Genomic DNA, 57,671 nt, shown 5'->3' with positions numbered 1-57,671 from the left:
GCCTACCGCATCATCGACAGGTTCTCGGAAGACCTCGACCTGACGTACGACATCCGCAAGCTGATCGCCGAGCTGACGGGAGGCAAGGAGTTCTTGCCGGCCAGCCGCAGCCAAGCCAGCAAGTGGATGAAGGCCGTGCGCGACCGGCTTCCGGAGTGGATCGCTGGCACGGTGCAGCCCGTGATTCAGGATGCACTCGACCAGGCGAAGCTTGGCGCGAGACTGGAAGTCGCAGGTGCGGACAAGGACAAGTTGCTCCTTCACTACCCAGCGGTCAAGCAAGGGACCGGCTATGTCGCTCCGGTCGTCACACTGGAGTTCGGCGGCCGGGCGACAGGTGAACCCCACGCCGCCATGCCTGTCACGTGTGACATCGATGGCCACGTCGACGGCGTGACGTTCCCGACCGCATTTCCTGTGGTGATGAGCGTTGCCCGGACCTTCTGGGAGAAGGCAACCGCCACGCACGTCTATTGCGCTCAGGGCCGGATCCGAGGCGAGCGCTATGCGCGGCACTGGCACGACCTGGCCGCCATCATGCGGAGCACGCACTTCGATGCCGTCGTCAAGGATCGCGAGGTCGCACGCGCGGTCGCTGAGCACAAGTCGTATTTCTTCCCCGAGAAGGATGCCGCTGGCAATACGGTCGACTACTTCGCTGCCATCTCAGGCGCCCTGCACGTGGTGCCGGAGGGCGAAGCACGCGAGGCCCTCGCTGCCGACTACGCCGGCATGCTCGAAGACCAAGTCATGGTGGGCGACGCACTGCCCTTCGAAGACCTTATGCGGGCCTGCGCGGAAGTTGCAGCCAGAGCCAACGGAGCCGCGAAGCCTTGAGTAGCCGGCCAGGTTGAGCGCCACCGGCCGCCTCGGCGCTTACTGCGCGAACGGCGCCGACTTACAACGGCCTCCTGAAGTCCCTTCCGCTCGTCGCCATCTCGTTGCAGCCATCGCGCAACGGACAGCGCACCGCGCGAAGCAGTCTGCGGCATCAGGAGCAGCGGCGGTCCCGCGGCCGGCGTGACACCAAGCGCGGCGACTGGCGCGACGGTCGAGCCGCTGCGATAGCTTCCTGGCGTGCCCGCCAAAGGGCTTGGCCGGTGGTCGGGGTAACGAGCGGGCCATGAGCGCGCAGTGCCACCGATCAGGACCGGCCTGCTCGCCAAGCGGGCCGTCGCGCGCAGCGCAAGGAATCAGGCCGCGATCCGCGACCACCGGGGGGCGCCTTTAATCGCCAGGCGCAGAAACATGCCGATCGAAGCGCAGTTGCGGACCTACCGGAATGAACGGCGCGACACGCAGGCGGAGGACGACGTCGGACGGCAGTTGTGCCAGGTGGCGCTGGAAGCACGGTCCGACGACGACGTGCAGCAGGTGGTGGCCTTACCTGAGCAGTCTGATCTCGGGCGCCGATCGCTGAACTCAGCCGTCGCTGCGCCAGAAAGCCCGCCGCTCACCGCCGGCAGTGCCCCGCCCGCAACCGCCAAGTTCGCTGTCACGGCCGCACTTCGGCGCCCGGCAGGCCCGCATAGATATGACTGCTAGTCACTCCCCCTCATTCCCGGTCCGTACCAGACCTGCGCAACGCCACGGCATCGATCTCCGCCAAGCTCTCGTCCTGCGGCAACAGGCGGAACACGCGAATAGCATTGTGAACCCGGCCGACCTGCTCGCTCATCGCACTCGCCGAGGCGGCCAGTTCCTCGACCATGGCAGCGTTCTGCTGTGTAAGACTATCCAGGTGCTGGACGGCCTGGCCGACTTGGCCCACGCCGGCCGACTGCTCGCGGCTGGCGTTGTTGATCTGCTGCAGCGCGCCGCTCACACGGGTCACGGCCTGCATGACCTCGTCCATGCGGTGCCTGGCCTCGTCGGCACGCAGGCTGCCCGCCTCGATTCGCTCGCGCGACTCCTCGATCAACGCGCGGATCTCCTTGGCCGCCGCACCGGTGCGCTGGGCCAGGGCCCGCACCTCCGCGGCCACCACGGCGAAGCCCCGCCCTTGCTCGCCGGCCCTTGCCGCCTCGACGGCAGCATTCAGCGCCAGGATGTTGGTTTGAAAGGCCACGCCCTCGATGACCTGGATGATGTCACCCACACGGCGCGACGAGTCGGCGATGTCCTGCATGGTGTCGTAGACGTGGTGCACCGCCTCCTGGCTTCGTTGGGCTATGCCGGCAGTCCCGTGGGCAAGCCGGGCCCCTTCATCGGCCAGCTCCGAGGTCTGACGGACCGTGCCGCTGATCTCGTCCATGGCTGCGGCCGACTCCTGCAGGCTGCCGGCCTGGGACTCGGTGCGGGCGGAGAGATCCCGGCTGCCTGCGGAAATCTCGTGCGAGGCGTCGAGCAGGTGGACCACTTCGTCGCGCACGTCGCGCACGACGGTACGCACCGACGCCGTCAACTGCGCCAACGCCAGCTGCAGCTCCCGTACCTCGCCCTGACCATGCACCTCCACCTGGCTGGTCAGGTCGCCGCCGGCTAGCAGGTTGGCCGTCTCCACCACGGCCCGCAGCGGCCGCAGCAACAGGCCAGTTAAGCTCGCACAGGCCAAGCCGACCGAGGCGGCAGCCGCCAGCAACTGCGCCCAACCCGGTGCGGCAAGCCAAGCAGCGAGAAGAGGCCCGGCAGCCGCGAAGGTGGCCAGCCCGGCGATCTTGGCTCGCAGCTCCGGCTTGAAGAGCCGCAGCAGTCGACCGGCGAGATCGGCGCGCCGGGCCTGCCCGTGGTGCAGCACATGGATCCGCCGGCCCAACTCGGCCTCGGCGCGCATGCGGGCATACAGGGCGTCGAAGCGGCGCACCTCATTGTCCCCGGGCTTTGTGCGCACGGAGAGATAGCCGACCGTGTGCTCTCCGTCTCGAACCGGGGTGGCATTGGCACGCACCCAATAGTGGTCGCCGTTCTTGCGGCGGTTCTTGACGATGGCCGTCCAGGGCCGGCCCGCCTCGATGGTGGCCCACATGTCGCGGAACGCCTCCTCCGGCATGTCCGGGTGGCGCACGAGGTTGTGAGGCTGTCCGAGCAGCTCAGCGGCGGTGTAGCCGCTTACGGTGACGAAGTTGGCGTTGCAGTAGGTGATCCGCCCTTTCAGGTCCGTGATCGAGATCAGCGTCTGGTCTGCTGGGAACGCGTAGTCCCTCTGGGTGACAGGCAGGTTCTTGCGCATGGACTCCTCGCGACAGAAGTAAGCAACCGGATCCGGCAATTGCCGGCCTCATCCCGAGTTCCTGGCTCGACCGGGCGACTCGGCCATGCTCAGTCAAGCGGCACCGGCCGAGCCCCAGCGCCTTGTTCATTGAACGCGCTAAGCCCCGGGGGGCAGCCTGAAAACCGAGACGGCTTCGACGAGCTGTTGGGCCTGGCTACGCAGGCTCTCGGCAGCCGCAGCGCTTTCCTCCACGAGTGCGGCGTTCTGTTGCGTGGTCTGGTCCATGGCCGTAACCGCCTCGCCGACCTGCTGCACACTGGTACTTTGCTCAAGGCTCGCGGACGTGATCTCGGCCACGATGCTGCTCACGCGGTGGATCGATGCAACGATATCGTTCATCGTCGTGCCCGCCTGATCGACCAGCGAAGTGCCCTGCTCCACCTGTTCGACGCTGTGGCTGATCAGCACCTTGATTTCCTTGGCGGCCTCGGCGCTGCGCTGGGCGAGGCTGCGGACCTCGGATGCGACGACCGCGAACCCCCTGCCCTGCTCTCCCGCACGCGCAGCCTCGACCGCGGCATTGAGAGCAAGGATGTTGGTCTGGAACGCGATGCCGTCGATGACTCCGATGATGTCGTTGATCCTGCGGCTGCTCTCCGTGATGCCCTGCATGGTGGCAACGACCTTGTCGACGACTTGCCCTCCTTCGGAAGCAATAGCGGAGGCGCTTCGCGCGAGCTGGTTGGCCTGCTGTGCGTTGTCGGCGTTGTGCCGCACTGTGCCGCCCAGTTCCTCCATCGTCGCGGCGGTCTGTTGCAGCGCGCTGGCCTGCTGCTCGGTGCGACTCGACAGATCTTGATTGCCCTGGGCGATCTGGACGCTGGCCGTGGCCACGCTTTCGGCGTTCCGTCGCACGCCGATCACCACTTCCGCGAGGCTGGCCTGCATTCGCGAGAGGTTGGCCATCACGCTGGTGGTGTCCCCTGACTGCAGGCCCACTTCGATGCTCAGGTCTCCCCGCGCCACCCGATCAGCCACTGCCACCGCGCTGCCGGGCTCCCCGCCAAGCTGGGCAAAGAGATTGCGCGCAAGGAGCACGCCAAGGACGCCTGCAAGCGCGCAGAGGGCGGCGCCGCCAAAGAGAAGCGTGTAGGTCGTGCTGGAGGCCGAAGCCGCCAACTGCTCATGCCGGCGGGACAGCAGCGCGGACTCGGCCTTCTTGAACTCCGCAATGCCGGCACGGAAGGCATCCATGGCCGACTTGTCCCTGCCCAACTCGAAGTCCTCCGACAACTGCCTGGCGGACAGGTTGCCAGCGTTGACGTCGCGTCTCTCGGAGATCAGCGCCATGGCGACGTCCATGAAGGCGTTGCGGTTGGCCATCAGCCGGTCCAGCCGCTCCTGCTGGGCTGGGTTGTCCGCGGTGAGCGACCTGGCCCTGTCGAAATGCACGGAGAAATCCTTGGTTCCCTGGTTGAAGGGCTCGAGGAACTTATCCTTCCCGCTGACCACGAAGCCGCGCAGACCTGTCTCGATGTTGACCATGCTGAGCAGCAGGTCTTCAGACGCGGTCAGCACCTCGTAGGTATGGGTGTTCCAGTTGACCGTGTCGATTAGCCGATGGGTATTGACGAGCGCAACGGCGATCAGCGCACCGGCGAACGCCAGTAGGCTCGCAAACGTGGCGACCAGCTTCTGCTTCAAGGCCCATGACTTGTTCATCGTCTTCTCCAAGGCATTGAATCGGCAAGAGCCACAGCGGAGCCCAGGCTGGGCGCGGCTGCATGGCCTGGCGCGACGGTCGCACGGAGCGCCGCGCGCCGCCGCGCCCTTCATGGAGCGCGTTCAGAGGCACCGCCCGGCGGCGGGGCCATGTCCAACACGTGGTCGTGGTACTGGATCAGCGCGCTTCGGTGCGCGACGCTGACAAGCGCGCTGTCGGGCAGCGCAGCGATCAGCGCCAGGTAGACATGCGCTTCGCTCTTCTCGTCGAGGGCGCTGGTCGCTTCATCGAGGAACAGGAAGTCCGGACGGTGCAGCAGCGCCCGCGCGATGGCCAGACGCTGTTGCTCGCCACCGGAAAGGCACTGCTGCCAGCGCTGCACATCGGCCAGCGTATGCCCCCGCGAATCCAGGCCGACGACCCGCAGCACTCCGAGGCAAGCCTCGTCGTCGAAGTCGTCTGCATCGGCGGGGTAGGCAAGAGCGCCCTTCAGCGTGCCGTCGGGGATGTAGCTACGCTGCGGCAGGAACATCATCGAAGCGCCTGCCGGCAGCCGGATGGCACCACTGCCATAAGGCCACAGACCCGCCACGGCGCGAAGGAAGGTGCTCTTGCCGACACCGGAAGGCCCGCGTACGAGCCAGCGCTCACCGCGGGCAAAACGTTGCGGCGGCAATTCGGCCAGCGGTTGCTGCTGCGGCGTGAGCAGGCGGACGACGGCACTGCTCACCTCGGCCTGGGGTGCCGTCGTGACGTGGATGCCGCGCGGCCGGGACTTCGCCTGTTCCAGGGCCTGCATGAGGTCCTGCAGCCGAGTGCAGATGGCCACCCAGGACGCGATGTTGAGATAGGCCTGGTTCACGAAGCTCAGCGTGTTGTTGAACATGCCGAACGCGCTGATGATGCGGGTCATGCCGCCCATCGTGATCTCACCAGCCAGGTAGCGGGGCAGCGCACCGAGCGTGGGGACGGGCTGAAAAACATGTCCATAGGCGGACTGCACGAAGCCCACCTTGAACGTGCGGGCCACGACGGCCAAGGTGTTCAGACGCACCTGCTCGAAGCGCGCCGCAAGACGGCCCCGTTCGCGCGGGCCGCCAACGTAAAAGGCCACCTGCTCTGCGTTCTCGCGCAGTTGCATCGCTGTGTGGCGCAGGTCGGCTTCGACGGTCTGCTGCTGCACGGTCAGGTCGATCATCTTGCGGCCGATCCAGTGGGTCAGGCCTAACTGCAGCCCCGTATAGAGGAAGGCCAGGAATACCATGTAGCCCGGAATGGACACCTGCCAGCCCGCCACTTCGAACGACAGCGTGCCGGACAGCGTCCACAGTAGGTAGCCGTAGGTGACGGCGTGAACCGCAACGGAGACGAAGCTCAGGCCAAGGTGGATGCTCTTCTCGGTGAACAGCCGGACGTCCTCGGCGATGCGTTGGTCGGCATTGCTGAGTCGCCCGTCGCGCTCAATGTCGTAGAAAGCGTGCGCCTCGGTCCAGCGGTCCATCAGCCTGCGTGTCAGCCAGGTCCGCCATTGCAGCGCCAACAGGCTGTGCAGGGCCTGATCCACCATGCTCAGGCTGCCGCTGGCGACGCCAACGGCGGTGGCCACGGCCAACGCAGTGATCAGGGAGTGCCATTGGCGGTTGACGAGCGCGTCGGTGACATCCCCCGTCAGTTTGTTGGCCCAGACGGCCAGATAGACGCCGCCGAACATGATCGCCAGCATCACGGCGGACTTGAGGAACGCGCCGACGCGCTCTTCCCGGGCAAGCCAGAACGGCAGGATCAGCGCCCACCGGGAAGGCCGCCCGTGGGCGGCAGGGTCAGCATGCGTCACTTGAAGTCCCGCTTGATGGTGAGCATGTAGTTGCGACGCTCCATGACGGGAATGAAGGAGCTGCCAGCGGTGGTGGCATAGAGCAGTCGGTTGCCGATGTTCTTGACGCCGAACGTGGTGCTCCAGGGGCCGTTGTTGTAGAAGACGCTGGCGTCAATCTGGGCCTGGCCGGGGACGTACAGCATGTAGCGTGCGTCGGTGGTGCCCTTGGAGTTGGACGATGCGCTGACGCCCACGCCGAAGCCCAGGCCCCTCCAGGCGGCGTCTTGCAGGTCATAAGTAGCCCACAGGCTCATCTTGTGCTTGGGCAGGCCGGTGTAGTTGGCGGCCGGATTGCCCACGTCCTTTGCCGTGGTGAACGTGTAGTTGAACAGGGCATTCAAGCCGCGCGTCACCTGCCCCTGGGCGTCCACCTCGACGCCGCGCGCGAGCTGGGCGTCGCGCACGTTGTAGCAGTTGCCCGGCCGGTAGTAGACCGTCGTGTTGCTCTGCGCCAGCTCATAGGCGGCCGTCGTCACCGAGAGCTTGCTGTCGAACAGGTCGAACTTGGCGCCGACCTCGCGGTTGCGGGTCGACTTCGGCGGAACGAAGCCTCCGTCGCAACTCGGCAGCGTCGAAGGCACGAAGCCTTCTGCGTAGTTGGTGTAGAGCGAGACTTCGGGCGTGAGCGAATACACCAGCCCCACGCCAGGCGTCGTCCTGCGGACGACCTTCTGGGGGCTGACGGAGACCGTTGCCGGAGGAATCAGCACGGTACTCTCGTTGGCGTAGCGCGTGCTGCGCAGGTTCGCCAGTAGGCTCCAGTCGCCCCAGTTCATCAGGTCCTGCAGGAAGGTGTCGTACTGGGTCGCCTTCTGGTCCAGGATGTTGGACAAGGTGGACGCGTCGGCGCGCAGGTCGCCAAACGGTGCGCCAGTGGCGGGCGGGTAGACCTTCACTGTGGTGTTCGGCCCCGACCATTGCGGCTGGTGCAGCCGCGTCTCGGTATGGTCGAAGCCCAGCGACAGCTTGTGCGTCACCTGCCCGGTGCTGCCCAGGATGCGCAGGTAGTGGTCGCCGCTGGTGGAGTTCTGGTTCTGTTCGCTGCGCCCGGCGAAGAACAGGACGCTACCGTTCGGAGCATCATTGGCGGCGCCCGTGGCGTAGCCAAGGCCCGCAGGCGAGCGCACATGGACCTCGGTGTCCTGCAGGGAGCGGTTGAGCCGGCTGATCAGCGTGACCGAAGGGCTCAGGACCTGTTCGAGCTGGTAGAACGCGCGGCGCTGCCGCGTCTCGAAGCCGTCTTCCGGGCGGCCCAGCATCAGTTCGGGCACGGGCATGATGACACCATCACGGCGTCCGAAGGTGTATAGGGGCACGGGGCCATGCTGCTTGCCATAGGAGGCCCCCACGATCAGGTCGGTAGTCTGGTCCTTCCAGCGCAGCTGCGGCAGGAAGGAGTCGTCCTTGCGGCCGTCGAAGCCGGCGGCGTTGTCCCTGGCTTGGCTGTGCGCAGCGATCACGCGCATGCTGAGCCGGCGGTCCTCCGTGACGGCGCCGGCCACATCGCCCGCGACCGTGAGGTCGCCATGTGACCCGTACTGCAACATCATGCTGCGGATGGGTGCAGCCTGCGGCTTCTTGATCACGACATTCACACCGCCGCCGAGGGAGCCGGCACCGGTCAGGATCGCCTGCGGCCCCTTGAGCACCTCGATCCGCTCGACGCCGAAGACGTTGCTCATGGCCGCCGAGTTGTCGGCGACGCCGTTGACCATCAGCGCGGTTTCGCCGAAACCCCGGATGCCGAAGGTGGGCGACCCTTGGGGTGACTGCTTGAAGCTCATGCCGCTGACGTTGGCCAGCGCGTTCTGGATCGAGGTCATCTGCTGCGTCTCGAGCACCTTGCTGGTGATGATCGTGACACCGCCGGGAATCTCCATCAGGTCTGAGCCGCTTCTCGTGGCGGTATCGGACCGGTCAGCCTTGAAGCTGGTCTCGGCCTGGTCGCGGCGGGCGACGACAAAGACAGTGTCAAGCTTGTTGGCCACGGCCACCCAGTAGCCCGTCGCCGTTGCCCTGGCCTCCACGTCGTTATCACCGATGGCCATCGCCAGTGCATCCGACAGCATGAGCGTGCCAGACACCGCCGGGGCGCGTTTACCGGCCACGGACTCGGAATCGAAGGTGATCGTCACGCCGCTCACACGGCTGATCGCCCGCAACGTTTCGGCCAGGGAGGCCGCCGGCAGGTCGAAGCGGTGGGTCTTCGCTGTTGCGGCGGCTGCCGCGGGAGTCTGCGCCGAGGCCGGCACCGCACACAGGGCGAGCACGCCGAGCATGACGGCGCCAGACGAATGGCGTACGAAGCGGGGGGGCGATCGACTCGGCATGTCCTGGCTCTGCTGGGGGTTGCGATGGAGCGAAAGTTATCGCCGATCAGATCGCCGCATCGGGACAGTGAACCAGTTGCCGCGCCCATCTGTCATGTTTGTGTCATCATGACAGTCGATCCATGATGGCACACGCAAATCTGATTGCAAAGACGAACTAATGAGCACGTCGAAACTGCGCCCGTCGCGCGACATTGCCGGGTTTTCACTAGTTGAGGCTGACTTGGCAGCTTTAGCCGAATCAGGCGCCCACGGCTCCCTCGTCGACCGGATCTTCACCTTGGTGTCCAGCGCCATTCAGTCGCGCAAGATCGTGACAGGTGTTCGACTTCCATCGGTACGGCAACTGGCTGATGACTGCGGCATCAGTCGCGACACTGCGGCGCGCGCCTACGACAAGCTCGTCGCCCATGGCCTGGTGGAGTCACGTCGCGGCGCCGGCTACTTCGTGAAGGCCGCGGCCATCAGGCGTGTGCCCGACCGGGCGCCGCCGCAGCGCCCCAGCCTATTCCGTCCGGATGGGCTTGATCGCACGACGGCGCTGCGCCTGCGACTGCAGATTCAGCGCCACGAGCAGCCAGCGCAGAGCCGAAGCGGCATCGGGACACTGCCCGAAGACTGGATGGATGAGCAGGACATTGCCGCGGCGCTGCGCACCGTGGCCCGCGGCAACCAACGGGCGCTTGCGACGATAGGCGATCCGCAGGGCTATCTGCCGCTGCGCCAAAGGCTGCAGCTCAAGCTGCAGGACATGGGGCTCCATGTCGACCCGGCCCATCTGATCCTCACCTCTGGGGCAACCGACGCCATCAACCTAGTCGCCCTGAGCTTCCTGCGCCGCCCTGGCGAAGCAGTCCTCGTCGAGCAGCCTTGCCAACCCATCCTGGTCGAACGCCTGATGTCGGTCGGCCTGGAGCTGTTGTACGTCCCCCGCGAGGCCGACGGACCGGACCTGGAGGTCTTGCGCGCCCATTGCATCAACTACAAGCCCCGGTGCTTCTTCGTCAACTCGACGCTGCACAACCCGACCGGCATGAACCTGGCGCCCCACAAGGCGTTCCAGCTCCTGAAGCTCGCCGAGGAATTCGACCTCATGCTGATCGAGGACGACACCTATGGGGACCTGGCTTCGGTGGGCAATGGTGCCGTGACACGCCTGGCCCCGCTCGACCAACTGCAGCGTGTAATCCACATCGGCAGCTTCTCCAAGACCATCGCACCAGGCCTGCGCGTCGGCTACCTGGCAGCGAGCCCGGAACGTATTGAATGGATGGCAACCTACCGGGCACTCAACTGTCTGGCCTCCAACAGCCTGGCGGAACGCACGGTCTATCAGTTGCTGTCTCAAGGCAACTACCGCCACCATTGCGAGCAGTTGCGCGCGCGGCTCACGGACCTGCGTCCACGCGCCATCGAACAATTGCAGAAGCTGGGCATTCGAACGGCACATGAGCCGGATGCCGGTTTCTATCTCTGGGCCGATCTTGGCAAGGACGTCGACGCGCTGAAGCTTGCGCATCAGTTGCTGAGTCAGGGCCACCTCACGGCGCCCGGGATACTATTCTCCCTCGCGCACCCGTCCTACATGCGCTTCAACATTGCCACGATGTTGGAGGGCGCTGGATTGCCGGCGCTGGCAAGGGCGCTCGGCCGCTGAGCGGTTCCGGCGAGGCCGGGCGCCACCGCAGCGGTCCGTAGCACTAGCTGGACTGGCGCCTAGGCAGCGCGCTCGACGCTGAAGCTCTCAACGCCTCTAGCAACGCGCGAGCGGCCATGGAGATCGGTTCTGCTCGCGCGACGCCAAGAACCAACTCATAGTGCGCCCAAGGCTCGTCCAGCGGCGCGCGCTCTAGGCCATGGCCGATCGCAAGGCGAGCCGCCCAAGCATCAGTGACCAAGCCGACGCCGGCATTGGCGCCGACCAGAGCGGCGATGGCATCGTCCGATGTGGCGTCGAGCGGTGAATGAAGGGGCAGTCCCAGGCTAGCAGCCGCCCCGTTGAGGTGGCCTGAGAGAGGCTCGCGCCGGACACCCACCAAATTGAATTCCAGCAATTCCTTCACCGTGATGCGCCGGTTTCCGCTCAGCGGATGCGACCGAGGGAACAGCAGCTCCCACCGCCCCTGTGCATATGGCCACGTTTGTATCCGCGCGTCGACCGTAGGCGCCAGGAAGATACCCAGATCCGCATCGCCACGGATCAAGGAATCGGCCACCGCTTCGCTGCCGTGGCGTGCAACCTGAATCTTGATCCGGGGGTGCTTCTGCAAGAACTCCGCCAAGTGCTGAGGCAGACCTTCAATCGCCGTCTCTCCGCAGACTGCAATGCGTAGGATCCCGGCGACGCCCTGAGAGATTTCAAATGCCTCCCTATCCAGGGCTTGCAGCGCAGTCCGGATGTTGCTGACATGCTTCAGCAGCGAGCGGCAGGCCGCCGTGGATTCCATACCCCGAGGCCTGCGAACAAAAAGCCGCAAGCCGAGCCGCACCTCCAGCTCGCTGATGCGCTTGCTCGCCGCTGCGATTGCCAGTTGAACCTGCTCGGCGCCACGAGGGATCGATTGCGTCCGAGCGACGGCCTGAAGGAGTTCGAGCGTCAAGAGATCGTGCCGCACCGGCGCTCAACCGTGAAAGGCGTTGTCAAGCCTTCGCTGGCACAAGCGGCCCTCCACCGTCGGCGGCTGTCCGAGGGGTGCCTCGAAGCGCAGGGTTGTCATGACTTGAACGACCTCAATTGCCTCGAAAGCCTCGAAATCGCGCAGCTCGCCGCCCGAGCGCAGGGAATTCGCCGTCTCGCTCATGCCGGATTTTGTTCCAGGAACCGCTGTGCATCCAGCGCGGCCATGCAGCCACTGGCAGCGCTCGTGATGGCCTGGCGATAGATGTGGTCCTGCACGTCGCCTGCCGCGAAGACGCCCGGCACTGAAGTCATGGTCGCGAATCCCTCGCTGCCGGCGCGCGTCAGCACGTAGCCGTCCCGCAGCTCCAGTTGGCCACGAAAGATCTCGGTGTTGGGACGGTGGCCGATGGCGATGAAACAGCCGTGCAGCCCGAGCACCTTCGTTTCGCTGCTCGCCACCTGCTTCAGCCGCGCACCGGTGACGCCCGATGCATCGCCCAGCACCTCATCCAGCACATGGAACAGATGCAGCTCGACCTTGCCGGCAGCCACCTTCTCCATGAGCTTGTCGACGAGGATGGGCTCGGCGCGGAATCGGTCTCGGCGGTGGATCACGTGCACCTTTGCGGCGATGTTGCTCAGGTACAGCGCCTCCTCCACGGCCGTGTTCCCGCCGCCGACGACGCAGACGTCCTTGCCTCGGTAGAAGAAGCCGTCGCAGGTGGCGCAGGCGCTGACACCGCGCCCCATGAAGGCCGACTCCGAGGAAAGCCCCAGATACTGGGCCGAGGCCCCCGTTGCGACGATCAAGGCGTCACAGGAGTAGCGGGCCCCCTCCCCTGCGAGCTCGAACGGCCGACGACTGAAATCGACCTCGGCGATGTGGTCGAACACCATCCTTGCATCGAAGCGTTCAGCGTGGCGCCGAAAGCGCTCCATCAGGTCCGGCCCCTGCACGCCGTCGACGTCGGCCGGCCAATTGTCGACCTCAGTGGTCGTCATGAGCTGCCCCCCCTGGGCCGTGCCGGTGATGAGAGTGGGCATGAGGTTGGCACGGGCCGCGTAGAGCGCCGCCGTGTATCCGGCCGGCCCCGACCCGAGGATGATGAGGCGGTGGTGTTGCTGCATGGGAGGGGCGCGCACGAAAACGCGGCAAGGGGTTGGAAACGGGTTCGCCCAGTGGCCGCCGCAAGCGGTGCTGCAGGGCGCGGGCGGCAAGAAGGGACTCCAGCGGGGGCTGGGTCAGCCTGGCGTGCCCTCCGGGGGCTCGGCGGGCCAAAGTGCCAAGCCGCCTGCGAGGCTCCATGCCCGAGGCTGACCCAGCCGCCGCAGCGCACGGGCCGCCTGGGCGCTTCGATTGCCGCTGCGGCAGAACAGCACCAGGTCGGTCCCGGCATCGAGTTCCAGCCAGTCCGGCAGCACGTTCAGCAGCGTGGAAAGCGGCACGGCCTGACGGCGCACATGGGCCCCGGCGGCCGGCACCTGGCCGAGGCGCTGCTCGTAAGGCTCCCGCACGTCGACCAGCAGGACCTTGCGCACCGCTCGGCTGCGGGATGTCAGTTCCTCGGCGGAGAGTTCGACCATTTCGGCCTTCGAACATCGGTCGACTCGTGCTCCGCACGCCATCGTCTGGTATTCCGTCGGCGCCAGATCGCGCTCAATCTCCGCCTTGGCCTGCGCGAAGGCAGCGGCCTCCATGCCCTGGTCGAGCAGCGCCGACAGCAGCGGCTGATGGGCGATTTCGGTGTTCAACGTACAGGCATGACGGCCTTCATAGTCGTGCCCCGGCAGGAGGAATGCGTCTCTCCCAATGGTCTTCTCGAGCAACCGCAATGAGCCGGCGAATTGCTCCGGCTCGCTGACCTCGAAGTCGCTGCGCCCCAGGGCGCCAGGCATCACCATGTCGCCGACGAAGGCGGCCCGCAATCCGTACTGGCCGGCGAGCAGGTAGGCCGTCGAGTCCCGCGTGTGGCCCGGGACAGGCAAGCGGGTCAGCCTCTGCGCCCCCAGCTGGATGTGATCCGAACCGCAAGGCCATCCGAGCGCATCCGCCTCGCCGCGGCTGCCCAGGACGGGCGGCAGGCTTTCCCACAGCGCCGCCGCCGATGAGGCGTGGTCCCCGTGGCTGTGGGTGTCGAGCACCGCAACCAGCGTGTAGCTGCGGCAGCGGATCCACTGCACCAACGGGTCAGTCAGCTCAGGGAGCGGATCGATGATCAGGCAGCGGCGGGACGCCGGATCGGCCACGACGTAGCAGACAGCCCCATCGACCACGTGGCGCGTGATCGGCGCCACTGGCAGGGCGTGCTGCTGGAGCGATGGCGTCATGCAGCTGTCGCGAAGGGACGCGCCGCACTGGCGGATGCGCAGGCACGCTTCGTCGACCATCTCGGGCGGCGTCAAGGGCCCCAAGGACAGGCGCACCGCCGAAGCACACCGCCAGGGTTCCAGTCCCATGGCGCCGAGCACGTAGCTCGGCGCGGCCTTGGACGCGCCGCAGGCCGACCCGCCGCTGACACGGATCGACGCGGCATCGAACAGGTCGAGCAGCACCCTTGAGCTCACGCCCGGCACCGAGAAGTTCAGCGTCGTCGGCAGGCTGATCTCCGGATCCGCGTTGAAGACGACCCCCTCGAAGGCCTCGCGCAGCGCGCTGGCCAAGCTGGCCCGGTGGCGCTCGAGGACTTTCGCTGGCTGGAACTGTTCGCCCGCTTCCAGCAGACGCAGCACCGCACCCAACGCCGCGATGCCCGGCACGTTCTCCGTGCCCGAGCGCATCGCGCCCTCCTGTCCACCTCCAGCGATCAGCGCCGTGAACGGGGCGCCGGCGCGCACGTAAAGCATGCCGACGCCCTTCGGCGCGTACAGCTTGTGGCCGGAGAACGGCGCGTAGTCGATGGGTCGCTCTCCGAGCCGCAAATGCAGCTTGCCGAGCGCCTGCACGCTGTCCACGAGCCACAACGCAGGACTGCCGGCCAAGGCACGCTGGATGCCGTCCAGGTCGCTGACGACGCCGGTCTCGTTGTTGGCCGCCATGGTGCAGACAAGCCCCGCCCGAGGCGCCTGCCGACGCAGCCACTCGAGGTCGTGCCGGCCGTCGCGTCCCACCGGGATGGCCAGCACATCCAAGTCGAGGTTCAACAGCCGGCGCCAGTGATGGATCGCTTCTGGCACGGCCTTGTGTTCGGTGGCGCCATAGAGCAACAGCTCCGGCATCGCTTCGCCGCGATCCTGCCGTGACCGCAGCGCGGTCAGCGCCGAAAGCACCGCCGTCTGGATGCCCTCCGTCGCACCGCTGAGGAAGAGCAGTTGTCCCGTCGGCGCCCCCAGCACTCGCCGCGCGCCCGCTCGGACGTCGTCCATCATCGCGCGCGCCTTCAACCCCGCCCCATGGATACTGCTCGGGTTGCCGAAATCGCCGGCCATCGCGGCGATCGCGGCGGCGCGAGCCTCCGGCATGACCGACGTGGTCGCATTCGCGTCGAGGTAGATTTCTGTGGCTGACATCGCGGGTCGAACGAGCTGGAATACTGCTCACTGTAGGAACCAGGACGCGCATTACGGTGCTGTTTTTTGCAGCCCGGGAGCCCACTTGCGCAAACCACTTGCGCCGTCTGGCCCGCACGACGACGCACTTGCCTGAGGCGGCCTGACGCGCCTTATCCCAAGGGCAAAAGAAAAGTCATCATCTCCTGTCGAGGTCGTCCGATGGCACGTTCTAGTCGTCAGGTCGCCGCGGCGCCGGCAGCACGGCGGGCAGGCGCCCACGGTGCGCGCCCGATCAGATCACGTACGACAGCGGCAAGGCCGTCGTGTACTTCAGCTCTTCCATCGCGAAGCTGGAGCTGACATCGGCCAGGAGCGTACCGCTCGTGAGCCGCTTGTACACGCGGTCATAGGCGGCGATGTCGGGCACCACCACGCGCAGCAAGTAGTCGACATCGCCGCTCATGCGATAGAACTCGACAACCTCCGAGATCGACTCCACCGTGGCCTTGAACCGGTCGAACCACTCCTGGGTGTGCGTGCTGGTGCGGACCGTCACGAAGACGGTCACACCCACGTTGACTCGTTCCCGGTCCAGGAGCATGACGTTGCCGCGGATGACCCCCGACTCCCGCAAACGCTGCACGCGCCTCCAGCATGGCGTCGGAGAAAGCCCGACGCTCGCGGCAATCTCGTTCATCTGGAGGCCGGCATCCTGCTGCAGGAGCTCCAGGATCTTGACGTCGATGGCGTCCAGGCGTGCCTTTGCCATGACTCAGGCACCAGCGAGAAGCCTCTCGCCTTGCTCGACGGGCAGCGAGGTGAATGGGAAGGTTTCGACCATGAAACGCTCAGGCCCGTCGCCCAGTGGCTGTGCAGCAAATGCCGCCATCACAGATCGGAGGACGACCCGGTGGCGGGCTCGCAACCGTGCGGGATCAACGCAAGGCCCTCATGGCGCGAAGGAACACGTCATTGGCCTTCATGGCAGCATGGGCGTTCTCGGCGTTCTGGAACCTCATGTAGGCCAGGAGCCGGGCTTCCGCCTCGGGATGGTGTTCACGCAGCAGCATGAAGACGTCGCGCTCCTCCTCCGGCTTGTCCTGCTTGTAGTTCTCGTGCATCTCTGCGAGCAGGGCGCGGGTGCGCTGGTCGTCCTCAGCCGTCCAGCCGAACAGCTTGTCGATGAGCTCTTCCGACACCTGTCCGCGCAGGCGCAGCACATCCCCGACCGTCGTGGGCGCCTTGACGGTATCCCACGCGGCCGCCTCGATGCAGCCGCCCAAGGACTTCGCCTTGGGATCCTTGAGGGCGTTCGTCGCCTCGGTTGCCGCCTTGCGAGCAGCGCGCCAAGCCGCCGGAGAAGGCTGGCCTCCCGACATCGTCTCGATGTGGAGCCGGCGGAGTTCCGCGCAGGCCCCGAGCAAGGGCAACACTTCGTCGCTGCGATCTTCGAACTCTTCGGCGATCGAGGCCAGAACTTCACTGACGACCCCGCCAGCCTTGCCGCTGAGATCGGCCCCGGGGGCGATAGCCTCCAGCAGCTGCCGGGTCAGGGCGACGACGCGCTCGGCAGGCTGGCGGCTGAAGCAGTAGTCGATCGCAAAAGCCAGCCATCCTGGCAGGCCAAGCGCCGCCTCCCATGTGGGCACATCGCTGCTGCCGGCCAGCGCGGCCGCGGGAGTGCTCGAGCCATCGGTGACGAACATCGCGCCGGCAGTAAGCCGGCCCGCGGAGGCGCACTCTTCCAGTCGCGCCAGTGCGGCTGTACGGATGTACGCCTGACCTTGAAAGGCTGCCAACATCATCAAGCCTCCAGATGCCGGTCGAGCAAGGCGGCGATGCGCGTCTTGGAGGTCATGCCCAGCAGGCGTTCCTGCTCGACGCCATCCTTGAACAGGATCAGCGTCGGCAGCCCGCGAACATTGAATCGGTCACTCGTGGCCTTGTTGTCGTCGGCATTGATCTTGGCGACAGCAACCTCCCCTGCGTACAGCTCGGCCACTTCCCCAAGCACGGGCAGGAGGGATTTGCAGGGACCGCACCATTCGGCCCAGAAGTCCACGAGCACGAGGCCGGGCCGCTGGTCGACGTCCGCGGTGAACGTCTGATCGGTGGTTGCGAGGAGATGGGTAGACATGAGAATCCTTGACAAGCGATTGCGGGAAGGTACAGCGAGGTCTCCCTCGAAGTCAGTACACCGAGACGGTTATCCGTACGGTCTGTATTGGGCGTCGCGTCCGGACAGTTACCTCAGGCCGTCGAGCGGGAGCAACCCGGTGCCGGAAGGCACCTGGAGCGTGTGATCGTGATATGTCGCCAGCGACTCACGGTGCGCAATGCTGATCACACCCTTGTGTGGCGTCCACCTGATCAGCGTCTCGTCTAGCGCCTGCTCCGTCGTCGGATCGACGGCGCTTGTCGCCTCGTCGAGGAAGACAAATTCCGGTTGATGCAGCAGTACGCGCGCACAGGCAAGCCTCTGCTGCTCGCCGCCAGAGAGCTTTTGCTGCCACTGGTCGACAGCGTCCAGCGATTCGGACAAGCGCCCGAGGCCGCAGTCCGCGAGCGCCTCCTTGAGGTGAAGTTCGTCGAACTGCGTGGCTCGCCCGGATAGCACGAGGCGGCGGCCTGGCTTCCGATCGGGATGTAGCTGCGCTGGAGCAAGAAGAGAACGGATCCCCCCGCGGCGGCGAGATCGTTCCAGAGCCATGCGGCCAGACGCCAGCAATCGCCCGCGTCAAGATGCTCTTTCCCGCATCCGACGGGCCTCGGACAGCCACCGTTCGCCAGCGCGGAACAGCAGCGGTTCCGTGACCGTCAGCAGCTCACTGGTAACATTTTCCCTCCCCTTGGTGTGCTGCACTGTGAAGCCGCCACGGCCACGTGCCCCGACCATCGCCAGCGCTGAGACGAGGTCGCGAACCCGGTTGGCGATCGCCAGTCACTGCGCAAAACCGAAGTAGGCCTGGGAGAAAAAGCTCAACGCAGACTTGAGGCTACCGAACGCGGAGGCCGACTGCATCACATCTCCAAAGGTCACCTTGCCCGTGAAGTACAGGGGCAGCGCTGCCATCGTGCTCAGGGGGTCGAACGGACGACCGTAGGCCGTTTGCGCCATCGACACCTTCGAGTTCCGGCCGACGATCTGCAGGAAGTTGCGCCTTACCGGTTCCAACTGCCCCGTCAGGCGCCGATGCTCCGGGCGCCGCCACCGTAGAGCGCAACCTGCTCGGCGTTCTCGCGCAGCTGCATGGCGAGGTATCGACCAGATGGGGGCGCTCTGCGAGAAGCACAGCCCGCGAGCGTTCTTCTGCAAAGCCATTTCTCTCCGGCGCCGCGCCGGACAGCCCGCATGTTCGGATCAACGTCGCCCAGGGCTTCGAGAGCTCGATGCTGCCTGCCCTTGGAAAGGTTCAGGGGCGCCCGTCAAGCCCAGGCGCTGAGCCCTCTTGCTTACCCCAAGGCATTGGCGACGGGACGCACTGTTTCTTCGCACCGTTGCGGCCACAAGCGCCTCGCCGGACAGGCACTTGGAAATCGATCACCCAAAACCGGTCATTTGCGAAATCTCCTTCGCTGCAGGCTCCCACCAAGCGCGAAAGTCGCAAGCGGCTTCCAAGGCCGCCCCGGAAAATGCCTGGCAGCGCCGGCTTCGGCTCCCGCATTCCGACACGCCCGCGAGGGCGCCAAAACAAACGTACTAGGCCTTCGATGCAAAGTTTTCAACTGGTCAACGTCCACCCCATCCCAGCCCTTCACGCTCGCCTGGAACAGTATGTGGAACCGATGACCGGCGCCCGGCACGTCCATCTCGCCAGCGATCAGCAGGAAATGGCCTTCCTGGTGGGCTTTCCCACCGTTCCCCAGGCCAGTGACGGACGAGCTCACATCCTCGAGCACCTGACACTGTGCGGATCGGAGAAGTACCCGGTCGCCGATCCATTCTTCGCGATGATGCGCCGGTCGACGGCGACGTTCATGAATGCGATGACCTATGCCGACCGCACGATCTATCCGTTCGCCAGCACCGACATCACGGACTTCTTCAACCTCCTCGACGTCTATCTCGATGCCACGTTCTTTCCCAAGCTGGACTACCTGAGCTTCCGGCAGGAAGGCTGGCGCCACGTGCTGAAGGAAGGACGCCTGCGGTACCAGGGGGTGGTGTTCAACGAAATGAAGGGTGCCTTCGACAATCCGATGCGCGCGCTCTATCGAGGCATCGCCGCCAATCTACTGCCCGCGACCACCTACCAGTACGACTCCGGGGGTGATCCGCTGATCATCCCCGAACTGACGCACGAGATGCTCGTGGAATTCCACGCCACGCATTACAGCCCGTCGCAGGCGATGTTCATGACCGCGGGCCGCGTCGATGCGGCCGCGATTCAGTCGCGCATCGTGGACCGTGTGCTGTCGCGTCGGCAGGAGCGCCTGGCACCTCGCATGCCCGAACTGGCCACCCCATGGACCCAGCCACGCGAGACGGAGGTCCGCATTCCGTCCCAGCAGACGAGCGACAACGAGTTCGGCATGCAGCTGGCGTGGCGGTTCGGCGAGAGCAACGACGCCACGGCCGCGGCTCGCCTGCAATTGCTGGAGCGCGGTCTCCTCGGCGATGCTTCCGCCCCGGTTCTGAAGGCGATGCAAGGCGCGGGATTCGGCCGCCCCTCAGCTTTGAACGGGGTGGACGACAGCACCCGGCATCTGATGCTCCACCTGGGCATGGCGGGATTGACCGCGCCGCAAATGGAGACGGCGCAGACCGTGGTCCTGGAGGCGCTGCAGGCAGCGGCCGAGGGCGTGCCGGCGGAGGTTCTCCGCGCCGCGTTGCGCGACATGCGTTTTTCCCAACGGCAGATCGTCGGCGGCGGCACGCCCGATGGCCTGGCGCGGCTCATCCGCGCCGTCCCCGCGCTGATGAACGGCGGCGACGTCGTCAGCGCCTTCGACAACGAGCAGATCCTGGGCCGCCTGGAACAGGAGATCGCCGAGCCGGCGTTCTTCAGCAACATGGTGGGCACCTTGCTGGAGCATCCGACGCGCCTGCTGGCTCGCGTGATTCCGGACGCCGACTACGCCGCCAAGCGAGAGCGCGTGGAACTGGACCGGCTCGCCATGCAAGAGGCCAGGCTCACCGAACAAGACAGGCAGCGCATCCTCGACGAGGACGAGGCCCTTTCGATGCACCGGCTCAAGGGGAGCGACTACTCGGCCCTCCCCTGCATCCGGCCCGGCGATGTGGGCACCGAGCCGAGCCCTTTGCCTGCGATAAGGGAACTGGCTCCGCAAGTCCGCCTTTTCGAAGCGGCGACGAACGGCATCTGCTACGCTACCCTCGTGCGTGACCTCGGCGCGATCGCGCCGGACGACTGGCCCTGGCTCGACTTGTACGCCGACGTGGTCGAGGATCTCGGTGTCGGGACTCTGTCGTATGAAGAGGCGAGTCGCTGGCGCAAGCAACAGGTGCCCGCCTTCTCCGTGACGCTGGACACGCTGCAGCCCACCGGGCAGTCCTCGGTGATGCCGCAGTTGAAGACGCACGTGGCAATCCTCGAGGAGGAGCAGTCCCATGCCGTGGCAGTGCTGCGGGCATGGATGTCGCCGCGCTTCGACGAGCTCGATCGCATCGCCTTCCTGGTGAAGTCGCAGGCCGAACGCATCCTCAACGATCTCGCGGATTCCGGCGGCTTCTATGCGCAGTTGTCCGCCACGGCCCCCTGTTCTCCGCGACGGTCCTTCAGTCATCTCACCCGCGGTTTGCCGTCGCTTCCATTCACGGCCTCCCTTCGCAAGATGTCCGGCAGCCCTGAGGGCCGCCAGGAGATTGCGCGGCAACTGGAACGCCTTCACGCGCTGATCAGTGCCTGCCCGACCCGGCTCATCTGGACGGGCGCCGGAGACCTGGCGTCGGCCGCGGCCCCGTCGCTGGCCCTGGAGGCGGGCTCGCCGCCGGCCATGGCGCCGACCCAGACGCTCCAAGGCGGTCCGGCCGCCAACGCGGCATTGCGGGTCGCCAGTCAGGTGAATCACTGCCACATCGCATGGCCGGCGCCCAGGCTCGGCCACGCCGACGCGGCGGCCCTGGCGGTTGCTGCCGAGTTGTTGACCCACAGGTCCCTGCACCGCAGGCTGCGCGAGGAGGGAGGCGCCTACGGCGGCTCAGCGGCCTATTCGGGGGAGGACGGCCTGTTCACGATGAACTCATACCGCGATCCCCGTGTCGCCGGCACCTATGCCGATTTCGCGCTCTCGCTGGAGGAACTGGTCCACACCGAACACGACGTGTCGGCCATGGACGAGGCCATCATCAGCGTCATCAAGCGCCTGGACAAGCCGCTGCCGCCGCGGGACGCCGCGTTGACCGCGGACCGCCTCGACCAGCTCGGGATCGACACGACGCTTCGCCGCGAGCACAGGCGCCAAGTGCTCAGCTGCACGCCGGCCCAGGTGCGGGATGCGGCCTCCCGCTGGCTATCGATCGGGCGTTCGAGCCGGGCTGCGTCGGTCACGCAGGCGGACCAGCCACTCGACGGGATGGTGGTGGTGGAAGTCGCATCGCTGGCCCGCTGAACGCCTACCGCTAGCGAAGCCGGTGGCACCCGCCGTCACCGGTTGTCAGGTGGCTCGCGCCCCTTGGCTGACGCCACCGTCAGCCCACCTTCGACGAAAGCCTGTCAATCTCCGAGCGCTCGGCAAGGATTGCCGAGTCGATCGACGCGAGCCATTTCGCGAACGGGCCAGCCTTGGCCACGGCGAAATGAACGCCCTCGATGGCCACCGGCGCCTCACTGAGCACGTATTCCCTCGGATCGGCACCGGCGGCTCGCAACCGAGCACGGATGGAGTCCGCTTCGCCGTTCCGAGCGGTCACGAGCAGGACATCGCAGTGTCGGGCCTCGAGCGTACGCAGGCGCTGGGACAGAACGCCCGACACTGACTGGACATTGATGCGGGGAAACGTCGGATCGCCAATCTCGATCCCGTAAGCCGCCGTTCGTGAGGCGCAGACCACCTGGCCAACCATGTCCTGCACCTGGCGTATGGCGAGCCGTCGATCTGCGCGGCTGACCGCCCAGATGGCGCCCTCGAAGATCGACCTCGAAAATGCCAGCTGAACCTTCCGCTCCGCGGTTGGACTGATGCCAAAACCGACGGCTTCACCCTGCTCGACCATGCGCATCATGCGGCCGAACGGCACCACGGACGATGCCCAGCGAAAACCTGCCGCATGCTCGATGACCTTGAGCAGGGGCGACACGAAGGACAGATCGACAGCCTCTGACAGCAACAGCGGAACGCTGGGCGCAGCAGCCTGCGCGAGGACGGCCGTGTTCCCGACCAGCGTCGCCGCGCAAAAGCAGCGCCGGCTCAAAAGAGGAAACCTGTCCGACGCCATAAGGCTCCCCGTCATTGGTCTTCTGTTCCCGTACCACATCCCCTTCCCCTCCAAGGCCGCCACGGGCGCCTGCGCATCTTACGGACAGCATCGGCCGCCACCATGACTGACCAGGGTGAAGTCGCCGCTCAAAGGCAAGACCCGGGAGGTTCTGCCTGATCCGCGCGCGATCAGGCGCTCAGGCCAGCGCCAACTCGGCGACTTTCGCGAACCATCGCAGCCCCAGCGGCAACACCTTGTCATTGAAGTCGTAACACGGATGATGCAAGGGCCGATAGTCGCCGTCCCCTGCGACAGCTGGGCTCTGGCCCAGCCACAGATAGGCGCCAGGTCGAGCCTGCAGCATGAAAGCGAAATCCTCGGAAGTGAAGGCGGGTCGCATCGCCTCGCTGGCCTTCAGGCCAATCCTTTCGGCGGCGCACAACGCCAGTTCGGCCTCGGCCGCGGAGTTGATCGTGGCGGGGTAGTAGCGCAGATAGGTGACCTCCGAATCACAGCCACCCACCAGCGCAGCGCCCATGGCACAGTCCTTGAGGGCCGCCTCGATCACATCCTGGGTCGCTCCATCGAAGGTCCGCACGGTGCCGGTGATCTGCACTTCGGCCGGCATCACGTTGTGCGAATTGCCGCCTTGAATCCGCGTCACCGACAGCACCGCCGACTCAGCCGGATCAATGCGCCGTGCGACGAGCGTGTTCAGCTGGCAGACGAGTTGACTGGCCGCAAGCACCGCATCTGGCGTGCGATGCGGCTGGGCCGCATGACCACCGCGCCCACGCACGACAATGTCGAACCGGTCCGCCGCCGCCATGATGGCGCCATAACGGGTCTGCGCCTGGCCCAACGGCAGGTCGGGCCAGTTGTGCAAGGCAAAGACGGTGTCGCACGGGAAGCGCTCGAAGAGGCCATCCTGGACCATCGCGCGCGCACCGCCGCGCCCCTCCTCCGCAGGCTGGAAGATGAAGTTCACCGTGCCCGAAAAACGCCGCGTGCGTGCCAGTAGGCGCGCCGCGCCAAGCAGCATCACCGTGTGGCCATCGTGCCCGCATCCATGATGAACCCCGGTGAACAGGCTCTTGTACGGCAAGTCGGCCTGCTCCGTGATCGGCAAGGCATCCATGTCCGCGCGCAAGCCGACACTGCGCCCGCTCCCATTTCGAAGCACGCCGACGACACCGGTACCGCCGATGCCCTGGTGGACCTCGAGGCCCAGCGCTCGCAAGGACTCCGCAACCAAGGCTGCGGTGCGGTGCTCGGCGAACGCAAGCTCCGGGTGCGCATGCAGATCGCGACGCATCGCGACCAAGTCGGGAAGCAAATCTGCGATGTGACCGTCATCGGTCAACATGGTCCGTCCGTCCGCTGCTGATACTGGCGCGGCGTCATGCCGCACTGGCGCTTGAAGCAACGGTTCAGATGGCTCTGGTCGTAGAAACCGGCCTCGCTCGCTGCACGGGCAGCAGGAACGCCCTGGCTCAGAAGCGCCTGGGCTCGCTGGACACGCAACACACTGACGTATCGGTAAGGCGACTGCCCGACGCGTTCTCGAAAAACAGTGGCGAAGCGCCACACGCTGAGCCCGCACAGCGCCGCCAGCGCCTCAAGGCGTTGCGGTTCACCGATATGCGCTCGAATATGTTCAAGCGCGGGTTCGAGCGAGCGACGGCGAGAGGACATCTGAGCCTTCCTGATTCGATCATCCATACCCGCTAGCTTAGGGCCGGGCACTCAACCGATTCAGCCGTTCGATCTCGGCGCCGCAACAGCAAATTGCGCCATCCATCACCCGAAACAAACAAGCTGCTGTCGCGGCTGGCTCGTACACGTGGCAATGCTGCCACGCGCCAAGCGAACCCGGTGCCGGTGCGCTGACGAGCTTCAGTAGCCGAGGATCGCCTTGGTCTCGAGGTACTCCTCCAGCCCGTAGACGCCGTACTCCCGCCCATTGCCCGAGCGCTTGTAGCCACCGAAGGGCGCATGGGCGTTCCAAGCGGGATAGTTGATGTGCACCTGGCCGGCGCGGATGCGGCTCGCTACACGCCGCGCACGCTCGAGGTCGCCCGACTGCACATGCGCCCCAAGGCCGTAGACCGTGTCGTTCGCGATGGAGATGGCCTCCTCCTCGTCCTGGTACGGCATGATCACCAGCACGGGGCCGAAGATCTCCTCGCGGGCCACGCGCATGCTACGGGTCACATTCGAGAAAACCGTCGGCCGCGCGAAGAAGCCGCGTCCCATCCCGGGTGGGCGGCCCAGCCCGCCGCAGACCAGCGTGGCGCCCTCCTCGAGGCCGACGGCGATCATTTCCTGCACGCGGCAGTACTGCGCGGCGTTGGCGATGGGTCCCATGGCGGTCTGTTCATCATGCGGATCACCGACCCGGATGCCGGCCACGGCCTGGGCGGCCAGGGCCTCGACTTCGGCCAGCCGCGAAGCCGGCACCAGCATGCGCGTCGGCGCGCTGCAGGACTGCCCGACGTTGCGCATGCCGGCCAGCACGCCTTTCGGGACGCCCTGGCGGAAATCAGCGTCGTCCAGGAAGACGTTGGGCGACTTGCCGCCCAGTTCCTGCACCACGCGCTTGACCGTCACCGCAGCCGCCTGCGCGACCAGCACGCCAGCGCGGGTCGAGCCGGTGATGGAGATCATGTCGACCTCCGGGTGGTTGGACAGCGCCGCGCCGACGACCTCGCCGGTGCCACCGACCAGATTGAACACGCCCGCAGGCACGCCGGCGTCGTGCATCACCTGCGCGAACAGCTGCGCGCTGAAGGGCGACAGCTCGCTCGGCTTCAGCACCACGGTACAGCCCGCGGCGATCGCCGGCGCGACCTTGGCGGTGACCTGGTAGAGCGGCCAGTTCCAGGGCGTGATCAGCGCGCAGACGCCAATCGGCTCCTTCACCGTCGCAACGCCGGCCGACTCCGACAGGAAGGCGTAGCGTCGCAGCACCTCGATCTGCGCCCGCACGTGCGCAATGCCGAAGGGCACGTGCGACGCGCGGGCAAAGCTGATCGCCGCGCCCATTTCGGCAACGATGGCCCGCGCGAACAGTTCGGCGCGATCCTCAAGGAGAGCAAGGATGCGCTCCAACAGCCCCAGCCTCTGCTCGACCGTGCTGCGGGAGAACACCTCGAAGGCGCGACGCGCGGCCCGTACGGCCAGATCGACGTCGGCCGCCGAGCCGGCGGCGACATGACCCACTTCTCTTTCCGAGACGGGGTCGACCACCGTCAGGCGTGGGGAATCCGGGCGATCGACCCATTGGCCGTCGATGTAAAAGCGGGTGTCGATCATGGCTGCCATGGCAACTCTCTTCGTGTTGGGGGCCGAGGCTCAGAAATACTTGACCCAGCCGATGCTGGTGCGCCGCTTGAACTCGCCGTAAGCCTTCACCGGGTAGTAGAGCAACGCCGTCACGACCAGCCAGACGACCCAGACAATCCAGAAGGAGTCCGCATCCACTCCGAAACGCGTGCCCTGGTTGGGGCCGACGACGGCAAACGCGATGCGATAGCTGATCATCAGCGCGTAGAGGTGGACGATGTAATAGAACATCGGCGCGCCACCGAAGGTCGTGCAGACCTTGGTGAACCCGTTGTCGGCGAATTCGAGCGCCGCGAGCATCAGCAGGCCGCCGCCCAGCGTCATCAGCAGGAAGTCCAGCGACGGCGGGTACTTGGTCAAGTTCAACCAGACTTTCACGGTCTCCAGCATCGTCGCTTGCTGGGTCCATGGCGCGTTCTCGCCGTAGATGTTGAACCCGCGAAGTACCAACAGCAGCGCCCAGCAGGCCAGGCCTGCGATGAGGAGCGTGCGCCGGCGCTGCAGGGCATCGACGGCGGACGAGAAGAGCGGGGCAAAGGCGTAGCCCAGCAGGATGACGCCGACCCAGGGCAGTGCTGGATAGCTCAGTTTGACCTTCACCACCCCCTCGGCCACCAGCCAGCCGCGATGCAGCATCAGCGTCCACAGCGGATACCAAGGGCTGTCCGCCGGGACAACATAGCCCGCCACCGCGTTGTGGCCGCAGACGATAACGAAGCCCAGCGTCGCCAGCAGCCAGCGCGGCAGGGCGGACAGGAAGGCCAGCGCCACCATGCTGAAGCCGATCGCCCACATCACCTGCAGGTAGAGCACTTCATACTTGCCTTGCCAGGCGAAGTTCACGACGGTCAGCTCCAGCCCGATCAGCAGCAGGCCGCGCTTGAGCAGGAACTCGCGCACGTTTCGGGGCGCACCGTTCGGCGGATTGGCGTAGAGCCAGGCGGACAGTCCCGTCAGGAACACGAACACCGGCGCGCAGAAGTGCGCCGCCAGCCGTGAAAAGAACAGATCGCTGGGCGTCCCGGGCACGGTCATCGGGTCGGTGACGTTCAGGTGCAAGTACAGGTGCTCGCGCACATGGTCGAGCATCATCACGATCATCACGAAGCCGCGCAGCGCGTCGATGGACGTGATGCGCTTCTTGTGCGCGGCGATTGCGCCCTGTACCGATGCAGTGGGCCAAGGCGCTGCCACGGCGCCGGACAGGCTGGACGATGAGGACATGTTGGACTCGTTGGGTAGGAAGAAATGACGCCTCAAACCGGCTGCTTGCGCTTGCGCCAAGGCAGGCCGGTCAGCAGCATGGCGACCAGGGCCAGAGCCAGCGCGGTCCACGCCATGCGCATCAGTAACGCCGTCGCGGGACCACCCCACGGTGGAACGGCTCCGGAGTGCAAGGAGAAGACCACATTGAGATAACGCTCGGAAAGCGGCAGCTGCCGCTCGTCGCGCACGGCGAGAACGGCCCCGCCCTGCTCCGCCACATAGACCTGGCTGAGCCCGTAGGGATGCCATTCCTCGCCGCGCAGCCGCAGGCGCAGCAGCCCCGGCGCCTGGCGGTACAGACGCTGGGGACTGGCGGCGGGCAGCGCCCGGGCTGCAGCGAGCAAAGCCTGGCCGGCCGAGACTCGAGGCAAATCTGATTTCGCCGGCGCCACGGGAGGCGCCAATGGCGCCTGTCCCCCGAGCCCGACGATCAGCGCGCGCACGGCGCCCGGCCAGCTCAGCATGGCAGCCGTGCCGAACAACAAGGCCAGGGGCAGCACCACGACGATGCCGGTGCGCCGATGCCAGCGCCGCCGCAGTTGCGGCGGGCGGGTACGCCGCAACCGCCACCACAAGCGCAAGCCCACCGCCACCGAACAAAAAGCCAGGCTGGCCACCAGCCCGGTCAGCCAGGAGCCGGCCGGCCCCAGCCATTGCCACAGATGAAGCCGCTCCAGCCAAGTGCTCAGGAGGGCCTCCTCGGCATCCAGGCCTAGCAGGCGACCGTCTGCGGCCGCCAGCCGAGCCTGCCAGCGCCTCCCCCGCGCGTCGTCAAGCTGAACGTGCAGCGTCGGCTGGCCCAGCTGCACCAGATTCCACTGCAGCTCCGGCCGCGATGCGCGTAGCGTCGCCAGGCCCTGATCCAGTGCGCCGGCCTGCACTTCAATCGATGGGATGGCCGCCACCGCTGAGGTGGAGGTAGGCAATGGCCGCAGCCATTGCATGCCGGCACCGGTCAGTGCGCCGACCAGCAGCATGGCGGCAAGCCCCCGGCCGATCCAGCGGTGAAAGCGCATCAGGGATTTCATGCGTGGCGCCCAGGCAGCTTCAGAACTTGTACTGGCCCGACAGCGTGAACTTGCGGCCGTTGCCGGGGAAGACCCACCACTGTGCGTAGGAGCTGCTGTAGAAGGTCTTGTCGAAGACGTTGTCGATGTCGAGCGAGAACTTCCACGCCTTGCCGATGGCGTAGCTGCCGACCAGCTTGACCGTCGTGTAGGCCGGCAGCTTGAAGAGGTCGACCTGCGCCACCGGTGCCACGGAGCCCTCGCGCTCGCCGACGTAGTTCAGGCCTGCACCCGCCGTCGCGGCGTTGCCCCCCAGCTTGAATGACTGCACCAACAGCAGGTTGGCGCTGTGGCGCGGCACGTTGGGCAGTTGGCGCCCGATCAGGCTGACACCGGTGGCTGCTGCGTTGTCCTGGGTCACCTTGGCATCCGTGAACGCGTAGGCCGCCGACAGCCGCAGGCCTGCCGAGATTTCGCCGCCGAGGTCGAACTCGACGCCCTTGCTCTGCACCTCGCCGGCCGGGATGGAGGCATTGTTCGGATCCCTCGGATCGGGCGTCAGCACGTTGTTCTTGGAGATCTTGTAGATCGCCAGCGTGCTGCTGATCTTGCCGTCGGCGGAGTCGTACTTGGCGCCCACCTCGGCCGACTTGCCCTTCTCGGCCGGGAAGGGGAGCTTCTCGTAGCTGACGCCGCTGTTCGGGCGAAAACTCTTTGACGCAGTGGCATACAGCGACACCGTCTTGGTCGGCTGATAGACCAGACCGGCACGCGGCGAGGTGGCGCTCAGCGACTGCTCCACGAGCTTGCCGCTGTTGTGATCCAGCATCGACTGGTCGTACTTGTCGTAGCGCACGCCCAGCAGCATCTTCCACTGTGTGGACAGGTCGATCTGGTCCTGCGCATAGACCGACTTGGAGCGCTGCTCTTCATGCGTATCGGTCAGTGGCGTGGCTGGGAAAGGCGGCGGCGGGTTGCCGTAGACGGGGTTGTAGAGGTCGATGTCCTGGCTCGCCAGCCGCCGGACACGGAACTGCAGACGGTTGTCGGTGAACTTGTAGCCGTCCACGCCGAACAGCAGGTTGTGCAGCAGGCCCGCGCCGCGCACCTTGCCCAGCACCTCGAAGCGCCCCGACAGGTCGAGGGCCGAGTTGTCGCGCGAGCGGCGCTGGCGCACCACGGAATGGCCATCAGGCCGCAAGAAGGTATAGCCGTTGCCCAGCACGGAAACCTCGGTCGATATGCCCTTGATCGAACTTTCTCGGTAGCTCACTCCGGTCTGGATGGACCAGTCGTCGTTGAAGTAGTGCTGCACGAATAGCTGGTTGCCGGTGGTCTCGGTGACGTGCGGGCCGTCATCCGGCTCACCCAGGAAGCGCGAGCGCGGCACAACACCAAGTTGGCCGTTGATGGCGACGACGCCGCGGTCGAAGGTGGCCTCCTGCTTGGAATACTCCAGCTCATAGGAGAGGGTGGTGTCGTCACCCAGCATCCAGAGGAAGGACGGCGACACCAGCGTGCGCTCGAAGTTCACATGGTCGCGGTAGCTGTCTCCCTTCTCATGCGCGGCGTTGAGACGGTAGGCGACGGCATCGGAGATGGGCCCGGTCAAGTCGGCCGTCTGGCGGTAGGTGGCGTAGCTGCCAGCCGACAGCCCCAGCGTGTACTCAGGCACGAACAGCGGCTTCTTGGTTGTCATGTTGACCGTGCCGCCAGGCTCGCCACGGCCGTACAGCGCCGACGCCGGGCCCTTCAGCACCTCGACCGAAGCGGTGTTGGCCGAGTCGCGCACGCCGTTGTAGCCGCGGCTGTAGTTGAAGCCGTTGACCATGTAGTCCGAGCCGAAGTTGGGGTCGCCGGTGAAGCCGCGCATCGCGTAGCTGTCCCACACGCCGCCGAAGTTGCTCTGCTTGGCAATGCCGCTGCTGAGGTCCAGCGCGTCGGCAAGTTTGGTGATGCCGGCGTCGTCCAGGATGTCGGCCGACAGCACCCGCACGCTTTGGGCCAAGTCGCGCACCGGCGTGTCGGTCTTCATCGCGCCTGTGGCGGACAGGGTCCGGTAGGGTTGCTTGACCCCTTCCACCTTGACGACATCGAGCTTGTTGGCGGGCTCGTCATCCGCGGCCCACAGTGCTGGGCTGCAAGTCATCAGGACCGCCGCAGGGATCGCTGCGCGGGACATGTTCTTATGAGACATCGCGAAAACTCCTGTGAATAACTAACGAAGGAACGAGAGAACGAATGGAGAACGCACGCGCCGTGAAGCGCATCAGAAGGCCTCCTGCGCCGCAGGGGCCCGGGCCTCGGCCTCGGCCTCTTGGGCCTCCGCCAGCAGACGCTGCATCGGCCTTTCGCCGACGAGCCAGAACACGACGGGTGTCAGCAGTGAATCGAGCAGCGTCGAGCTGATCAGGCCGCCGAAGATGACGACGGCCACCGGGTGCAAGATCTCCTTGCCTGGCTTGTCACCTGCCAGCAGGAGCGGGGTCAGCGCAAACGCGGCGACCAGGGCCGTCATCAGCACCGGCGTGAGCCGCTCCAGCGAGCCACGAACGATCATCGGCTGGCCGAAACGCTCGCCCTCGAATCGACACAGATTGATGTAGTGGCTGACCTTGAGGATGCCATTGCGGGTCGCGATCCCCGCCAGGGTGATGAAACCCACCATGGACGCGACCGACAGGCTCACATCCGCGAGCCACATCGCCACCACGCTTCCGATCAGCGCCAGCGGGATGCTGGCCATGATGACTCCAGCCAGCACGGCCGAGCGGTAACGTGAGTACAGCACCAGGAAGACCATCGCCAGCGAAAGCAGGGACAGCAGCGTGATCAGGCGGGTGGCCTGCTCCTGCGCCTGGAACTGACCTTCGAGGTTGATGAAATTTCCCTCGGGCAACGGTGTGGCGGCGATGACGGCGCGGATGTCGGCAATCACCTGAGCCATGTCGCGCCCGTCGGTATTGGCGTAGACCACGATGCGACGCCGGCTGTTCTCACGCCCGATCTGGTTGGGCCCGTCTCCCTCTTCCACCGTTGCGACGGACGACAGCGGCAGGCGGCCGGCCGGCGTGTCGATCAGTGTGCGCGCGAGGTCCTGCGGGCTGCGTTGGGTGTCCGGCAGGCGCATCACCAGCTCGTAGCGGCGCTGGCCGTCGACGATCTCGGCACCGTGTGCACCGTCGGTCAGCGCCTGCAGCATGCGCATCGCCTCGCCTGGCGACAAGCCGGCCTGCGCAGCCTTGCGCTGGTCCAGTCGCACCGTGATCTGCGGGATCAGTACCTGCTTTTCGACGGTCAGGTCCACCAGACCCGGCACCGCGGCCAGCTTGCTCCGCATCTGCTCGGCCAGGCCGCGCAGTGTGTCGATGTCGTCGCCAAAGATCTTCAGCGCGATCTGTGCGCGCACGCCGGACAGCAGGTGGTCCAGCCGATGCGAGATCGGCTGGCCGATGGCAACTTGGGCGGGGAGCACCGCGAGCTTCTCGCGGATTGCCGCCATCACGGCTTCGCGCCCGCGTGCACTGGGCTTGAGGTCGACGTCGATCTCCGACGAATGAACGCCCTCGGCATGCTCATCCAGCTCGGCGCGACCGGTACGGCGGCCGACCTGGATGACCTCGGGTACCTCTCGGATCAAACCTTCGGCCAAACGTCCGAGCTGGTTCGCCTCGTCCAGCGAGGTGCCCGGGTTGAACATCATGCCGAGGACCAGCGAACCCTCGTTGAAGGCCGGCAGGAAGGCTCGCGGCATGAAGGGGACGCTGGCCGCCGCCGCCGCCACAGCGAGCACCGCCAGCACCACCAGCCCCTTGGCGCGAGGGAAGGACCAGGCCAGCAACTTCGCGTCACCGGCCTTCAGCCAGCGCACCAGCGGACGGTCCTCGTGCTCCAGCCGCTTCATGTGCGGCAGCAGCCACGCGCACAGCACAGGCGTCAGCGTCATCGACACGGCCATGGACGCCAGCACAGACGCGATGTAGGCCACGCCCAGCGGCGAGAACAGCCGCCCCTCGATGCCCGGGAGCGCGAACAGCGGCACGAACACCAGCACGACGATGGCCGTCGCGTAGACGATGCCTGAGCGCACCTCAACACTGGCCTGGCGCACCACCTCGCGCACCGGCAAGGGGTTGCCGGCCGCGCGGTTCTGCTTCAGGCGGCGCAGGATGTTCTCGACGTCCACCACCGCGTCGTCCACCAGTTCACCGACCGCGATGGCGATGCCGCCCAGCGTCATCACGTTGATCGACTCTCCAAGCAGCTTTAACACCAGCGCCGTGACGGCTAGCGACAGCGGGATGGCCGTCAGCGAGATCAGCGTGGTGCGTGCCGATAGCAGGAAGGCGAACAACACCAGACCCACCATGACGGCACCGTCTCGCAGCGCTTCGTTGACGTTGCCGATGGACGCGTCGATGAAGTCGGCCTGGCGGAACAGGATCTTGGGCGCGGCGATGCCGGTCGGCCGTCCGGCCTTCAGCTCCGCCAGCGCCGTCTCGATCTGGCTCGTCAGCCGCACCGTGTCGGCGCCCGGCTGCTTCTGCACGCTGACGATCACCGCCGGTGCGCCGTTGTAGCCAGCATCGCCCCGCTTCATCGCCGGCGCGACGCGCACGCTGGCCACTTGTTCCAGCAGCACCGGGCGACCGTCCTTCCAGGCCACCGCCAGACCCTGCAGGTCCTCGATGCGGTTGGTGCGCGCCATGTGGCGGATCAGGTACTCGCGGCTGTTCATGTCGATGAAGCCGCCCCCTGCGTTGCTCGCGAACCCGGCGAGAGCGGCCTGGACCTGCGACAGCGACACGCCGGCCTGGGCCATGCGTACCGTGTCGGGCTCCACCCGAAGCGTGCGCACATCGCCGCCGATCGGGATGACTTGTGCCACGCCAACGATGGACAGCAGGCGGGGCCGCAGCACGAAGTCGGCGTACTCGCGCACCTGCATGGGCGTGGCGGCCTTGGGATTGCCAGGCTGCGTCGGCAGCGCGATCAGCATGACCTCGCCCATGATCGACGACACCGGCCCCATCACCGGCGTGATGCCGGCCGGCAGTTGCTCGCGCACCAGGGCCAGGCGCTCGCCAACGATCTGCCGGTTGCGGTAGATGTCGGTCCCCCAGTCGAACTCCGCGTAGTGGATGGCCAGGCCAACGCCGGAGGTCGATCGCACACGGGTCACGCCCGGCATGCCGTTGAGCGCCGTCTCGATGGGGATGGTGACGAGCTGCTCGACCTCCTCGGGCGCCATGCCGCCCGCCTCGGTCAGCACGGTGATCAGCGGCTTGTTGAGATCAGGGAAAACGTCGACCGGGGTGCGCCAGGCGGTGGTTGCACCATAGACCAGTAGCACGGCCGAGAAGGCCAACACGAACAGCCGGTTGTGGAGGCTGAAGCGGACGATCCAGTTGAACATGATGGATGCCCCGTCCGTTCAGCGGATCTGCGCAATCAGCGCCGCGCCCTGAACGACGACGCGATTCGCTTCGCCCAGGCCCTGGGTGACGACGACGGAGGCGCTATCCAGCGGCCGGTAGGCCACCGGCTGCGGGATGTAGCGCTCGGCGCCGGACTTGATCCAGACGATGGCTTCGTTGGCCGGATTGCGCACTACGGCCGAGGCCGGCAGCACGAAACCCTTGAGCTGGGTATCCAGCGTCACGATGACGCCCACCGTCTGGCCGACGGCCAACGGCAGCGCCCTGCCCTTGTCGGTCTGCGCATGGAAGGTCAGCGTCAGTTGGCCATCGCGCAGCACGCGGCTGGCGCCGGCCAGCGTCAGCTTCACGTCGCCCTGCTCCTGCAGCCGAGCGCCGGAGATGCGCGGCACGATGGCGGGATCGGCCGTGCTGGCCTCGACCAGCACATGCGAAGGGTCCACCACCTCGAACAGCACGTCACGCGACTCGACGACCTGCCCCGCCAGGGCGTTGGCGCTGGCAATGACGCCGTCCACCGGCGCAGTCAGGGCTTCGCGCGCCTGCAGGCTGGCACCCACGTCGCGCTCGCGCGTCCGCAGGCTGGCCAGCTCGGCTTCGGCGGCCTCGACGTCCTTGCGCGGCACGCTGCCCTCAAGCGAGCGCAGACGCTGCAGGCGCTGAGCCGCGATCTCGCGGTTGGCCTGCAGTTCGGCAAGAGCCGCCTGCTGGTTGGCCTTGGCAAAGGGCTCGCCATGGAAGCGCACATAGGCCAGCACTTCACCGCGGCGCACCCGCCGCCCGGCAACCGGCAAGCCCCTGGGCCCAGGCTCGATGCGGCCGCCCTGTACGGTCTGCACGCGGCCACCGGCGTTGGGGTCGACGATGACACGCCCCGGCAGCTGCAGGGCTGCGGGAGCGTCGGTGAGCGGCACGAAGCGCGTGAGCAAGCCCATACGTCGCTGCGCCGGCACGGGGACCTGCACGCTGCCATCCGGCAGGCGTGCGAGACCGTCAACCTTGGCGACTGCGGGGCCGTCCAGGTGTTCGCCGTTGGGCCCGTGGGCGCCAGGTGACGCGCACGCCACTGTCGCAGCGGCGAACAGGCCGACGGAGATGAGGGCAACCAGCAGCCGCTTCATTGCACGCCTCCGAAGGAATTGGATCGACGACGACGACGACGCTTGACCACGCTGGCAGCGGCGCCAACGACAACGACGGCGCCGAGCGCACCGACGGCGATGACGCCCCTGGCCGGGTCAGCGCTGGCATGCGCATGGCCGTCTGGCGCCGAAATGTTCAGCGTGCCGTCCAACAGGTCGCCGTCGGCCCCGGCGCTCAACGTGAAGACGAGCGCGTGGCTGCCGGGCCGGTGAAGGGCGCCAATGAGCGCCTTGTCGGTCAGCCGGTAACTGCCACCTTCGGTCTGGAAGAGGGCCGGAGCCTTCAGTGCACCGAACTCGACCTCCAGCCTGGCGCCGAGGACGGCCTCGTTGGTTTCGTAGCGGCTCACGTAGAGCACGAGGCTGTCGTCGCCAAGACGGCCGACGAGTTCGTAGGCCTCGGAGTGGGCCTCGATGCGCGGCAGGCCCGACCCCACCATGGCTGTGGCCGGACCGTCGAGATGCTCGCCGTTGGGGCCATGGGCGCCCGGCGATGCGAAAGCGCCGCCAGCCAGGAGGCACGACGCCCCGGCCAGCCGGCGAAGAAGGGAAAGGCATGTCATGGGATCACCCCTGAAGCTTGGAGGAGGCTGGCGCGGGCCCTGCCCAGCGCAGCCTGTTGGCGGGCGAGTGCGGCGTCGGCCTGGGCGGCGGCCTGCACGGCCAGCAACAGCTCCGGCAGCGCGGTCTCCCCGGCGCGGAAGGATTTGTCGAGCAGCGCAGCGCGTTGGCGCAGCAGAGCGGCACGCTCGCGCTGCAACGCGGCCTGGCTGGCGGCTGCTCGCAGCTCGCCGCGAGCGACCGCCTGTTCAGCGGCAAGTTCAAGGCGCGCCTGATCCTGTTCTGCCGTGGCCTGCGCGAGCACGCCCTGCGCCGCAGCCCGCAGCGGCCCGTTGCGCTGAGCCGTGCCGAAGGGAATGCGCAACCCGACCGTCACGCTGCCGCGACCCGCATGTCCGTAGGCGTCCCTCTCGTTGCGATAGCCGACGTTGAGTTCGGGCGCCTCGGACAGGTCGCGCCGCGTTGCCTCGAGTTGCATGCGCGCAGCCTCGGCCGCCCGAGCGAGCTGGGCGAGCCGCGGATGCTGGTCCAGCTCTCGCGTCGTCGCTTGCGGCTCATTGGCATCGACCGAATCGGCCGGCAGGCCGGTCAGCGCCGTCCAGCGCTCGCGCTCGGCCTGCAGACGCTGCTGAGCGGCATCCAGCTCTGCCTCGTTGGCGAGTCGCTCGGACTTGGCCGCGAGTGCATCGGTGCGGGCCAGGTCGCCCGCCTGCACGCGGCGGTCCACATCATCGGCCAGCGCCTGCAGGTAGTCCTGCTGGGCCACGAAGCTGGCACGCTCGGCCTCCAGGCTGGCCAGGCTCCACGCCAGTTGCCGCAACTGGCCCGCGAGCCGCAGGCGGGCCAGATCGATGCCGGCCATGGCCGATGCCAGGTCGGCTTCCCCGGCCGCCTGACGCGCGGCACGCTGGCCCGGCAGCCACAGCGGCAGCGCGATGGCGATCTCGCGCTCGCGCACACCGCTGTCGTCGTGCCAGCGGTCGCTACGCTGCGACAGCGACAGCGATGGCGGTGCGGCCAACAGGCTGGCTGCCGCGTCGGTCTCGGCACGGGCCCGCAATGTCTGCGCATGTGCAGCGGATCCCGCCTGGGTTCGCTGCCATGCAGCCTCTACGGCACGCGCCAGCGTGACCGGCTCGGCCTGGGCTGCGAATGTGCATCCGCAGGCCAGCACCGCCGCGAGGCGCGAACGATTCCTGAATATGAGTTTCAAACTTGACCTGCCTGATTCGAGCTGCCGGTTCGTCGGGCGATCGGCAGCGATGGGACAGGCCGCCGGAAGCGGCCGCTTGAAATTAGGCGAGGCGTCGAGGTGGGCGGCGCAGACCGGCCAGGAAGGGATCAGGGGCTCCCGCCTGCAGCAGCAGCGCCGGCTGGGTTTCTCCTGCCACGGCAAACGCCGGGACCAGTGCCGTCGGGATAGGGCCGATGGCGCCTAGGCAGGCGTCCTGACCGAGGTGGTGATTGGAATCGGCCGAGAAATCCTGATGGAAGGCGGGGTGCGGAGAAACGCGGTCCAGGCCCAGCTCTTTCTCGAGGCTCAGGAAATCGGCATCGTCCGGCATGACGCTGACCAGATGGTCATGGTGATGGGCAATGCCCGACCAGTGAAGCACCGCATGCAGCGTGTCGGCAGGACCGTTCGAGGCGGACCAGCGCCCACCCAGCGACGCCGCTTGCAGCAGCAGCGACAACAGCATCGCGACGATGACAAAGGGCCGGTGGTTCATGCAGCGGATTGTGGAAGTTCACCTTTCCGCCACGCTGCCGTTTGCAGCCATCGAAGCGCAATCTCCTGTTGATTTGGCAGGCTGCGAACAGCACAGTCTGCCGGCGCACCAGGCCGCTACGGGAATGCACCAATGCGGACGGCAGTTCGTGCGGCAACGGTGCGAATTGAAATCCGGATATGTCGTCCATGACGCGCATATGGAGTCCTATGCGGCGGACCCGCTCCTAGACTGACTCATCCCATTTCCTGATGCCGTCCAGATGCCCGCTCCGCTACAGTTCCTCGACACTCCCGACACCCTGCCGGCAACGGCGGATTGCGTCGTCATTGGCGCGGGCATCGTCGGCACAAGTGCCGCCTACTGGCTGGCGCGCGCGGGACAGCGCGTCGTGCTGCTCGAGAAAGGCCGCGTCGGCGCCGAACAGTCCAGCCGCAACTGGGGCTGGTGCAGGCAGCAAAACCGCGATGCACGAGAACTGCCGCTCTCGACGAAGAGTCTTGCCTTCTGGGAGGAGATGGCCGCCGACATCGGCGACGACGTGGGCTTCTCGCGTTGCGGCCTGCTCTACCTCTCCGATAGCGAGCAGGAAATCGAGACCTGGGCCGCATGGGGAAAGTTTGCCCGCAGCGTCGGCATCGAGACCCACATGCTGACGCCGGACGACGCCGCGCGCCGCGGCGCGGCCACCGGCAAGGCCTGGAAGGGGGGCGTCTGGTCGCCTACCGACGGCGTGGCCGACCCGGCCCGGGCAGCGCCAGCGATCGCGCGCGGCGTGCTCAAGCATGGAGGTGCCGTGGTGCAGGGCTGCGCGGCGCGCGGTATCGAACGCGAGGCCGGGGTCGTCAGCGGCGTCATCACCGAACGAGGGGTGATCCGCACGCGCCAGGTCGTGCTGGCCGGCGGGGCCTGGGCGGCGAGCTTCCTGTACCAGCTCGGCATCGCCTTCCCGCAGGCGTCCATCCGCAGCTCCATTCTCAGCGTGGCCCCCGGCGCCCAAGGGCTTCCGGCAGCGCTGCATACCGCGGCAGCGTCCGTCACGCGTCGCGCGGACGGCGGCTACACGCTGGCCATCTCCGGCTTCGGCAAGGTGGACCCGACGCCGGGCATGCTTCATGGAAGCAGACATTTTCTGCCGATGTTCGCCAAGCGCTGGCGCGCCCTGTCGCCGGGCGGCTTGCAGGCCTGGCATGCCGGTTTCGAGACGCGCACCCGCTGGTCCATGGACCAGCCGACGCCGATGGAAGCGGTGCGCATACTTGATCCCCGGCCCTCACGCCGAACGCTCGATCGCACGCTGGCACAGGCACGCGCACTCCTGCCCGGGCTGCAACAGGTGCCGGTACAGGCCGAATGGGCGGGCTACATCGACTCCACACCGGACGGCGTGCCTGTCATCGATGGCGACATCGGCGTGCCGGGGTTGCTGCTGGCGGCAGGCTTTTCCGGCCACGGTTTCGGCATCGGTCCCGGCGCGGGTCACCTCGTGGCCGACATCCTGCTCGGCCGTGCGCCGATCACGGAAGTGGCGCAGTACCGGCTGGCGCGCTTCGGCACCCGGCAATGGGGAAAGGTTTCTGAGTTCTGAGCGGGCGGCCTCAGCAGCGGCTGAGGCCGCCTCGATCATTCACTTGATGACGAAGCGCGCGCTGCTGTTCTGTTGGTCGGCCGTCGTCACGAGAGCGACCACCTTGTCGCCCTTCACGAGCTTCAGCCCCTTGGCGACGAGCTTGTCGCCTGGCGCGGGCTCGAGCTTGGTTTCGGACTTTGCACCGCCACTGAGCACGGTGAGCTTGCCGCTGAGCTTGGCTGTGGGCACCGTCTCGCCGTGATCGTCGAGATAGAGCTCGACCGCATCCGCCCCGGGCACGAGTTCGAACTTGATCTCGCCGGCCATCTGGACAATACCGCCATGGCGAGCGACGCCATCGCCATGGGACCAGGCAGTGACGGGGCCCAGCAGGGCCACGGCAAGGATGAACGGGGTCAATGTCTTCATGAGAGTGGACCTCGGGTTCATTCGGGTTCGTGAGGCAGGACGAAGGACAGCGAAGCCAGGTTCTCGACCTGGTTGGTCTTCGCTGGATCCTCGGCAGGCGACTTGAAGACCGCGACAATGACGTTCAGCCCCTGGTTGCGCACCTTGATCGTGATGGTGCCGTCCTTGCCGGTCTTCAGCCCCTTCTGGTCCGGATCGTTGACCCAGTCGGTCAACACCTGGGCGCCGGGTGCCGGCTGCCCCTTATAGAGCACCCGCAACTTCAACGGCTGGCCGGCCCGCAGCGGCAAGGGCGCCTTCACAGGCACGATCTGCAGTGTCTGCCCTGGCAACAGCGGCAGAGGCCCGTTCAGCTCGCGGCGCAGGTGCACACCGTACTTGTAGTTGTGCTCGCTGATGATGGCGCCCGGGACTTCGTCCTTGCCCTTGTTGTGCCATTTGCCGTCGGCGGTCTTGCTCCAGATGCCATAGTCCATCGCCGCAGCAACGAATGCGGGCTGGTTATCCACGTCGACCGTCACGAGAGCGCCCTGCGTGACGAGGCGGGTCGGCACTTCCTGACCGTCCTCGTCGTAGGCACCGAAGCTCGTGATCTTGGGCAGGCGCTTGACCACGTCGAGATCGTCGGCACCCACGCCAAAGACCATCGCGAGCTGGTTGGCGCGCTGCGCGAACCAGAAACCGTGGGCTTGCGCGCCGCTGGAAAACAGGACGCCAGCCACGATTGCCGCCGACGTCAAAACCTTGCCAGTTTTCTTCACATTGATGCTCCTGGGTGATGCTGCATGGCCAGTCCATGCACCCCGGCAAGGTTAGTCAGAACGCGAAATCGATTCTGCTGTTTACCCAGCACCCGGAAGGAGGAAGCGTCGAATCTCGGCTTCGTGCTCAGGGCTCCTGCGGGAACAGCCTCTCAATGGGGTAGTGCGTCTTGATGAAGGGCGACTTGATGACGATGAAGCTGAAGTACTTCTCGATCCCGATATTGCGTTCGAGCAGGCCTTCGATGATGGACTGGTAGTGGTTGACGCCGCGCGTCATGAAGCGCAGCAGATAGTCATAGCCGCCACTGACGAGATGGCATTCCAGGATCTCGTCCACCTCCCGGATGGCTGCCTCGAAGCGTGCGAAGTCCTCGCGGTGATGGTCCGACAGCGTCACTTCCGTAAATACGGTCAGGGTGTCGCCGAGTTTCTCCAGCCGCAGTTGGGCGCCGTAGCCGGAGATGTAGCCGGCCTGCTCCAGACGTTTGACGCGGATCAGGCAGGGGCTGGGGGACAGCCCCACGGCATCGGCCAGGTCGACATTGGTGATGCGACCGTTCTTCTGCAGCTGGCTGAGGATTCGAAGGTCGAGGCGATCGAGCTTGAGGGGTGCGGCCACAGTGCTTTGCGTCGGAAGTGTCGGAGAGCCGATTCTGAATGCGCTTTGGCCCGCTAGGCGAGCGCCGCACGCACGTCGGGTGACAAGAGCACGTCGTCCAGCGTCTTCTTCAGGCGCCTGGCCATCTCGACAAACTCCCCCTCGGTGAAGCACAGCGCTGGCGCGAAGCCCAGAATGTGATCCCCGAAGGAGCGGAACACGAGGCCATTGCGATAGCCCGTCTCGAAAATTCGGTCCGCAAGCCCGAGGCTGGCATCGAATCCGCGTTTCGTCGCCTTGTCACTGACCAGCTCCAGTGCGCCAAGCAGGCCGCGGTAGCGTACGTCGCCCACCAGCGGGTGGTCGGCCAGGCCATCCAGCACGGCTGCGAAATGCGGCGCCACTTTCTGGCCGTTGGCGAGGATGCCGCCTTCTTCGTACAGGCGCAGCACCTCCAGCGCAACGGCGGCGCTGACCGGATGGGCGGAATAGGTGGCCCCATGGCCAATCGCGGCGCCGGCGGGCGCGCCGTCGGCGATACCGGCATAGACACGCTCGGACAGCAGCGTCGCACCCATGGGGGCATAGCCTGCCGTCAGGCCCTTGGCCAGCGTCATCAGATCCGGCTCGACGCCTTCTGCGTCGCAGGCGAACATCGGCCCGGTACGGCCGAAGCCCGTGATGACCTCGTCGACAACGAAAAGGATGTCGAGCTCGCGCGCCGCCTGCTGCATCGCCTTGAGCCAGCCCTTGGGAGGCACGATCACGCCGCCGGAGCCCTGGATGGGCTCGCAGAAGAACGCTGCGACGTTCTCCGACCCCAGCCCGGCGACCTTGGCGCGCAATGCGGCCACGGAGGCCGCGATCAGTGCCTCGTCGCTGGGATGCACACTGCGATAGCGATAGGGTGACGGGATGTAGTGCTGGGTCGGCAGCGGGAGGTCGAAGCCGCGATGGAACAGCGGCAGCGCGGTCAGACCTGAACCGGTCGAGGACGAGCCGTGGTAGCCGCGCTCGAGCGAAATGAAGTGCTTCTTCGAGGGCCGGCCGGTGTTGTTGTAATACTGCGTGATCAGGCGGATGGCCGCGTCAACCGCCTCGGAGCCGCCCAGCGTCAGGTACACGCGGGTCAGCGAGGCCGGCGCGAGTTTCACCAGCTTGGCCGCCAGACGGATGGCGGGCTCGCTGCCGAAGTGGAAATAGCCGGTCGCGTAGGGCAGCTTGCGCATCTGCTCTGCGGCGGCAGCGACGACGCTTTCATGGCCATAACCGATGTTGACGCACCACAAGCCTGCGAACGCGTCGAGCAGTTCGTGGCCGCGGGCGTCGCGGAGCCAGGCGCCCCACCCCGACTCCAGCACCGTGGCGCCGCGCTGCTCATGCTTGCGCCAAGGCGCCACCGGGTGGATCAGGTGGTTGCGGTCCAGCGCGATGAGTTTGTCTAGATAGGGGTTGGCGACGTGCTGCATGGCGTGCAAAACAGGATTCTTGGACACGCAATCAGCTTAGGCGCGGAGGCACCACGGGTGGTGCCGAAACGGCCGACACGGCAGCAAGGAAGCCGCGTTGTTCGGGCCTTCGCGGCAGAACCTGCGGCAGCCCGAGTGAGCGCCGGACAAGTCCGGGGCGCTCAGTAGCCGCGCTCGCGCGCGACGAGGCCGGGAATGGGCCGGCCTTCACGCACCGCGCGGATCACGGTCAGGGCGTGCAACGCCCCTTCGCGGGCGTCCGTCTGCGCGGCGACGTGCGGCGTGATGATCACGCGGGGATCGCTCCAAAGCGGGTGCTCTGCGGGAAGCGGCTCCGGGTCTGTCACGTCGAGGACGGCCGAGGCGAGCCGGCCCGCGTCGAGCGCACGCCACAGCGCCGCCATGTCGAGGTGCGCGCCGCGCCCGGCATGCACGAGGCGCGCGCCCTGCGGCAGCTTCGCGAACAAGGCTTCGCCGAGGATGCCGCGCGTGGCGGCCGTGAGCGGCAGGAGGCAGACGAGGATGTCGGCGCCGCGGAGAAAGCCATCCAGATCGGCGGCAGCGAACATGTCGATGCCATCGACCGGAGTTCCCGACCGGCTCCAGCCGCGCACGCGAAAGCCCAGACTGCCGAGGCCAGCGGCGGCCAGTCGTCCGATCCGGCCCATGCCCAGGATGCCCACCGTACGCGCACTGGCCGTCGTGACCTTGCCCGCCCTCCACAAGCGATCACGGGCCTGCGCCAGGTAGGTGGGCATGTCCCGGTGCGCCATCAGCGTCGCCATCACGACCCAGTCGCGCACCATGGCCTCGATGCCCGGCGCAATCGTGCGCGACAGCGCGATGCCGGCCGGCAGCGGCGGCAGGTGGTCGACGCCCGCGCCGACCGAGATGACGGTCTTGAGGCCGGTGTAGACCGACAGATCCTGCGGCGGCACCCAGCAGGCGATGTGGGTGATGGCGGCGGGGTCGGCGACCGACGCCTCGCCGACGAAGATGGACTCTCCCGCTTCGGCGAACACGCGCGGCCAGACCTCGCCGCGCTCCGCCGTGGACAGCAGTAACAGCGCCATCAGTCAGCAGCCGGCGATGGCCGTGGCTTCGAAGTCTTCATGGTCCCGCTCACGCCAAGGCGGCGCGACTTGCGTCACCGAAGCTCAGAGGCCGACGAGCCCAGCCAGGCCGCCGATGTCGGAGATCTCGGCGTAGCCATAGCCCGGCGCGCCCGGCTCGTGCCGGCGGTTGACGAAGGCCTTGTCCCTGATGCCGATGTCGGTCGCCGACATCAGGTCGTAGCGCATGCTGGACGAGACGTGCAGGAAGTCCTCCGGCTTGGCGTCGAGCTGCTGGATCATGTATTCGAAGGCGCGCAGCCGCGGCTTGTACGCCTTGGCCTGCTGGGCCGTGTAGACACGGTGGAAGGGCACTTCCAGCTTGGCCACGTTGTGCACCAGCTGGTGGTCCATCGCATTGGAAAGGATGACGAGCGGGACCTTGCCGGCGATCTTGGCGAGACCGGCGACGGTGTCGGGGTGGGGGCCCCAGGTCGGCACGGCGGCGTAGATCTCGGCCACGTCGGCCTCGCGGAAGGGCACCCGCCATTTGTTGGCGGTGCGCAGCAGCGCGTTGTAGACGACGTCGTAGTAGGGCTGCCAGTCTCCAAGCACCTCATCGAGGCGGAAAGCTGAAAAGTCGGCGCAGAACGCGTCCATCTGTTCGCTGGCGATGCGATCGGCGAAGAGGCGCCGCGCCCAAGGGGCCATCTGGAAATGGATCAGGGTGCCGTAGCAGTCGAAGCTGATGTACTTGGGTCGGAAGACGATGGACACGATGAGCCTTTGCTGATGCCTGTGGACCGAGAAAAGTGTAGGCAGCGATGCACAGAATGATCTGTGCTTCTCACCGTTTGGCGCAGGACGAAAACGTGATTTGGCGCGCGCGGCGACAGGTTCAGCCGAGCGCCTGCGTCACAAGGGCATAGCGGCGGACACCTGGCGTCGGAGTGGGCACAGGCCCTCGCACCATCTCCGTCGGGCCATCCACCCGCATCAGACCCAGACCTTCGAGCCATTCGGCCAGGCCGCTCGCGAAGTCGATGTCGATGCGCACGAACTTCCCTGCGCTCATGCCCACCAGATGCGCAATCAAAGCCTTGGCGCCTTGCGCATCGGGCGCGACGACGGGGCCGATGACGAGGCCCCGGCCAAAGCGCCTGAGCATTGCGAACCCCCGCCGCTCGCCCTCGTGGTCCAGCACGACGGTGTCCGCCAGGCCCAGCAGTTCACGAATCAGCGCGTCGCGAGGCATGCCGCGCGCCGCAGCGTCAAGTTCGATCAACTCGGGAGTGTCGGCCTGATCTGCCGGTCGAAGCCGCCAGCCCAGGTCCAGCGCCACCAGCGGCGCCGACTGTGCCTGGCCCTGATGCTGCCGGACCTCTCCGGTGCGCACGAAGCCCAGGCGCTCATAGAGACCGCGCCCTTCAGCCGTGGCATGCAGCAGCACGGTGCGCCCCTCCAGTTCGGCCAGCAAGGCCTGTACGAGCCGAAAGCCGATGCGCCGCCCCTGGCATTTCGGGTCGACGATGACCAGGCCCAGCGTGGCATGCCCATCGCCCCAGGACCAACTCAACGCGCAACCCACGACCTCGCCATCGCGCTCGGCGACCAGCCCCCGGCCGAAACCGAACGCTGATTGCCAGTCCGCAAGCCGGTGAGGCCAGTGCACGGCTTGGGACAGGACCAGAGCGGCATCGAGGTCGGCCTCCCGCATCTCGCGCAAAACAATGCCGTCACCAGACGGCGTCATATCGTCGGAAAGGGTCTTCAAGCAGTACTCCAGGGGCAATTCGCGACGCCATCCTTCCAAGCTGGACCGGGCAACGCTAGGACGATCTTGCTGTCCACCAAGAACCGCAGCATGCGCTGCAGCGGCGCAGCAACTTGCAATGATCTGCGCCACGCGCCGTCCCAACGGCGGCACATTTCAGCGCGGGACTTTCCTATCGATGCCGCCAAGGCCAGGGCCAGGAAAAGGCACGGCAAGCCCCCGAGGTCCACCCCCATGCGGCGCGGCGCGAGGGGCTGGCGAGCGGCCTCGCCATGCCGGCTTGGGGTGCGCGGCCGCCTTGACACGGTGCAGGCCGCAGCCTATGCCGAACCGATGGGGCAAAAGAACAGTTTCATGTGCGTCGGCCCTCCACAAGCCAGTAATCCTGTGGGCCTCACATGCTTCAATGAAAGCCTTCTTGAGCATCCTTGATCCAGGTTAACCCCAGGTGAAACTCGACTCATATTGGATGGACTCCGCCGACGTCTTTCAGCCAGACGCCACGGATTTGCCGGCGCAGGCCGACGTCGTCATCGTGGGCGCCGGCTTCACGGGCCTGTCCGCGGCGCGCACCCTGGCGCAGCGGGGCCGGCAGGTCGTCGTGCTGGAAGCGTGCGACCGCGTGGCCAAGGAGGCCTCGGGCCGCAATGGGGGCCACGTCAACAACGGACTTGCCGTCGACTATGTCGCCGCGGCAGAGCAATACGGCGTCGAGCAGGCCCGTGCCTGGTATCACGAGTTCGACGCCGCCGTCGACACCGTCGAGCAGTTGGTCCGGGACGAAGGCATCGCCTGCGACTTCCAGCGCAACGGCAAGCTCAAGCTCGCGACCCGTCCAGCCCATTACGAGGCCCTGGCGCGCACTCGAGAGCGCATGGTGCGCGAGGTGGACGCTGAGGTGGAACTGCTGGACGCGCGCATGGTGCGCGACGAGGTCGGCAGCGAGCGGTTCGTAGGCGCCATGCTGCAGCGCAAGAGCGCGCAGATGCACATGGGTCGCTTCGCCGCAGGCCTCGGCCGAGCCGCCGAACGCCGCGGAGCACAAATCCACCTGAGCACACCGGCGCTGCGCCTGCAGCGGCTGGGTCGAGGTCACGAGCACCTCGTCCACACGCCGCGCGGAACCGTGCGCGCTCGCCAGGTGCTTCTGGCCACCGGCGCCAGCCTGCACGGCGGCTACGCCAGCTTCGGCTGGCTGCGCCGGCGCATCGTCGGCGTGGGCAGCTTCATCATCGTCACCGAACCGCTGGGCGCAGAGCGCGCCGCCGCCTTGCTCGCGCACCGCCGCACCTACGTCACCATTGCCAACATCCACCACTACTTCCGCCTGACGCAGGACCACCGCCTGGTCTGGGGTGGCCGAGCCCGCTTCGCGATCTCCAACCCGACGTCGGATCGCAAGAGCGGCGACATCCTGCGCGAAGGGCTGGAACAGACCTTCCCCCAACTCAAGGGCATCCGCATCGACTACTGCTGGGGCGGACTCGTCGACATGAGTCGCGATCGGCTTCCGCATGCCGGCGAGCGAGACGGCGTCTTCTACTCGCTTGGCTACAGCGGCCACGGCACGCAGATGTCGGTCCATATGGGCCAACGCATGGCCGAGACCCTCCTCGGAAATGCTTGGGCCAACCCATGGCGCGATCGGCCATGGCCCGCCATCCCGGGTCATGTCGGTCCCCCTTGGTTTCTTCCGGCCGTCGGCCTCTACTTCCGCCTCAAGGACACGATGTCCTGAGGAACAGAACTTGCGTCAGGAGACAGCATGAACGGACACAGCAAGCTACTGGACCTGGTTGGACCTCGCGAAAGCGTGGAATTGCTTGACGCGCTCAAGCGTGGCGCCACGCGGCGCGACCTGCTTGCCATGCTGGCCGCCGGCGGCATGCGTTTGAGCGCCGCCGCCGGCGTCGCGGGCACGGCGCTCTCCGCCCAGGCGCAGACGCCGCGGCGCGGCGGGCGCCTGCGCGTAGCGTCGGCGACAGCCGCCATCAGCGACACGCTGGATCCGTCCAAGATGGCCAACCAAACGGACTATTCCCGCGGCACCATGCTCTACAACGGGTTGACCGTGCTCGACGGCAGCCTGACGCCGCAGCCGGCCCTGGCCGAGTCCTTCACGACCAAGGATGCCAAGACCTGGATCTTCAAGCTGCGAAAGGGTGTCGTCTTCCATGACGGCAAGCCGCTGCAGCCCGCCGACGTCGTCTTCTCGCTGATGCGCCACAAGGATGCGGCCACGGCTTCGAAGGCCAAGGCACTCGCCGAGCAGATCGAAAGCGTCGAGGCTTCCGGCCCCGGCGAAGTCACGATCACGCTGGCTGCGCCCAACGCCGACCTGCCCGTCGTCCTCGGCACCTTCAACTTCCTGATCGTCAAGGACGGCACGACCGACTTCTCGACCGGCATCGGCACCGGCCCGTTCAGGCTCAAGGAGTTCAAGCCCGGCGTACGCTCCATCGTCGTCCGCAACACGTCCTACTGGAAGCCCGGACAGCCCTACCTGGACGAGATCGAGTTCGTCGGGATCAGCGACGACGGCGCGCGGGTCAACGCGCTGCTGTCTGGCGACATGGACCTGGTGGCCTCCGTCAATCCACGGGCCGTCGAACGCGTCCGCAGCACGCCGGGCTACACGATCTTCTCGACGCAGTCCGGCCAGTACTCCGACCTGATCATGCGCAAGGATGCCGGTCCGGGCGCCAATCCAGACTTCGTGCTGGCGATGAAATACCTGTTCGATCGGGAGCAGATGCGCAAGGCCATTGCGTTGGGCCACGCCGTCGTCGCCAACGACCAGCCGATCGACCCGAGCAACCGCTTCTATTTCGCCGGCTGCCCCAAGCGGCCCTACGACCCCGAGCGGGCCAAGTTCCACCTCAAGAAGACCAACGTCGGCAGCACGCGCATTCCGGTCGTCACCTCGCCGGTCGCGATGTATTCGGTCGAGATGGCCTTGGTTCTGCAGCAGGCCGGCCAACGCATCGGCCTGAACCTTGACGTGAAGCGCATGCCGGCCGACGGCTACTGGTCCAATCATTGGCTCAACAGCCCGGTCGGCTTCGGCAACGTCAACCCGCGTCCCAGCGTCGACACGCTCCTCACGCAGTTCTTCAAGTCGGACGCCGCCTGGAACGGTTCGCGCTGGAAGAACCCGAAGTTTGACCAGTTGCTGCTCGCCGCCCGCGCCGAGACCGATCAAGCCAAGCGCACGCAGATGTATGCCGATATGCAGGTGTTGATCCACGACGAGGCGGGCGTCGGCATTCCGCTGTTCCTGGAGAGCATCGACGGACATTCGACGCGGCTGAAGGGTCTGCGGCCGATTCCGCTGGGCGGCCTGATGGGCTACTCCTTCGCCGAGCACGTCTGGCTGGACGCCTGAGCGATGAACCTCCTGATCCTGCGCCTGCTGGCCGGCCGCGTCGTGCTGGCGCTGTTCTCGCTGCTCGTGGTCTCGGCCATCGTGTTCGCGATCACAGCCGTGCTGCCCGGTGACGCCGCCGAGGCTCAGCTCGGTCAGGAAGCCACCCCGGAGTCGCTGGCGGCGCTGCGCCACCAGATGGGTCTGGACGTGCCTGCACCGCTGCGCTTTTGGCGATGGCTGAGTGGCCTGGTGGCCGGCCAGCCGGGCACCTCGATCGTCAGCGGCGCGCCGGTGGCGGACATGATCGCCAGCCGTCTGCCCAACTCGCTTCTGCTGGCCGGCATCACGGCTGCGATCTCCGTGCCGGTCGCCCTCATCCTTGGCATCGCGTCGGCGATGTGGCGGCGCAGCTGGTTCGACCGCATTGTCAGCTCGGGTGCCGTGGCCGTCGTGTCGGTTCCGGAGTTCCTCGTTGCGACGCTGGCAGTGCTGGTTTTCGCAGTTCAACTGCACTGGCTGCCGGCCCTGTCGTCAGCCACAAGCATCGAGTCCGTAGGCCAGATGCTGCGCATGTTCGCAATGCCGGTGCTGACACTGTGCTGCGTGACGGTTGCGCAGATGCTTCGAATGACGCGCGCCGCCGTCGTCGACCAGCTCAAGGCCCCCTACATCGAAATGGTGCAGCTCAAGGGCGCATCGCCGACGCGCATGGTTCTGGCCCACGCCTTGCCGAACGCGATCGGCCCGATCGCCAACGCAGTCGCGCTGTCGCTGTCCTATCTGCTCGGCGGCGTCATCATTGTCGAGACCATCTTCAACTACCCGGGCATCGCCAGCCTGATGGTCGACGGCGTCTCCCAGCGCGACATGCCCCTCGTCCAGACCTGCGCGATGCTGTTCTGCGCCGTCTACCTGCTGCTGGTCACTCTGGCCGACCTGTGCAGCATCGTTGCCAACCCGCGGCTACGCCATCGATGAACGAGGGACACATGTCCAGCACCGCCTCCTTCGCCACCTCTGCACGCCGCCGGCTCGCGATGCCGTGGCCTGGCCTGCTTGGCCTGGCCATCCTGTTGCTGTGGCTGCTTGTGGCCGCCTTCGGTCCGCTCCTGCTGGGTCATGACGGCGCGGACATGGGCGATGCCGACGTCTTCGCTCCGATGAGCGTTCACCACTGGCTCGGCACCGACTACCTGGGCCGCGACATGCTCGCCCGCGTATTTGAAGGAGCGCGTTACACGGTAGGCATCGCGTTGCTGGCTACGCTGCTCGCGAGCGGCATCGGCACGCTGCTGGCGCTGCTCGCGGTCGCCAGCACGCCGTGGATGGACGCGGCACTGAGCCGCGGCATCGACACGTTGACCTCCATCCCGTCCAAGCTGCTGGCGCTCATCATGGTGGCGGCCTTCGGCTCCTCGCTGCCGATGCTGATCCCGACCGCCGCGCTGATCTACGTTCCCGGGGCCTTCCGCATCGCGCGCTCGCTGGCCGTCAACATCAACGCGATGGACTACGTCACCGTGGCGCGCACGCGCGGCGAACGCCGGCTCTACATCATGCTTCACGAAATCCTGCCCAATATCGTCAGCCCGATGCTGGCCGACCTGGGTCTGCGCTTCGTCTACGTGCTGCTGCTGCTGGCCTCGCTGAGCTTCCTTGGCCTTGGCGTGCAACCGCCCGACGCCGACTGGGGGTCGCTCGTGCGCGAGAACATCGGCGCGCTGCCGAGTGGTGGCGCTGCAATCGTCGCGCCCGCGCTGGCGATCGCCAGCCTGACCATCGCGGTCAATCTGCTGATCGACAACCTGCCGGGCCGTTCCGCCCGCGGAGACCACTGATGGGCGCCCACGTCCAAGTCAGCGCCTTGCGCATCGAGGCCGGCGCCAAAGGAGCCGAGCAAACCATCGTCCATGACCTGAGCTTCTCCATCGCACCGGGAGAGGTCCTGGCGCTGATCGGCGAATCCGGCTCCGGCAAGACGACCACGGCCCTGGCGATGATGGCCTATGCCCGCAGCGGCTGCCGCATCGCCAGCGGCAGCGTGCGCATCGGCGACACCGAGGTCCTGGCACTCGACGAGGCCGGCCAGCGAGCGTTGCGCGGCCGCCGCGTAGCCTATATCGCCCAGAGCGCAGCGGCCTCATTCAACCCGTCGCGTTCCATCATGGACCAGGTCGTGGAGCCAGCGCTGATCCACGCCACCGCGACCCGCTCCGACGCCGAGGCCAAGGCCGTAGCGCTGTTCCGCGAACTGGCCCTGCCCAACCCTGACACCATCGGCAGCCGCTATCCACACCAGGTTTCGGGGGGGCAGCTCCAGCGCCTGATGGCTGCGATGGCGCTGATCACAGACCCCGAGCTCGTCATCCTCGATGAGCCCACGACGGCCCTCGACGTGACGACGCAGATCGAAGTGCTGCGCGCCTTCCGCCGCGTCGTTCGCGAGCGCCGCACGACGGCCGTCTACGTCAGCCACGACCTCGCCGTCGTCGCGCAGATGGCCGACCACATCCTGGTCTTGCGCGATGGCCAGAAGCGCGAGCTCGGCGCCACGTCGCAGATTCTGGCCGCCCCCTCCCACGACTACACGCAAAAGCTGCTCGCCGCGGCCCGGCCCAAGGTGCGCCAGTCCAGCGCGTGCGTCGCCGCGACAGCGCAAACGCCGCTGCTCGAAGTCAGGCAGCTGTCCGCCGGCTACGGCCCGTGCGACAGGCAGGGGCAGCCCAAGGTGCTCATCCTCGAGGACATCAACCTCACGCTGTACCGCGGCCAGGCGATCGGCGTCATCGGCGAGTCGGGCTCCGGCAAGACGACCCTCGCCCGGGCCATTGCCGGCCTCCTCTCACCCTGCCGCGGCGAGCTGCTGCTGCAGGGTCAGCCGCTTCCACCAACGCTGCAGCAGCGCACGAAAGAAGAGCTGCGCCGTGTGCAGATCGTCTTCCAGATGGCCGACACGGCGCTCAATCCATCCCAGACCATCGAGCGCATCCTGGCCCGTCCGCTGCAGTTCTACCGTGGTCTGTCCGGCGAGGCGCTGCAGCGACGCATCCGCGAGCTGCTCGACCTTGTCAAACTGCCCATGGCCGTCGCGGGCCGGCTGCCCGGCGGCCTGTCCGGCGGCCAGAAGCAGCGCGTCAACTTCGCGCGGGCGTTGGCCGCGGAGCCGGACCTCATCCTTTGCGACGAGATTACGTCAGCGCTGGATACCGTCGTCGGCGCGGCCGTGCTGGATCTGATCGCAGAACTGCGCCGCGACCTGGGGCTGTCCTACCTCTTCATCAGCCACGACCTGCACACCGTGCGATCGGTCTGCGACGAGATCGTCGTCATGCAGCACGGCCGCAAGCTGGCCCAGGTCGCCCGCGCCGACTACGAGCGCGGTCCCCACCACCCCTACTACGAGCTGCTGGCCCGCTCGGTCCCCGAACTACGCCAGGGCTGGCTCGACGAACAGGCCGCCGCGGCCTGACAGAACCGAGACGTCACCATGACCAAGAAGACCTTCAAGATCGCCGTGATCCCCGGCGATGGCATCGGCAAGGAAGTCATGCCCCAGGCCCTCCGCGTGCTCGAGGCGGCCACGACACGCTTCGACATCGAGCTGGAGTTGAGCCCCATCGAATGGGCCAGCTGCGACTACTACCTGGCCCATGGCCAGATGATGCCGGACGACTGGAAGAGCCGGCTGCAGGGCCAGGACGCACTGCTTTTCGGCGCCGTCGGCTGGCCGGCCACCGTGCCCGACCATATCTCGCTGTGGGGTTCGCTGCTGAAGTTCCGCCGCGAGTTCGACCAGTACATCAACCTGCGCCCGGTGCGCCTGTTCGAGGGCGTGCCCTGCCCACTGGCCGGCCGCAAGCCGGGTGACATCGACTACCTCGTCGTCCGCGAGAACACCGAAGGCGAGTACACCAACCTCGGCGGCGTCATGTACGCCGGCACCGAGCGCGAGATCGTCATCCAGGAGTCGGTCTACTCGCGCTTCGGCGCCGATCGGGTGCTGCGCTTCGCCTTCGAACTGGCCCAGGCCCGCGAGCGCAAGCACCTCACGGTGGCGACCAAGAGCAATGGCATCGCGATCAGCATGCCGTGGTGGGATGGCCGTGCCGACGCCGTCGGCGCCGACTATCCGGCCATCACTGTCGACAAGCAGCACATCGACATCCTCAGCGCGCGTTTCGTGCTGCAGCCGGGCCGCTTTGACGTCGTCGTCGCATCCAACCTGTTCGGCGACATCCTGTCCGACCTCGGCCCCGCGACGACCGGCACCATCGGCCTGGCGCCCTCCGCCAACCTGAACCCTGAGCGCAGCTTTCCGTCGCTGTTCGAGCCCGTGCACGGCTCGGCGCCCGACATCTACGGCCGGAACATCGCCAACCCCGTGGCCATGATCTGGTCGGCCGCGTTGATGCTGCAGTTCCTCGGCGCCGCCGAGGCCCACGACGCCATACTGGCCGCCATCGAGACAGTGCTGCGTGAAGGCCCGCGCACCCGCGACCTCGGCGGCGACGCGTCGACGACCGAGATGGGCGAGGCCATCGCCCGCCTGGTGAGCCAGGCCTGAGATTCCACCCCCCTTTCCGAGCCGACATCATGCCCCTGAGCCTCAGCCGCCCCGACCTGCTGCGCACGCAGAACTTCATCAACGCCCGCTGGTGCGAAGGCCGGGACGGCCGAACGCTACCGGTCAGCGACCCAGCGCTGGACGTCACCATCGCCAGCGTGCCCGACAGTGGCGCCGCCGACGCCCGCGCCGCCGTGGATGCAGCCTACGCCGCCGGTCCCGCCTGGCGGGCCGTGCCGGCCAAGCAGCGTGCTCAGATCCTGAAACGCTGGAACGCGCTGATCCTGGCTCACCAGGAGGACCTCGGCCGGCTGATCTCGCGCGAGCAGGGCAAGCCGCTGGCCGAGGGCCGCGGCGAGGTGGCCTATGCCGCCAGCTATGTCGAATGGTTCGCGGAAGAAGCCGTGCGTGCCTACGGCGACATCATCCCGGCACCGGTCAGCGGGCGCCGCATGATGGTGCTGAAGGAGCCGGTCGGCGTGGTCGCGGCGATCACGCCATGGAACTTCCCGGCCGCGATGATCGCCCGAAAGATCGCGCCGGCGCTGGCCGCCGGCTGCACCGTCGTCGCCAAGCCGGCCGAGGACACGCCGCTGACCTCGCTGGCACTGGCGAGGCTCGCCGAGGAAGCCGGCGTGCCTGCGGGCGTGCTGAACATCGTCGTCGCCTCGCGCGAGCGGGCGGCCGAGGTCGTGGACGTCTGGTTGGCCGACGGCCGCGTGCGCAAAATCACCTTCACCGGCTCGACACCTGTCGGCAAGCACCTGGCCCGCGAGTCGGCCGGCACGCTGAAGAAGCTGTCGCTGGAGTTGGGCGGCAACGCCCCTTTCATCGTCTTCGACGACGCCGACCTGGACAAGGCCGTCGACGGCCTGATGGCCGCGAAGTTCCGCAACGGAGGGCAGACGTGCGTAAGCCCGAACCGGATCTTCGTGCATCAGTTGGTGCATGACGCATTCGTTGAGAAGCTGGCTGCGCGAGTCGGCGCGCTGAAGGTAGGTCCGGCGACGGACCCCGGCTCGCAGATCGGACCGATGATCAACGAACGCGCCGTCCAGAAGATCGAACGCCATGTGCGCGATGCGATCGCCAAAGGTGCGCACGCCGTCGTCGGAGGCGAGCGCCATCAGTTGGGGGGCAACTACTTTGCGCCCACGGTGCTCATCGACGTCGATGCAACGATGGCCTGCAGTTGCGAAGAGACTTTCGGTCCCGTGGTGGCGATCAACAGGTTCAGCGATGAGATGGAAGTCATTGCCGCAGCCAATGACACCCCCTTCGGCCTGGCCGCCTATTTCTTCTCCGGCGACGTGAAGCGCATTTGGCGCCTGGCAGAAGCCTTGCAGACGGGCATCGTCGGCATCAACGAAGGCGCACTTGCAGCTGAGGCAGCACCGTTCGGCGGTATCAAGGAGTCTGGCTACGGACGAGAGGGTTCGCGCTACGGACTGGACGACTACATGCAGACCAAGTACCTCTGCCAGACGCTCTGACGATTGCGCCGCAAAGCCGGGATTCCATCCACGCTAGTGTCCTGTCCCGTTAGTTTCTGGCATTAATCCTGCATGCCATTGCGGTATCTTGGAACGGGGGATACCGCGATGAGGACAGGCCGACCGAAGGTTGAATTGCTGCTGACTGACGAGGAGCGCGCGCAGCTTCAGTCGTTTGCTCGCAGTCGCTCGCTGCCCGCTGCGTTGAGCACGCGGGCGCGCATCGTTCTCAGCAGCGCAGATGGCGAACTCAACAGCGCCATTGCCGCACGCCTGAAGCTCACCAAGGCCACCGTGGGGAAGTGGCGCACGCGGTTCATCGAGCGACGCATCCCCGGGCTGTATGACGATGTGCGCCCGGGCAGTGAGTGTCCGAACATCCCCGTCATTGCGGCGCCGGGCCTGATGGGCGAAGGTCAGCTCTCCATTTTTCTTGGAGAGACTGATGTCGGACGAAGTGGTAACGGATGCGACGCCCAGCCAGGGGCACAGCGTCAAGATCGACTGGCGAACGGGCAAGGCGATGGTGTCCCACGACGATGCGTTCTGGCGGGACCATGAACGCCGACGCGTCGAGCAGGGCCTGAGCATTCGGCAGTACTGCGCCACCCACGGCCTGGCGCTGTCGACGTATCGGCATCGGGTCAGTGGGCGTAGGAGGAACAGCAAGGCCCGATCGGCGCCAGGGGCAGCTGCGGCACCGGCGTCGTTTGTCGAAGTCAAGAGGCCGCAGCCCGCAGCGGCCTGCGTGATCGAGGTCGTCGTGCAGGGCGTGACGCTGCAACTGACGGGCGAACCGGCGCAGCAGCTGCTCTCGCGCGTGCTGGAGCGCCTGGCGTGATCCTGTCCTCCGCAGTTCGCGCCTTCGTCTGCACCGAGCCCGTGGACATGCGCAAGTCCATCGACGGGCTGTCGCAGATCGTGGCGGCCGCGATGGGGATGAACCCGCTGTCGGGCCAGGTCTTCGTCTTCATCGGGCGCCGGCGCGACCGCGCCAAGCTGCTGGTTTGGGACCGGCACGGCTTCTGGGTCCTGTACAAGCGGCTGGAGCGCGGGCGCTTCACGGACCCGGCACGCCTAGCCGCCAACGGCATCGCCATGAGCGAGCTGGTGGCGTGGCTCGAGGGGATCGACTTGAGCCGGGTGCGGCGACTCTCGCCGCTGGAGGTCAGCACCGTGGCCTGAGGCCTTCGCGAACTCGCCAGGCAATCGGCACTTCACCGACTTCGCGTTGGCGACGGCGCTGGCCATGATGCCGGCCCATGCAACTCATGGCCTGCCCCGTCGACCGCTCGGCCCTGCCCGACGACGTGGAAGTCCTCAAGGATTTGCTGGTGCAGGCCGGCGCCGCCTTTGAAGCCCTGCGCCAGCAGGCCAACCATCAGATGGCCTCGCTGGCCGCACAGCTGGCGGAGTTCAAGCGCCGTGTCTTCGGACCGCGTGGCGAGGGCTTGAGCCTGCTGCAGCCCGAACTCTGGCAGGAGAGCGTGCAGTTCCCCGTGCCGCCCGAGGCGTTCGAAGAGGTCAAGGGCCACAAGCGCCGCCGCAGCGGCCGCCCGGCCATCGACCCCGACTTGCCGCGCCGACGCGTCGAGCATGACCTGAGCGAACAGGAGAAGGCCGAGTTCGCGCGCGTGGTCTGCATCGGCGAGGAGATCAGCGAGACGCTGGAGTACACGCCCGCGAGGCTCGAGGTGCTGCAGCACGCGCGGCTGAAGTACCGCTGCGAGGACGAGCAAGGCGCCAGCACCATCCGCACCGCCTGGGCGCAGCCCTCGCCGCTGGCGCGAAGCAACGCCGGGCCGGGGCTGCTCGCCCATGTGACGGTCTCCAAGTACGCCGACCACAATCCCCTGGCGCGCATCGAACGCATCCTCGGCCGCCATCATGCCGGGAGCTCGGCGCCCGTGTCGCGCCAGACCCTGTGCGACTGGACGCTGGGCGCCACGGAGCTGCTGGAGCCGCTGATGCCGCTGCTCAAGCGCCATGTGCTGGGCAGCGCGGTGATCTTCACCGACGACACCCCGTTGGCGCTGAAGGCCCCGCGCGGCGACGGCCGCGGCAAGACCCTCACCGCACGGCTGTGGGTGTACCTGGCCGGCGGCTGGCTGCCCGACGGGCCGGGGCGCTGGCAGCGCGTGGCGCCCGCGGCGCTGTACGACTTCACGACCGACCGCGCCGGTGGGCACGCACGCCGCATGCTCGGCGCCTGGCGCGGCTTCCTGCAGGCCGACGACTTCGCGGGCTACGCGCAGTCGTTCCGCGAGGGCGTCACCCACGCGGCCTGCCTCGTCCACGCCAGGCGGCGCTTCGCCCGCATCGTCAAGGACGCCCCGAAGGGCTCGCCCCCGGGGCTGGCACACCAGGCGATGAAGTTCTTCGCCGAGATCTATCGCATCGAGGGCGAGATCCGTGACGCCGATCCCGACGAGCGGCTGCGGGTCCGGCAAGAACGCACCCGGCTCGTGATGCAGGACCTGCATGACTGGCTCCAGGGGCATGCCCCCACCGTGCTGCCCAAGTCGCCCCTGGGCGAGGCCTTTGGCTATGCCCTGAGCAACTGGGCGGCGCTGAACACCTTCGTCGAGCACGGCATCCTGGAGGCGGACAACAACCTGAGCGAACGAGCCCTCAAGCCGGTCGCTCTCTCACGCAAGAATTGGCTCTTCGCGGGCTCGGAGCGGGGCGGCCGGGCCGCCGCCGTGGCCTTGAGCCTGATCGAGACGGCCAAGCTCAACGGCATCGAGCCCTATGCCTACCTGCGCGACGTGCTCCAACGCATCAACGGGCACCGGCAGGACCGCTTGGAGGAGTTGCTGCCGATGTACTGGAAGCCCGCATGACGAACCGAACCCCGCCGATGCAGGACGCCGTCCTGATCGAGGCGATGAACCGGGCCACGAGCCTGGAGCTGTACCAGTTGTCGGCGCTGCTGGATCGCTTGATGACGGACCCGCGGCGCATCGTGGCCATCCGCAAGGACCTTCACTTGGGCCAAGTCGTGCGCTTCTATGACGCGCGGCGAGACACGATGCGCAGTGGCCGCATCACGGAGATGCGCGACGCCCACCTCACGGTGACCAGCACGGAGGTGAGCGCGGCGTGGAAGTTGCCGTATGCCGCCATTGAGCCGCCGTTGCACGGCGCTGCGGCTGCTGAGCCGGCCGCCGCGCCACCTCCAGCCCCGGTGCGGCCAACGCGAGCGGACTTCAGCCGCGGCGAGAAGGTCTCCTTCACTGATCGCCATCTGCAGACGCACGTGGGCATCATCTCCCGCTGTAACCCCAAGACCGCCAGCGTGGACGCCAGCGGCGCGTCCTGGAGCGTGCCCTACGGCGCTTTGCGTCACGTCCTCGATATCGACTGACCTCCGACCTCCGTCAAGAGACGGGGTTGTTCGGACAGACACCCCGGGCAAGCCTCGCACGATCGACGATGAGCGTGTGGCGCAATTGATCAAGACCACGCTGCATACGAAACCGGCCAATGGCTCGACGCACTGGAGCGTGCGCACCGTGGCCGCCGAGACCGG

At 66.8% G+C, this 57,671-nt stretch carries 49 protein-coding genes and 2 pseudogenes (1 of these 51 running past the window's edge); 19 read left to right on the top strand and 32 right to left on the bottom strand.

From position 1 onward, the window contains the following. Positions 1-837, top strand: the 3' portion of a protein-coding gene (locus LXT12_RS25615; protein WP_233395180.1) for a nucleotidyl transferase AbiEii/AbiGii toxin family protein. Its footprint begins 189 nt before the window's first position; 837 of the gene's 1,026 nt are visible here — the last part of the coding sequence; its start codon lies off the left edge, out of view; its stop codon occupies positions 835-837. A 411-nt stretch (positions 838-1,248) separates the two neighbouring features. After that, a complete protein-coding gene (locus LXT12_RS25610; RefSeq protein ID WP_233395178.1) occupies positions 1,249-1,545 on the top strand; it encodes a hypothetical protein in 297 nt (98 codons plus the stop codon). Between the two features lie 10 nt (positions 1,546-1,555). Here LXT12_RS25610 and LXT12_RS25605 read toward each other — a convergent pair whose 3' ends face one another. The 4 genes from LXT12_RS25605 to LXT12_RS25585 form a co-directional block, all read right to left on the bottom strand. After that, complete coding sequence (locus LXT12_RS25605) at positions 1,556-3,169, bottom strand: methyl-accepting chemotaxis protein (RefSeq protein WP_233395177.1); 1,614 nt, start codon at positions 3,167-3,169, stop codon at positions 1,556-1,558. A gap of 138 nt (positions 3,170-3,307) precedes the next feature. Next, complete coding sequence (locus LXT12_RS26995; protein WP_304622789.1) at positions 3,308-4,873, bottom strand: methyl-accepting chemotaxis protein; 1,566 nt, start codon at positions 4,871-4,873, stop codon at positions 3,308-3,310. Between the two features lie 110 nt (positions 4,874-4,983). Next, the gene (locus tag LXT12_RS25590; protein ID WP_233395175.1) at positions 4,984-6,708 is read right to left on the bottom strand and encodes an ABC transporter ATP-binding protein/permease; all 1,725 of its coding nucleotides are present in this window, start codon (positions 6,706-6,708) and stop codon (positions 4,984-4,986) included. Then, positions 6,705-9,029: a TonB-dependent siderophore receptor gene (locus LXT12_RS25585; RefSeq protein ID WP_233395172.1), complete on the bottom strand. Its 2,325-nt coding sequence runs from the start codon at positions 9,027-9,029 to the stop codon at positions 6,705-6,707. The genes LXT12_RS25590 and LXT12_RS25585 overlap by 4 nt, the downstream gene beginning before the upstream one ends. A gap of 211 nt (positions 9,030-9,240) precedes the next feature. Between LXT12_RS25585 and LXT12_RS25580 the strand changes: the two genes are divergently transcribed. Next, complete coding sequence (locus LXT12_RS25580) at positions 9,241-10,737, top strand: aminotransferase-like domain-containing protein (RefSeq protein WP_233395154.1); 1,497 nt, start codon at positions 9,241-9,243, stop codon at positions 10,735-10,737. 43 nt (positions 10,738-10,780) lie between these two features. Here the strand turns inward: LXT12_RS25580 and LXT12_RS25575 are convergent, their stop codons facing one another. From LXT12_RS25575 to LXT12_RS25535, 9 genes are all read right to left on the bottom strand, one after another. After that, positions 10,781-11,680 carry a LysR family transcriptional regulator gene (locus tag LXT12_RS25575; protein ID WP_233395152.1) on the bottom strand — a complete coding sequence of 300 codons (900 nt, stop codon included), beginning with the start codon at positions 11,678-11,680 and terminating at the stop codon, positions 10,781-10,783. Between the two features lie 21 nt (positions 11,681-11,701). Further along, on the bottom strand, positions 11,702-11,881 hold the full coding sequence (locus LXT12_RS25570) for a hypothetical protein (protein WP_233395151.1): 180 nt from the start codon (positions 11,879-11,881) through the stop codon (positions 11,702-11,704). Continuing rightward, the gene (gene trxB / locus LXT12_RS25565; protein ID WP_233395149.1) at positions 11,878-12,828 is read right to left on the bottom strand and encodes a thioredoxin-disulfide reductase; all 951 of its coding nucleotides are present in this window, start codon (positions 12,826-12,828) and stop codon (positions 11,878-11,880) included. The genes LXT12_RS25570 and trxB overlap by 4 nt, the downstream gene beginning before the upstream one ends. Before the next feature lie 114 nt (positions 12,829-12,942). Beyond that, positions 12,943-15,207 carry an aminotransferase class V-fold PLP-dependent enzyme gene (locus tag LXT12_RS25560; RefSeq protein WP_233395147.1) on the bottom strand — a complete coding sequence of 755 codons (2,265 nt, stop codon included), beginning with the start codon at positions 15,205-15,207 and terminating at the stop codon, positions 12,943-12,945. A gap of 274 nt (positions 15,208-15,481) precedes the next feature. Then, on the bottom strand, positions 15,482-15,943 hold the full coding sequence (locus LXT12_RS25555) for an Lrp/AsnC family transcriptional regulator (RefSeq protein ID WP_233395192.1): 462 nt from the start codon (positions 15,941-15,943) through the stop codon (positions 15,482-15,484). A gap of 181 nt (positions 15,944-16,124) precedes the next feature. Continuing rightward, positions 16,125-16,994 (bottom strand): hypothetical protein, encoded by an 870-nt coding sequence (locus LXT12_RS25550; RefSeq protein ID WP_233395145.1) that lies wholly within the window; start codon positions 16,992-16,994, stop codon positions 16,125-16,127. After that, complete coding sequence (trxA, locus tag LXT12_RS25545) at positions 16,994-17,326, bottom strand: thioredoxin (protein WP_233395144.1); 333 nt, start codon at positions 17,324-17,326, stop codon at positions 16,994-16,996. The genes LXT12_RS25550 and trxA overlap by 1 nt, the downstream gene beginning before the upstream one ends. A 108-nt stretch (positions 17,327-17,434) precedes the next feature. After that, positions 17,435-17,899 (bottom strand): ATP-binding cassette domain-containing protein, encoded by a 465-nt coding sequence (locus LXT12_RS25540; RefSeq protein ID WP_233395142.1) that lies wholly within the window; start codon positions 17,897-17,899, stop codon positions 17,435-17,437. Positions 17,900-18,130: 231 nt separating this feature from the next. Then, positions 18,131-18,511, bottom strand: coding sequence for a hypothetical protein (locus tag LXT12_RS25535; RefSeq protein ID WP_233395140.1), 381 nt, complete (start codon positions 18,509-18,511; stop codon positions 18,131-18,133). A 389-nt stretch (positions 18,512-18,900) separates the two neighbouring features. Here LXT12_RS25535 and LXT12_RS25530 point away from each other — a divergent pair, with 389 nt between their 5' ends. Continuing rightward, the gene (locus LXT12_RS25530) at positions 18,901-21,762 is read left to right on the top strand and encodes an insulinase family protein (protein WP_233395138.1); all 2,862 of its coding nucleotides are present in this window, start codon (positions 18,901-18,903) and stop codon (positions 21,760-21,762) included. 79 nt (positions 21,763-21,841) lie between these two features. On the opposite strand, the gene LXT12_RS25525 is transcribed toward LXT12_RS25530, so the two are convergent. The 12 genes from LXT12_RS25525 to LXT12_RS25470 all read right to left on the bottom strand — a co-directional run bounded on the left by LXT12_RS25525 (position 21,842) and on the right by LXT12_RS25470 (position 37,059). Continuing rightward, positions 21,842-22,603: a substrate-binding periplasmic protein gene (locus LXT12_RS25525; protein WP_233395136.1), complete on the bottom strand. Its 762-nt coding sequence runs from the start codon at positions 22,601-22,603 to the stop codon at positions 21,842-21,844. A gap of 163 nt (positions 22,604-22,766) precedes the next feature. Beyond that, on the bottom strand, positions 22,767-23,936 hold the full coding sequence (locus LXT12_RS25520; protein WP_233395134.1) for an amidohydrolase: 1,170 nt from the start codon (positions 23,934-23,936) through the stop codon (positions 22,767-22,769). Further along, entirely contained in the window at positions 23,930-24,265 is a 336-nt protein-coding gene (locus tag LXT12_RS25515) for a helix-turn-helix domain-containing protein (RefSeq protein WP_233395133.1), read from the bottom strand. Before LXT12_RS25515 ends, LXT12_RS25520 begins: the two co-directional genes overlap by 7 nt. Positions 24,266-24,466: 201 nt before the next feature. Then, positions 24,467-25,885 carry an aldehyde dehydrogenase family protein gene (locus LXT12_RS25510; protein ID WP_233395191.1) on the bottom strand — a complete coding sequence of 473 codons (1,419 nt, stop codon included), beginning with the start codon at positions 25,883-25,885 and terminating at the stop codon, positions 24,467-24,469. Between the two features lie 39 nt (positions 25,886-25,924). Then, on the bottom strand, positions 25,925-27,139 hold the full coding sequence (locus tag LXT12_RS25505) for an acetyltransferase domain-containing protein (protein ID WP_233395132.1): 1,215 nt from the start codon (positions 27,137-27,139) through the stop codon (positions 25,925-25,927). Between the two features lie 32 nt (positions 27,140-27,171). Next, positions 27,172-28,209: a PepSY-associated TM helix domain-containing protein gene (locus LXT12_RS25500; protein WP_233395131.1), complete on the bottom strand. Its 1,038-nt coding sequence runs from the start codon at positions 28,207-28,209 to the stop codon at positions 27,172-27,174. Positions 28,210-28,228: 19 nt separating this feature from the next. After that, the gene (locus tag LXT12_RS25495; protein WP_233395129.1) at positions 28,229-30,337 is read right to left on the bottom strand and encodes a TonB-dependent siderophore receptor; all 2,109 of its coding nucleotides are present in this window, start codon (positions 30,335-30,337) and stop codon (positions 28,229-28,231) included. A 120-nt stretch (positions 30,338-30,457) separates the two neighbouring features. Then, positions 30,458-33,604 (bottom strand): efflux RND transporter permease subunit, encoded by a 3,147-nt coding sequence (locus tag LXT12_RS25490; protein ID WP_233395127.1) that lies wholly within the window; start codon positions 33,602-33,604, stop codon positions 30,458-30,460. Between the two features lie 18 nt (positions 33,605-33,622). Continuing rightward, a complete protein-coding gene (locus LXT12_RS25485) occupies positions 33,623-34,747 on the bottom strand; it encodes an efflux RND transporter periplasmic adaptor subunit (protein ID WP_233395126.1) in 1,125 nt (374 codons plus the stop codon). Then, positions 34,744-35,331 (bottom strand): hypothetical protein, encoded by a 588-nt coding sequence (locus LXT12_RS25480; RefSeq protein WP_233395124.1) that lies wholly within the window; start codon positions 35,329-35,331, stop codon positions 34,744-34,746. The genes LXT12_RS25485 and LXT12_RS25480 overlap by 4 nt, the downstream gene beginning before the upstream one ends. Continuing rightward, on the bottom strand, positions 35,328-36,542 hold the full coding sequence (locus LXT12_RS25475; protein ID WP_233395122.1) for a TolC family protein: 1,215 nt from the start codon (positions 36,540-36,542) through the stop codon (positions 35,328-35,330). The genes LXT12_RS25480 and LXT12_RS25475 overlap by 4 nt, the downstream gene beginning before the upstream one ends. Positions 36,543-36,624: 82 nt before the next feature. Beyond that, on the bottom strand, positions 36,625-37,059 hold the full coding sequence (locus LXT12_RS25470; protein ID WP_233395120.1) for a hypothetical protein: 435 nt from the start codon (positions 37,057-37,059) through the stop codon (positions 36,625-36,627). On the opposite strand from LXT12_RS25470, the gene LXT12_RS25465 reads away from it, so the two are divergent. Next, a complete protein-coding gene (locus LXT12_RS25465; protein WP_233395118.1) occupies positions 37,058-37,294 on the top strand; it encodes a hypothetical protein in 237 nt (78 codons plus the stop codon). The genes LXT12_RS25470 and LXT12_RS25465 overlap by 2 nt on opposite strands. Before the next feature lie 27 nt (positions 37,295-37,321). After that, complete coding sequence (locus LXT12_RS25460; RefSeq protein ID WP_233395117.1) at positions 37,322-38,647, top strand: NAD(P)/FAD-dependent oxidoreductase; 1,326 nt, start codon at positions 37,322-37,324, stop codon at positions 38,645-38,647. Positions 38,648-38,686: 39 nt separating this feature from the next. On the opposite strand, the gene LXT12_RS25455 is transcribed toward LXT12_RS25460, so the two are convergent. The 7 genes from LXT12_RS25455 to LXT12_RS25425 form a co-directional block, all read right to left on the bottom strand. Further along, positions 38,687-39,058 (bottom strand): hypothetical protein, encoded by a 372-nt coding sequence (locus tag LXT12_RS25455; protein WP_233395115.1) that lies wholly within the window; start codon positions 39,056-39,058, stop codon positions 38,687-38,689. Positions 39,059-39,075: 17 nt separating this feature from the next. Beyond that, the gene (locus LXT12_RS25450) at positions 39,076-39,819 is read right to left on the bottom strand and encodes a DUF4198 domain-containing protein (RefSeq protein ID WP_233395113.1); all 744 of its coding nucleotides are present in this window, start codon (positions 39,817-39,819) and stop codon (positions 39,076-39,078) included. A 127-nt stretch (positions 39,820-39,946) separates the two neighbouring features. Next, positions 39,947-40,441 (bottom strand): Lrp/AsnC family transcriptional regulator, encoded by a 495-nt coding sequence (locus LXT12_RS25445; RefSeq protein WP_233395111.1) that lies wholly within the window; start codon positions 40,439-40,441, stop codon positions 39,947-39,949. Positions 40,442-40,494: 53 nt separating this feature from the next. After that, entirely contained in the window at positions 40,495-41,889 is a 1,395-nt protein-coding gene (locus tag LXT12_RS25440) for an aspartate aminotransferase family protein (RefSeq protein WP_233395109.1), read from the bottom strand. Positions 41,890-42,050: 161 nt separating this feature from the next. Next, entirely contained in the window at positions 42,051-42,962 is a 912-nt protein-coding gene (locus tag LXT12_RS25435; protein ID WP_233395106.1) for a 2-hydroxyacid dehydrogenase, read from the bottom strand. A gap of 84 nt (positions 42,963-43,046) precedes the next feature. After that, entirely contained in the window at positions 43,047-43,712 is a 666-nt protein-coding gene (locus LXT12_RS25430; protein ID WP_233395190.1) for a haloacid dehalogenase type II, read from the bottom strand. Positions 43,713-43,839: 127 nt separating this feature from the next. Further along, positions 43,840-44,694 carry a GNAT family N-acetyltransferase gene (locus tag LXT12_RS25425; RefSeq protein ID WP_233395185.1) on the bottom strand — a complete coding sequence of 285 codons (855 nt, stop codon included), beginning with the start codon at positions 44,692-44,694 and terminating at the stop codon, positions 43,840-43,842. Between the two features lie 469 nt (positions 44,695-45,163). On the opposite strand from LXT12_RS25425, the gene LXT12_RS25420 reads away from it, so the two are divergent. From LXT12_RS25420 to LXT12_RS25360, 13 genes and pseudogenes are all read left to right on the top strand, one after another. After that, positions 45,164-46,453: an NAD(P)/FAD-dependent oxidoreductase gene (locus tag LXT12_RS25420; RefSeq protein WP_233395104.1), complete on the top strand. Its 1,290-nt coding sequence runs from the start codon at positions 45,164-45,166 to the stop codon at positions 46,451-46,453. Positions 46,454-46,480: 27 nt separating this feature from the next. Next, positions 46,481-48,100 carry an ABC transporter substrate-binding protein gene (locus tag LXT12_RS25415; protein ID WP_233395102.1) on the top strand — a complete coding sequence of 540 codons (1,620 nt, stop codon included), beginning with the start codon at positions 46,481-46,483 and terminating at the stop codon, positions 48,098-48,100. A 3-nt stretch (positions 48,101-48,103) separates the two neighbouring features. Beyond that, the gene (locus LXT12_RS25410) at positions 48,104-49,060 is read left to right on the top strand and encodes an ABC transporter permease (RefSeq protein ID WP_233395100.1); all 957 of its coding nucleotides are present in this window, start codon (positions 48,104-48,106) and stop codon (positions 49,058-49,060) included. Positions 49,061-49,071: 11 nt separating this feature from the next. After that, a complete protein-coding gene (locus tag LXT12_RS25405; RefSeq protein ID WP_233395098.1) occupies positions 49,072-49,920 on the top strand; it encodes an ABC transporter permease in 849 nt (282 codons plus the stop codon). After that, entirely contained in the window at positions 49,920-51,551 is a 1,632-nt protein-coding gene (locus tag LXT12_RS25400; RefSeq protein WP_233395097.1) for an ABC transporter ATP-binding protein, read from the top strand. The genes LXT12_RS25405 and LXT12_RS25400 overlap by 1 nt, the downstream gene beginning before the upstream one ends. An 18-nt stretch (positions 51,552-51,569) precedes the next feature. Next, positions 51,570-52,646: a tartrate dehydrogenase gene (locus LXT12_RS25395; protein ID WP_233395095.1), complete on the top strand. Its 1,077-nt coding sequence runs from the start codon at positions 51,570-51,572 to the stop codon at positions 52,644-52,646. A gap of 29 nt (positions 52,647-52,675) precedes the next feature. Then, positions 52,676-54,139, top strand: coding sequence for an NAD-dependent succinate-semialdehyde dehydrogenase (locus LXT12_RS25390; RefSeq protein ID WP_233395093.1), 1,464 nt, complete (start codon positions 52,676-52,678; stop codon positions 54,137-54,139). A gap of 108 nt (positions 54,140-54,247) precedes the next feature. Beyond that, a pseudogene (locus LXT12_RS25385) lies at positions 54,248-54,502 on the top strand (helix-turn-helix domain-containing protein); the annotation flags it as partial. 82 nt (positions 54,503-54,584) lie between these two features. Next, the gene (gene tnpA, locus LXT12_RS25380; protein WP_233395193.1) at positions 54,585-54,980 is read left to right on the top strand and encodes an IS66 family insertion sequence element accessory protein TnpA; all 396 of its coding nucleotides are present in this window, start codon (positions 54,585-54,587) and stop codon (positions 54,978-54,980) included. Then, entirely contained in the window at positions 54,977-55,324 is a 348-nt protein-coding gene (gene tnpB / locus LXT12_RS25375) for an IS66 family insertion sequence element accessory protein TnpB (protein WP_233395091.1), read from the top strand. Before tnpA ends, tnpB begins: the two co-directional genes overlap by 4 nt. Before the next feature lie 77 nt (positions 55,325-55,401). Beyond that, a complete protein-coding gene (gene tnpC / locus LXT12_RS25370) occupies positions 55,402-56,982 on the top strand; it encodes an IS66 family transposase (protein WP_233395090.1) in 1,581 nt (526 codons plus the stop codon). Next, positions 56,979-57,506 (top strand): hypothetical protein, encoded by a 528-nt coding sequence (locus LXT12_RS25365; RefSeq protein WP_233395088.1) that lies wholly within the window; start codon positions 56,979-56,981, stop codon positions 57,504-57,506. Before tnpC ends, LXT12_RS25365 begins: the two co-directional genes overlap by 4 nt. A 43-nt stretch (positions 57,507-57,549) precedes the next feature. Continuing rightward, positions 57,550-57,671, top strand: a pseudogene (locus LXT12_RS25360) (IS630 family transposase); the annotation flags it as partial.

Origin of the sequence: Pelomonas caseinilytica, assembly GCF_021353235.1 — a bacterium.
Lineage (GTDB): Bacteria > Pseudomonadota > Gammaproteobacteria > Burkholderiales > Burkholderiaceae_C > Pelomonas > Pelomonas caseinilytica.
This window is presented reverse-complemented; position numbering and strand designations above follow the sequence as displayed.

Excerpts from the sequence above, each read along its gene's own strand:
- trxB (WP_233395149.1), bottom strand. The coding sequence starts at position 12,828 with ATGCAGCAACACCACCGCCTCATCATCCTCGGGTCGGGGCCGGCCGGA.
- LXT12_RS25480 (WP_233395124.1), bottom strand. The coding sequence starts at position 35,331 with ATGACATGCCTTTCCCTTCTTCGCCGGCTGGCCGGGGCGTCGTGCCTC.
- LXT12_RS25400 (WP_233395097.1), top strand. The coding sequence starts at position 49,920 with ATGGGCGCCCACGTCCAAGTCAGCGCCTTGCGCATCGAGGCCGGCGCC.
- trxA (WP_233395144.1), bottom strand. The coding sequence starts at position 17,326 with ATGTCTACCCATCTCCTCGCAACCACCGATCAGACGTTCACCGCGGAC.
- LXT12_RS25440 (WP_233395109.1), bottom strand. The coding sequence starts at position 41,889 with ATGCAGCACGTCGCCAACCCCTATCTAGACAAACTCATCGCGCTGGAC.
- LXT12_RS25465 (WP_233395118.1), top strand. The coding sequence starts at position 37,058 with ATGCAGCGGATTGTGGAAGTTCACCTTTCCGCCACGCTGCCGTTTGCA.
- LXT12_RS25580 (WP_233395154.1), top strand. The coding sequence starts at position 9,241 with ATGAGCACGTCGAAACTGCGCCCGTCGCGCGACATTGCCGGGTTTTCA.
- LXT12_RS25605 (WP_233395177.1), bottom strand. The coding sequence starts at position 3,169 with ATGCGCAAGAACCTGCCTGTCACCCAGAGGGACTACGCGTTCCCAGCA.
- LXT12_RS25535 (WP_233395140.1), bottom strand. The coding sequence starts at position 18,511 with ATGGCTTTGCAGAAGAACGCTCGCGGGCTGTGCTTCTCGCAGAGCGCC.
- LXT12_RS25505 (WP_233395132.1), bottom strand. The coding sequence starts at position 27,139 with ATGTCCTCATCGTCCAGCCTGTCCGGCGCCGTGGCAGCGCCTTGGCCC.
- LXT12_RS25520 (WP_233395134.1), bottom strand. The coding sequence starts at position 23,936 with ATGTTGACCGATGACGGTCACATCGCAGATTTGCTTCCCGACTTGGTC.
- LXT12_RS25610 (WP_233395178.1), top strand. The coding sequence starts at position 1,249 with ATGCCGATCGAAGCGCAGTTGCGGACCTACCGGAATGAACGGCGCGAC.
- LXT12_RS25365 (WP_233395088.1), top strand. The coding sequence starts at position 56,979 with ATGACGAACCGAACCCCGCCGATGCAGGACGCCGTCCTGATCGAGGCG.
- LXT12_RS25500 (WP_233395131.1), bottom strand. The coding sequence starts at position 28,209 with ATGAAATCCCTGATGCGCTTTCACCGCTGGATCGGCCGGGGGCTTGCC.
- LXT12_RS25560 (WP_233395147.1), bottom strand. The coding sequence starts at position 15,207 with ATGTCAGCCACAGAAATCTACCTCGACGCGAATGCGACCACGTCGGTC.
- LXT12_RS25390 (WP_233395093.1), top strand. The coding sequence starts at position 52,676 with ATGCCCCTGAGCCTCAGCCGCCCCGACCTGCTGCGCACGCAGAACTTC.
- LXT12_RS25510 (WP_233395191.1), bottom strand. The coding sequence starts at position 25,885 with ATGATCGACACCCGCTTTTACATCGACGGCCAATGGGTCGATCGCCCG.
- LXT12_RS25470 (WP_233395120.1), bottom strand. The coding sequence starts at position 37,059 with ATGAACCACCGGCCCTTTGTCATCGTCGCGATGCTGTTGTCGCTGCTG.
- LXT12_RS25530 (WP_233395138.1), top strand. The coding sequence starts at position 18,901 with ATGCAAAGTTTTCAACTGGTCAACGTCCACCCCATCCCAGCCCTTCAC.
- LXT12_RS25550 (WP_233395145.1), bottom strand. The coding sequence starts at position 16,994 with ATGATGTTGGCAGCCTTTCAAGGTCAGGCGTACATCCGTACAGCCGCA.
- LXT12_RS25415 (WP_233395102.1), top strand. The coding sequence starts at position 46,481 with ATGAACGGACACAGCAAGCTACTGGACCTGGTTGGACCTCGCGAAAGC.
- LXT12_RS25455 (WP_233395115.1), bottom strand. The coding sequence starts at position 39,058 with ATGAAGACATTGACCCCGTTCATCCTTGCCGTGGCCCTGCTGGGCCCC.
- LXT12_RS25495 (WP_233395129.1), bottom strand. The coding sequence starts at position 30,337 with ATGACTTGCAGCCCAGCACTGTGGGCCGCGGATGACGAGCCCGCCAAC.
- LXT12_RS26995 (WP_304622789.1), bottom strand. The coding sequence starts at position 4,873 with ATGAACAAGTCATGGGCCTTGAAGCAGAAGCTGGTCGCCACGTTTGCG.
- tnpC (WP_233395090.1), top strand. The coding sequence starts at position 55,402 with ATGCAACTCATGGCCTGCCCCGTCGACCGCTCGGCCCTGCCCGACGAC.
- LXT12_RS25485 (WP_233395126.1), bottom strand. The coding sequence starts at position 34,747 with ATGAAGCGGCTGCTGGTTGCCCTCATCTCCGTCGGCCTGTTCGCCGCT.
- LXT12_RS25425 (WP_233395185.1), bottom strand. The coding sequence starts at position 44,694 with ATGACGCCGTCTGGTGACGGCATTGTTTTGCGCGAGATGCGGGAGGCC.
- LXT12_RS25395 (WP_233395095.1), top strand. The coding sequence starts at position 51,570 with ATGACCAAGAAGACCTTCAAGATCGCCGTGATCCCCGGCGATGGCATC.
- LXT12_RS25585 (WP_233395172.1), bottom strand. The coding sequence starts at position 9,029 with ATGCTCGGCGTGCTCGCCCTGTGTGCGGTGCCGGCCTCGGCGCAGACT.
- LXT12_RS25460 (WP_233395117.1), top strand. The coding sequence starts at position 37,322 with ATGCCCGCTCCGCTACAGTTCCTCGACACTCCCGACACCCTGCCGGCA.
- LXT12_RS25405 (WP_233395098.1), top strand. The coding sequence starts at position 49,072 with ATGTCCAGCACCGCCTCCTTCGCCACCTCTGCACGCCGCCGGCTCGCG.
- LXT12_RS25435 (WP_233395106.1), bottom strand. The coding sequence starts at position 42,962 with ATGGCGCTGTTACTGCTGTCCACGGCGGAGCGCGGCGAGGTCTGGCCG.
- LXT12_RS25490 (WP_233395127.1), bottom strand. The coding sequence starts at position 33,604 with ATGTTCAACTGGATCGTCCGCTTCAGCCTCCACAACCGGCTGTTCGTG.
- tnpA (WP_233395193.1), top strand. The coding sequence starts at position 54,585 with ATGTCGGACGAAGTGGTAACGGATGCGACGCCCAGCCAGGGGCACAGC.
- LXT12_RS25570 (WP_233395151.1), bottom strand. The coding sequence starts at position 11,881 with ATGAGCGAGACGGCGAATTCCCTGCGCTCGGGCGGCGAGCTGCGCGAT.
- LXT12_RS25525 (WP_233395136.1), bottom strand. The coding sequence starts at position 22,603 with ATGACGGGGAGCCTTATGGCGTCGGACAGGTTTCCTCTTTTGAGCCGG.
- LXT12_RS25410 (WP_233395100.1), top strand. The coding sequence starts at position 48,104 with ATGAACCTCCTGATCCTGCGCCTGCTGGCCGGCCGCGTCGTGCTGGCG.
- LXT12_RS25515 (WP_233395133.1), bottom strand. The coding sequence starts at position 24,265 with ATGTCCTCTCGCCGTCGCTCGCTCGAACCCGCGCTTGAACATATTCGA.
- LXT12_RS25540 (WP_233395142.1), bottom strand. The coding sequence starts at position 17,899 with ATGGCTCTGGAACGATCTCGCCGCCGCGGGGGGATCCGTTCTCTTCTT.